Source organism: uncultured Sphingomonas sp., from assembly GCF_902806265.1.
Taxonomy (GTDB): Bacteria; Pseudomonadota; Alphaproteobacteria; order Sphingomonadales; family Sphingomonadaceae; genus Sphingomicrobium.
In genome coordinates this window covers 1-54502 of record NZ_CADCVZ010000010.1, presented here as the reverse complement: position 1 = coordinate 54502, position 54502 = coordinate 1, and the positions used below count along the sequence as shown (strand labels likewise).

The following is a 54502-nucleotide window of genomic DNA, read 5'->3' as shown; positions in this document are numbered from 1 at the left end:
CTCTATACCAGCCTCAAGCGCTCGGGCTTCGCGGTCGGGCAGATCCATGGCGACATGGAGCAGCCAGCGCGCATTGCCGAGTTCGACCGGTTCAAGCGCGACGAGATCAACATCCTGGTCGCCTCCGACGTCGCGGCCCGCGGCCTGGACGTGAAAGGCGTGTCACACGTCATCAACTTCGACGTGCCCTGGCAGCCGGACGACTACATCCACCGCATCGGCCGGACCGGCCGCGCGGGCGCTCAAGGCATCGCGATCACCCTTGCCACCAAGGAGGACGCGGAGGCCGTCGCGCAGATCGAGAAACTCACGGGCCTCAAGATTCCGCGGGTCGTGCAGGCAGCCACGGAGCCCGCAGCGGAGGAAGCGGCGCCGGCGGAACGGCCGCGGCGCGAACGGCGGGAGCGCAAGTCTCCACCGGCCGCAGCCCAGCCGGAACCTCGCCTCGAACGGACGGAGCCGCCACCCCGCCGCCAGCGCGAGCCGGAACCCACTGCCGAACGGGCCGAGCCTTCGCCCCGCCGCCCGCGCGAGCCGGAACCCGCGGAAGAAGGCGGCTGGAACGGCCCGCTGCCTGACTTCCTGTCGGTGTCGCTCAGCTAGCTTCCGTCAAACCCCCCGCCGGCCGCGCCGACGGGGAGGTTTGCCGACTTTCGCGAGGGCTATCGGGCGTAGAACAGCGCCACCGTACGCCGGTACTGGGTGGTGAACTCCGGCGTGTCATCGCGCTTGAACTTGGGCGCGCTTTCGAGCTGGTCGCTCGTCAGGTTCAGCCGGTAGCCGTCATGCTCGACGTCGTAGTCGAGGGCCGACCAGGGCAGCGGGAACAGGTTCCCGCCGATGCCCAGCGTTCCGCCGAACGACAGCACGGCATAAGCGACCCGGCCGGTGTATTTGTCGACCATGAAGCTGTCGATCTTGCCGAGATGCTGCCCGTCGCGACCGAGTACCGGCGTGCCCTCGACCTTGGCGGACGAGATCAGACGGGCGGTCTCGTCGGTCTGCAGCCGCAGCTCGAACTTCTTGGCGTCGGCCTTGTCCGACTTCTGCCGGCGGGCGTAAATGGCCGCGCCCGCAGTCGCCGCGGCAGCCGCCGTCCCGAGCGCGATGCCGGCCCAGTTCGGACCCGAGCGCCCCTTGGTATCCCTTCGGGAGTTGGAGTTTCTGGGGCTGCTGTTCTGCGCCTGGTAGGAGGTGCTGCTGGTGCGCGTATCGGCGCCGGTGCTGCCGCTCCGTGCGTTTGCACCGCCGGTAACGAGGGCGGACGTGCCTTGATCCTCTTCCTGGAACATCAACGCGTTGGCCGCAGTCGCTGACAACCGCACCTTGCCGCCTTCCACGTCGGCCACCAGGCCGGTCGAGAGGTAATGGTGATGACCTTGGTGACTGCCCTGCCCGCTGTCCTTCTTGGTCAGCTTGATGCGGTCGCCCTCGACCTTGTCGACGGTGCCGACGTGAACGCCGTCGGCGCCTATCACTTCCATATGTTCTTCGATGCCGCTGATGCGCGCCATGGTCGCCTCCTTGATTTGGATGGCGCTTTAACGACTCGGTTCAGCAATGGATGCGCGGCTAAGCGCAGCGCTCGCGGTACCGGTCGAGAAACGCGCGGGCATGGTCGTCGAGTCTGCGCTCGCCGACCGCGCGGCGGAGGTCCGCCATCACGCGCTGGTAGAACCACAGATTATGCTCGGTCATCAGCATGGCGCCCAGGATCTCGCCGGAGCGGACGAGGTGGTGGACGTAAGCGCGCGACCAGGTGGCGCAGGTCGGACAGGGACAGCCGGGCTCCAGCGGCTCCCCCTCCTCCGCGAAGCGGGCGTTGCGCAGGTTGAGCGGACCGTCGGCGGTGAAGGCTTGTCCGGTGCGGCCGCTGCGGGTGGGCAAGACGCAGTCGAACATGTCGATGCCGCGGCGCACCGCCTCGACTAGGTCGTCCGGCTTGCCCACACCCATCAGGTAGCGTGGCTTGTCCGCCGGCAGCTGGCCGGGCGCGAAATCGAGGCAGCCGAGCATCGCCTCCTGCCCCTCGCCCACCGCCAGCCCGCCCACCGCATAGCCGTCGAACCCGATATTGATGAGCGCGTCGGCGGACTGCTGGCGCAGTTCTTCGTCGAGCGCGCCCTGTTGGATGCCGAACAGCGCAGCCTGCTCGGCGTGCTCGCCGCCGCGGTCGAACTCCACGCGGGAGCGGCGGGCCCAGCGCACCGAGCGTTCCATCGCCGCCTGCTGCTGCTCGCGGGTGGCGGTGGTGGGCACCAGCTGGTCGAACTGCATGACGATGTCGGAGCCGAGCAGCCGCTGCACCTCGATTGATCGTTCCGGCGAGAGCATGTGCCGCGAGCCGTCAAGGTGGCTCTTGAACGATACTCCCTTCTCCGTGACCTTCGTGAGGTCCGACAGGCTCATCACCTGGTAGCCGCCGCTGTCGGTCAGGATCGGCCGCTCCCACCCCATGAAGCGGTGCAGGCCGCCGAGCCGCGCCACCCGCTCGGCACCGGGGCGGAGCATGAGATGATAGGTGTTGCCCAGGATGATGTCGGCACCCGCCGCGCGCACGTCGGCGGGCTTGACCGCCTTGACGGTGGCGGCCGTGCCTACCGGCATGAACGCCGGCGTGCGGATCTCCCCGCGGCTCATGCGGATCATGCCGGCGCGCCCGGCGCCGTCGGTAGCGGTGATGGTGAAGTCGAAACGCGTCATCGGCCGCGCTCCTAGCGGGGCACGGCCCCCATCGCTACAGCGCTCCCAATGATCGAACCCTGGGTCTACCCCGTGCTCACCGCGGTCTCGCTGCTCGCAGGCTTCATCGATGCGATCGCGGGCGGTGGCGGGCTGCTCGTGATGCCGGCGTTGCTGTTCTGCGGTGTACCGCCCTTGCAGGCGCTGGGGACCAACAAGCTGCAGTCGATGTTCGGGACGCTGGTGGCGATGGGCAACTACGCCCTGTCCGGGCTGATCGAATGGCGGCGCAACCTACCGACCGTGGCCGTGGTCTTTCTCGGCTCGGCCACCGGTTGCTGGATCATCCAGAGCATCAACCCGCGGCTGCTCGGGCTCATCATCCCAGTGCTGCTGGCCGCCGTCGCCCTCTACGTCCTGGTAAGCCCGCGCATGACCGACGAGGACGCCCACCACCGCGTGAGCAGCACCGGCTATGCGCCGATCGGCGGGGGCATCGGCTTCTACGACGGCTTCTTCGGTCCGGGCACCGGCACTTTTTTCACCGCCAGCCTGGTCGGCCTGCGCGGCTACGGCCTGACCAAGGCGACCGCGCTCACCAAGCTGTTCAACTGGACCAGCAACATCGCCGCGGTGCTGCTGTTCGCACTGGGCGGCAAGGTGCTGTGGCTGCTCGGCTTGTGCATGGCGGCGGGCGCGATGCTGGGCGGCTGGCTGGGCAGCCACACCGCGATGAAATTCGGTGCGCGGCTGATCCGCCCGTTGCTGGTGACGATCAGCCTGGCGATGACCGCACGGCTGCTGTGGGGCTATTTCGCCGGCTAAAGCTGAGCTGCGTTAACCAACTAAGGGGTTGAAGCGACTCGCTCATCGGCTCAGCTTTGTGCGGCACGGTCGATCGCGCGCCCAGCGGACCAACTCGCCTGCTGCGCGCAAAAAGGGGAGCCAATAGCATGGGCCTGCGCAACTTCTCGGGAGTGTACGTATTCGGCGATAGCCTGGTCGACGCCGGCAACGCCCTTGACCTGGCCGAGGTCTACGACTTCTTTCCGTTCACCTCGCTGCCGGACGGCGCGCCGTCGACCGGTAGGGGCTACTACAAGGGACGGTTCACCGACGGCTTCACCTACGCCGACCTGATCAGCAACAAGTTCATCGGCGTGCCGACCAAACCGGTGTTCCCATTCGGCTATGACGATCCCCTGCTCGGCATCTCGTTCGGCTTCTTCTCCGATCCGAACGGCAACAATCTGAACTTCGCTTACGGCGGCGCCCAGATCCGGCAGGGCGGCGAGGCGGTGCCGGACATGGACGACCAGACGGACGCCTTCCGTGACGCGGTGGACGGCGATGCCGACGGCGATGCGCTTCACCTGTTTACCTTCGGCGCGAACGATGTGCACGACTACGTCCCCGCTACCGGCCCCTGGCGCGATCTCGAGTCCGTTCGGGCCAGCATGGAGCGGGACGCGGCGGAGTTCATCGAGGAGATCCGCCAGGCCATCGACATCGGCGTCGACCACATCCTGATCACCGGCGTGCCCGACGTGGGGCTGCAACCCTATTACAACGGCCTCTTCGATGAAGCCCAGCGCCGCGCAGTCGCAACCGAATATGCCCGCATGCTGGACGAGTTGATCCGGGCGGAGATCGAGGATCTGCGAACGCTCCGGCCGGAGGCGGAGATCATCTACGCCAGCTTCACCGAAATGGGCGACTTCATCTTCGACAATCTGGAGCGGATCTACCCCGCCTCGGCCATCTACCCGGCCAACCGGAGCAGTCTGGTCTTCATGGACCAGCTGCACCCAACCGCGCAGCTGCATGCCCATGCCGCCGCCTACCTGATCGATGCGGTCAACGGCGGATCCTCGGGCGAAGCGGTCCGGATGGCGCAGTCGGACGTAGGGCTGCGGGGGTCCATCGCAGCCAAGGGAGAGGTGGACCGATTGACCTTCTCGCTGGCCGCCAACTCGACCTTCACCTTCGAGATGCTCGGCCTCGGTTCGGGCAAGCTCACGGCCAATGCCTCGGGGACGCTGGCCGACCCCGAGCTGCGGATCATCGGCCCGGACGGGACGGTGGTCGCGTCGAACGATGACGGCGGGCTGGGCCTCGACGCGTTTCTCCAGTTCACGACAACGGTCGCAGGCAACTACACCGTTGAGTTGCGCGGAGTTGGGGTCCTAACGGGCGCCTACCTCCTCCAGGCCGACAATGCGGCGGTTCAGAACGACAGCTATACAGTGAGGAGCAGCTCCACGCTGGTGGTCGAAGGGGCCGGCGGCGGGACCGACCGCGTCTACACCACCGTCAGCTACCAGTTGGCGAAAGGCTCCGCGATTGAGGTGCTGTCGACCACCAACAGCAGAGGCACGGCAGCGCTCAACCTCACCGGCAACGAACTCGCACAAACCATCATCGGCAACGCGGCAAGCAACATCATCGACGGCAAAGGCGGTAGCGACTCGCTGCACGGCAAGGCAGGCGCGGACGTGTTCGCGTTCACCACCGCACTCGGCAGCGGCAATGTCGATCGGATCGGCGACTTCTCGGCAGCCGAGGAAAGTATCCGGCTGGAGAATGCGGTCTTCGCCGGACTGCCGACCGGAGCGCTTGGCGCCGGCGCCTTCCGCACTGGAATCGTCGCGGTGGACGCGGACGACCGGATCATCTTCGATCCCGTGGCCCGCAGGCTCTACTTCGACCCGGACGGCGCCGGCGGAGCGGCGCAGCTGCTGTTCGCGACGGTGGCCGGCAGTGACCTCAACTTGACGGCGGCGGACTTCTTCGTCGTTTGAGGCGCCGCCTGAGCGGCTCGGCGCGCATTCAGCAGGTGCAGGCCCATGTGCGGAACGGTCAGCGCGGCCAGCCACCAGAACACGGTCCGCACGAACGCCGCGTCCGCCGCGAGTTCCTGGCGCAGCAAGCCGTAGCCGAGCGCGGCCAGAGCCACAGCCGCGACACTGAAGGGGAGCGCGGCTTTCAGCAGCTGCGGGACCGTCTCGCCCGGCAGCAATGAAGACCGCAACGCCCGCGGCGAGTGCAGCAGCGCAAAGTAGGCAGCGAAGGCAAGCAGTGGCGGCAGGAACAGGAACAGCGCAGTGACGCCGATCAGCTCCAGGCGACCGATTGCCTCCCGCTCGATCGCGAGCGTTACCACCGCTGCGCACAGCCAGACGATCAGCCCCGGCCCGGCCAGCCATGGCACCAAGGCGGCGCCTTGCTCCCCAGCGAGCCAGCCGAAGATCGTGGTCAACTCTTCCCGGTGAGCCGCCGCGGCGGCGATTGGCGGAATCGCGCCTCGGGCGAGGACCGCGACAGGTGCCCCGCTGGGCGAATCGTGGCTGCCGAAGTGGACCGTGGCAAGGATCAGGAAAGCGGCGAGCGCGGGGCCGGGCGCGGCCAGCCACCACAGCAGCATCGCGCCAGCCGCCGTCAGGTAGAGCAGCAGGAACGCGCCGAGCCAGCCGCGGCCCAGCACGGGCTCCAGCAGCCCCCGCGCGACCCGATGGTCCAGTGCCCCGTGGGGGGTTCCGCCGACGAACACCGCCAGGCCCAGCAGCGGCAGCTGCGCGGCGAGGCTCACCCGCCGCGGCCCCTCCGCTCTTCGCTCGAGCCCGGTTCCCAGACCTCGTGGTGCGCGGCCGGGGCCGGCCGAAGCTCATGCTCGGGAACGCGTCCGTCGGCGAGCGCGCGGGCGGCCTTTTCCTGCGTGTTGCTGAGCGAGTAGAGGCCGAACAGGATTTTCGCGGCGATATCCAGGCCGGTGTAGATGCCGGTGCTGGTGTCGTCGTCGATCAGCTCCAGCGCCTCGGGGCCGATCAGGAAGTTGACCGGGTAGCCGGCCCAGACGATGCTAAGGAAAGTGAGGTTGCGGCGGTAGACGTCGGCGGCTTCCTCGCCGGTCTTCTCCGATTCCTCCCGCAGCGGACCCCAGAGCAGGTAATAAAGGCCGACGAACGCTCCGGTGCTGACGCCGTACCAGCTCCACTTCATCGAGCTGTCCTTGGGTGCTTCGTCCGCCAGATAGCCGGTGGCGATCATGTACAGGTCGGTGAACAGCGTACCGAGGAGCAGGCCCCAACGGCGGAACGGGGTGCCCAGCGCGGTCAGCCCGAGGCTGGTGAGCAGCAGGGGCGTGGTGATCGACCAGTCGACGTAGCGCATCCAGAACAGCTCGCGCCCGCCTTCTTTCGGCTTGCGCCCGCCGCCGCTGGCCATCAGCAGGTAGGCCGTGCCCGCGGTCAGCACGACCAGGCTGTGGATGAGCTTGTCGTTCTCCTCCTCGCGGGTCTTCACCGCGATCTCAGGCTGGTCCGACTGGTCCGCGGTGGCGCCGCCTCCGCCCTCGTCCGGGCGGCGCATGGCGAGGATTGCCACAAAGCCGACGACGAACGCCGCCGCACCGAAGCCAAGCCACTGGTTGCGAGTCATGCGCATCACCCCTGCTGAGCCGCCCCGCACGTGAAATGGCCAGCAAGTCCTAGGGTTCCAATGGTTCGCTTGCCGGCGCCGGACTGGTAAGCCGGTGGGAACGGCACTAAATGACCACCATGCTCATCGCCGCCCAGAAGCGCCGGCAGACGGTGATCGGGCTTGGCCTCGCCGGGCTGATCATGGTAGTCTGGCTCGGGCTGCACGTCTATTCGGTGTTCTTTCACCCTCTCCGGAGCATTGGCCTGCTGGCGGCGCCGCTGCTGGTGGCGGCGCTGACTTGGCTCAGCGTCGGCCTCTTCATCGTTGCCCACGACGCGATGCACGGCAGCCTGGCGCCCGGGCGCCCCGCCGTGAACCGGTCGGTCGGTCGACTGGCGCTGCTGCTCTACGCGGGGTTCTGGATGGACCGGCTCGCCCCCAAGCATTTCGACCATCACCGCCATGTCGGCACCGGGCACGACCCCGACTTCTCCGAAGATCATCCGACCCGCTTCTGGCCCTGGTACGGGCAGTTCATGCGGCGCTATTTCGGGCTGCGCGAGTTCCTGCTGCTGACCGCCCTGGTATGGAGCTACATCCTCCTGCTGGGCGCGCCGCTCGCCAACCTGCTGCTGTTCTGGGCGGTGCCGTCCCTCTTGTCCTCCGTGCAGCTGTTCCTGTTCGGCACCTTCCTCCCGCACCGGCACGAGGAAGCGCCGTTCGCGGACGAGCATCGCGCGCGCAGCAACGAATACGGCTGGCTCGCCTCGCTGCTGACCTGCTTTCATTTCGGCTACCACCGCGAGCACCATCTGAGCCCTGGGACGCCCTGGTGGCGGCTGCCGGCGGAGCGACAAAGGCGCCAAGCGCAGCTACAGCCCTGAGCGGGCCATGGCTCATTTCGCGCTGATCTGCCCGCCCTTCGCGAGCCATATCCACTCGCTGAGCGTGCTCGGCGAGGAGCTGGTGCGGCGTGGCCATCGTGCGACCTTTGTGCTGAACGCCGAGGCCGAGGCCATGGTGAAGTCGGCGGTGCTCGGGTGCGAAACCGTGGCCGGACGCAGCGGCGATCCGGCGGTCGGACGGGTGCTCGCCAACGCCACCCGGCCCGCCGGACTGTTCGGCACGCTGCGCACCATCGCGGAGAGCGCGGCCATGACCGCCCAGCTGTGCGCGGGCGCCCCCGAGCTGCTGAGGCGCATCGGCTGCAACGCGGTGATCGCCGATCAGCTGGAGCCCGCGGGCGGACTGCTGGCGCTGGGGCTTGGGCTGCCGTTGGTCAGCCTGGCCACGGCCCTGCCGATCAACAGCGGGCCGGGCGTGCCCCTGCCTTTTCTCGACTGGCCATTCGACCCGAGCCCGCGTGGGGTCCGCCGGGCGCGGGTGGCGGTGCGGATCGGCGGCTTGCTCAGCCGACGCCAGAATCGGGTGATCGAAGCTTGCGCGCGGCGCCTCGGTATCGATCCGCCTTGCCGCAGCATGGAGGATTGCCTCAGTCCGATGGAGCAGATCGCGCAGCTCGTCTGCGGCTATGACTTTCCGCGCCCCGAGCCGGTGCCGTTCGTGGGTGTCGGACCGTTGCGCCACCCCGAGGAGGAGCGCGGCGACGAGGTGCTGCCGTTCGCCTTCGCGCCCGAGCGGCCGCTGGTGTTCGCCAGCTTCGGAACGCTTCAGGGCGGGCGCGTTGGGCTGTTCCGAGCAATCGCTGGCGCCTGCCGCGACGCAGGTGCCGACCTGCTGGTAGCGCACGGCGGCAAGCTGGACGAGGCTGAAGCGGCCGGGATCGGCGCAACCTTCGTCACCGATTTCGTCCCTTACCGTGCGGTATTGAAGCGGGCCGCGCTGTGCGTCACTCACGGCGGCTCCAACACCGTGCTTGACGCGCTGGCGTGCGGCGTGCCGCTGCTGGTGCGTCCGGTCGCCTTCGACCAAAAGGGCAACGCTGCGCGGATCGTGCACCATCGGCTAGGCGAGCGTATAGACCTGCGCCGGCTGCCCGAGCAGATCGGCCGCCTGGTCGCCGACGAAGGCTACCGCCGCCGCGCTCGGACGCTCGCGGGGGAAATCGCCGCCGCCGGCGGCCGCACCCGTGCCGCGGACATAGTGGAAGCGACGCTCAACTATTAGGCAGCAGCAGGCTGCCGTCCCCGTAGCTGTAGAAGCGGTAGCCTTCCGCGATCGCATGAGCATAGGCGCGTTGCATGGTGTTGAGGCCCATCAGCGCGCTGACCAGCATGAACAGCGTGCTCCTGGGCAGGTGGAAGTTGGTCAAGAGACCGCCCACGGCGCGGAAGCGGTAGCCCGGCGTGATGAAGATGTCGGTGTCGCCCTCGAACGGACGCACGGTGCCGTCCTCGTTGGCGGCGCTTTCCAGCAGCCGGAGCGACGTGGTGCCGACTGCGATCAGCCGCCGTCCCGCCCGTCGCGCGGCGTTGAGACGCTCGGCCGCTGCGGCGTCGATCCGGCCCCACTCGGCGTGCATCCGATGCTCGGCCGTGTCCTCCGCCTTGACCGGCAGGAAGGTGCCCGCGCCGACATGCAGGGTCAGCGTTTCCCGCCCGATGCCCGCCTGGTCCAGGGCGGCGATCAGCCGGTCGGTGAAGTGCAGCGCGGCGGTGGGGGCGGCCACCGCACCCTCCTCGCGCGCGAACATGGTCTGGTAGTCGGCGGCGTCCTCCGCGTCGGCGGCGCGCCTGGAGGCGATGTAGGGCGGCAGCGGCATCGTTCCCGCGCGCTCCAGCAGCAGTTCCACCGGCTCCTCGCCCGCGAACTCCAGCAGCACGGAGCCATCCGCGCCCTTATCGGCCGCCAGCGCCTCGACCCCGCCGCCGAACTCCAGCCGGTCACCGGCCCGCACCCGCCGCGCGTTGCGCACGAACGCCCACCACCGCCGCAACCCCTCGCGCTTGTGCAGGGTCGCGCCGATGCTCGCTTCGCCCCGGCGGCCTTCCAGCTGGGCGGGGATCACGCGAGTATCGTTGAACACCAGCACATCGCCCGGCTGCAGGAGCCGCGGCAGGTCGAGCATGCAGTGATCGGACAGCCCGCCGCCCTTGACCCTGAGCAACCGCGCGCTGTCCCGCGGCCGCGCCGGACGCAGGGCGATCAACTCGGGCGGCAGCTCGAAGTCGAACAGGTCAACGCGCATCGTCTCTCGTCATTGCGAGGAGCATAGCGACTAAGCAATCCAGTACCTTGAAGTGAGCGGGATCGCTTCGCTGTGCTCGCAATGACGGATGCTTAGTTCGTCGGCTTAGGAGGCTGCTGAGTCTCGGTGGGCGGCGCCACCGGCTCGGGCGCTTGCGCCTCGGGTGCAGGCTGGTTCGACGAGCCGAGCGAGGCCCGCACGATCCGCGTCGGCTGCGCCGGCGGCTCGCCCTGCGCGATCTGGTCGACGAAGGTCATGCCCTGGATGACCCGGCCGAATACCGTGTATTTGTTATCGAGCGAAGCGCGCGGCGCGAACATGATGTAGAACTGGCTATTGGCGCTGTCCGGGCTCTCCGCGCGCGCCGCAGAAACGGTGCCGCGGAGGTGCGGCAGCGTGGTGAACTCGGCCTTGAGGTCGGGCAGCGGAGAGCCGCCCGTGCCGTCGTTCTTGGGATCGCCGCCCTGTGCCATGAAGCCGGGGATCACCCGGTGGAAGGCCAGCCCATTATAGAAGCCGCTGCTGGTGAGCGTCTTGATCCGCTGCACCGTCTGCGGCGCGGCATCCGGGCGCAGCTGCACCACGACCCGGCCGCCGTTGGACAGCTCCAGCGTCCATTGGTTGCCGGGATCGGCGACGACGTCGGCGGGAGCGTTGATGGGCAGAGCGGTCGAGGCGGCCGGCGCCCGCTGCGCGACGGCGAGCGCCAGGCTCAGAAAGGCAGCTGTGAACATGCGAAATCCCTCTAGCGAACCAGCTTCGCGGCGACGTCGGCCGCGACGGCTGGCGTGACGAACTTGTCGATGGCGCCCCCGTAGCGGGCGATTTCTTTCACCAGCCTTGACGCAATCGGCTGCAGCGAGACGTCGGCCATCAGGAAGACAGTCTCGATTCGGTCGTTCAGCTGCTGGTTCATGCCGGCCATCTGATACTCATACTCGAAGTCGGCGACCGCGCGCAGCCCGCGCAGGATCAGCGTCGCCCCTTCGCGCTCGGCGAAGTCCATCAGGAGGGAGTCGAACTCCACCACGCTGACGTTGCCCAGGTCCGCGGTCTCGCGCCGCACCATCTCCAGCCGCTCGGCGACGGTGAACATCGGCTCCTTGGACGGATTGGAGGTGACCCCGATCACCAGCCGGTCGACGAAGCGCGCTCCTCGCCGCACGATGTCCAGGTGCCCCAGGGTGAGCGGATCGAAGCTGCCCGGGTAAACGCCGATGCGTGTCGTCACCGGTCGCGCTCCACCGCGTAGCGGGCGATCGCGCGGAGGAGATCCGCCTCCTCGCCATGGTCGTGGAGGTGCTCGACCGCCTGCTCAACAAGCAGCCCGGCCTGCGCCCGCGCGCGCTCCTCGCCGAGCAGCGACACGAAGGTCGCCTTGCCCGCCGCCGCGTCCTTGCCGACCCGCTTGCCCGCCGCCGCCTCGTCACCGCCATGGTCGATGAGGTCGTCGGCGATCTGAAAGGCCAAACCGACGTTGCGGGCGTAGCCGCGGTAGGGCGTCCTCCCTTCGGGCGGCAGCTTCGCCATGATCACTGCTGCCTCTACCGCAAACTCGATCAGCGCACCCGTCTTGAGCTGCTGCAGCCTGGTGATCGCGGGGAGGTCTAGCTGTTCCTCTTCGGCGGCCAAATCCATCATCTGCCCGCCCGCCATGCCATCCATGCCCGACGCCTTGGCCAGCTCCAGCACCAGCTCCGAGCGGACGAACGGGTCCTCGTGCGTCTCCGAGTCCGCCAGCATCTCAAAGGCGAGTGCATGGAAGCAGTCCCCGGCCAGCACCGCCGCCGCTTCGCCGAACGCCTTGTGCACCGTGGGCTTGCCGCGGCGCAGGTCGTCGTCATCCATGCAGGGGAGGTCGTCGTGGATCAGGCTATACACGTGGATCGCCTCCACGGCCGTTCCCGCCCGCAGCGCCCGCTCCTCGTAGATCGCGAACAGGCGGGATGCCGCCACCGTGAGCAGCGGCCGCAGCCGCTTGCCGCCGCCGATCGCCGCGTGGCGCATCGCCTCGCACAGCCGGTCGCGGCCGTCGCAGCGGCTGGCGAGCAGCCGTTCGAACAGCCGGTCCACGCCGTCCGAGACCGCCCGGGCCTCGGCCAGCAGGTCCACGCTGGAGCGGGGCGTCGCGTCAGCTACCGTCAAAGGGCACGGTTCCGAGCAATTGTCCGTCGGGCCCCAGCGCGATCGCGTCGATCCGCACCTGCGCCGAGCGCAGCCGTTCCTCGCACAGCCGCTTCAGCCGATCGCCTTCCTGGTAGAGGTCGATCGACTGGTCGAGCGGCGCCTCGCCCCGCTCCAGCAGCCGGACGATCTCCTCCAGCCGCGCCAGCGCCGCCTCGAAGCTCAACTCGCCAGGTTCGGAGGGCCGGTCCATGTCGTTTGGGGTGGCCGAAGCGCCCGCTTGAATCAAGCGCGCTTGAACGGGTCGCGGATGCCGGGGACGATCTCGTCGGGGCGGCCATGCTCCGCCTCGTCGGCCGCGATCTCGGCATCGCGCACATGCTGCTCGCGCTCGGTCCGGAGCTGCTCGATCAGCGCCGCCCGGTCGCCCTCCAGCCGCGTATCGGTGCGCGCTTCCATGCCGGCGGCCTTTTGCGCCTTGGCCACCGCCGCGTCGAGTTCGCGCTGGCTGGTGAGGCCCAGCGTCACCGGGTCCTTGGGCTGGATGTTGGCCATGTTCCAGTGGCTGCGGTCGCGGATCGCGGCGATGGTCGTGCGGGTCGTCCCGATCAGCTTGCCGATGGCGCCGTCGGTGACCTCCGGGTGGTTGCGGATGATCCAGGCGATGCCGTCCGGCTTGTCCTGCCGCTTGCTGACCGGCGTGTAGCGCGGTCCCTTGGTGCGGGTGACCGCGTCCGGCTCCTTGTGCATGCGGAGCCGGTAGTTCTCGTCAGCTTGGCCGCGCTCGATCTCCTCATGGGTGAGCTCGCCCGAGCGGATCGGATCGCGGCCGGTCAGCTTGGTCGCTGCGGTGTCGTCGGCGATCGCCTGCACTTCCAGGAGGTGGAGACCGCAGAACTCGGCAATCTGCTCGAAACTGAGGGACGTGTTGTCGACCAGCCAGGCAGCGGTCGCGTGGGGCATGAGCGGCTGGGCCATGCGGCAAGATCTCCAGACATGAAAAGGGCCGCCCCTCGCGGAGCGGCCGGTATGGCCGAGCGCTTACGCCCGAGTGCCGCGCAGGGCAAGGCTGCACGTTGCTCTGGAACTTGGCAATTGGCGGTGCTATGTTTGCCAAATGGCAACGCAGCTCCAGGTCGACGATCTTCCTCGCACGGACGAAATGCGCCGCCGCCAAGCGGTCGAGCAGGGGCTCCCCGTGAAGATGCTCCGGGCCCTAATGTCCGATGGCACGGTTGGCTTGCACCACCTGACTCGAGTGATCGCACCCAGGCGAACGCTGGAACGCCGGCTGCGGGACGGGGAGCGCCTGACGGTTGAGGAAAGCGACCGGCTCGCCCGGTTGGTGCGCGTTCTGGACCTTGCAAGCCATACGTTCGGCGACCGGCAGAAGGCCGTGGATTGGCTTTCCGCACCCAAGCGGGCCTTTGGCGGCGCAGCTCCGCTAGACCTCATTCGAACCAGCGTCGGCTCCGATGAAGTCGAGAACTTCTTCCATCGAGCGGCGCACGGGATGCTCGCCTGAGTGCATCTATGGCGCATCTCCGAGCATCTGGAGCTGGATGGCTATGGTGGCTACCTGTATCCGGGCCGGTGGAACAGCGGTGGCATCCACGTTATCTACACGGCGGAACATAGCTCCCTCGCCCTGCTTGAGGTGCTTGTGCAGTTCGAACTAGCCGAGCTTCCGCCACCTTATCAGCTGTTGCAGATCCAAGCTCCCGATCAGCTCGAAACGCGCAGCTTCGCCGGAGCGCTGCCTGCTATTGCTGAAAGCCGGGCCTGGGGAGACGCTTGGCTCCGCGCCGGAGAAACTGCAGTGGCGCAGGTTCCGGCGGCGGTCGCTCCGGAAGCCTACAACATCCTGATTAATCCTGCGCATGCCGATGCCGCGGGCATCCGGCTCATCCGCAATGCGCGCTATGGCTGGGACCCGCGCCTGTTCGGCTGATCATGGCACCAGCACGATCTTGCCGACATGCTCCCCCGCTTCCATCCGGGCGTGGGCGGCGGACGCTTCAGCCAGCGCGAAGGTGCGATCCATTACCGGGCGAAGCTGGCCGCTCTCGACGAAGGGCCAGACGGTTCGGCGGAGCTCTTCGGCGACGGCGGTCTTGAACTCGGTAGGCCGCGGCCGCAGCGTCGACCCCGTGAGGATCAGGCGGCGGCGCATCACCTCCATGATGTTGAGTTCCGCCTTGGCGCCGCCTTGCGTGGCGATGGACACGTGCCGCCCGCCCTCGGCCAGGCAGCGCAGGTTGCGCGGCAGATAGTCCCCGCCGACCATGTCCAGCACCACAGCAACTCCGCGACCGGTGGTCAGCTGCTCCACTTCGACCTCGAAATCGCTCGCCCGGTAGTTGATCGCCGCCGCCGCGCCGATCTCCCGGGCGCGCTCGCACTTCTCTGCCGTGCCGCAGGTTACGATAATCTTGAGCCCGAACAGCCGCCCGAGCGCGACGGCGGTGGTGCCGATCCCGCTGGTCCCGCCGTGCACCAGCACCCAGTCGCCCTCGGCCGCCCCGCCGCGCTCGAACATGTTGATCCATACGGTGAACAGGGTTTCAGGCAGGGCCGCGGCCTCTCGCAATGTGAGTCCGGGCGGCACCGGCAGGCAGGTTCCGGCCGGAGCGACGCAATATTCGGCATAGCCGCCGCCGGCAACCAGGGCACAGACCGGTTGGCCGACGAGGTGGGTCGCTCCCTCGCCTGCGGCCACGACCTCGCCCGCGATCTCCAGCCCCGGGACGTCGGGTGCACCGGGCGGCGGCGGATAGGCCCCTCGCCGTTGCAGCACGTCCGGCCGGTTAACTCCCGCCGCGGCCACCCGCACCAGCACCTCGCGCGCACCTGGCCGAGGCACCGGCCGCCCGACCGGCAGCAGCACCTCGGGTCCGCCGGGCTGCTGTGCCTCCACCGCCACCATCGTCGCTGGTATGTCTCCGCTCATGCCGCGTGTTATTGACAGCGCCCCGCCCCCGGTCAACGCTGCCGCCCATGGACTTCGACGAGCTGTTCCCGTCCAAACCCGACGACCCGCTGGCGCTGCTCGCCAAGCAGGACCTTGGCCCGTTGTCGCAGGACGAGCTGGATGCCCGCATCGAAGCGCTTGGCGCGGAGATCGAGCGCACCCGCACCCACATGGCCGAAGCCGCCAGGCACCGGTCCGTGGCCGATGCGCTGTTCAAGCGCTAAGGTCCGGGCCGGAGCCTTCTTCGCAGCCCTTGCGCGGGCTTCAACCTCTTACGACATATGCCATAAGTCCGGAGGGCCTACCGCCTTTCGGCTGAGGAGCCAGTAATGCCGAGTTTCGCCCGCGAACTTGAACAAACCCTTCACAACGCTCTCGGCGAGGCGAGCCGGCGGCGCCACGAATATGCGACCCTTGAGCACCTGCTGATGGCGCTGATCGACGACGGGCATGCGTCCAAGGTCATGACCGCCTGCGGCGTCAACCGCGACGAGCTCAAGGCCACGGTCAAGCAGTATCTCGACGGCGAGCTCGGCGCGTTGGTCGCCGACAGCGGGACCGACCCGACGCCGACCAGCGGGTTCCAGCGCGTGGTTCAGCGGGCCATCCTCCACGTCCAGTCCTCGGGCCGCGACGAGGTCACCGGCGCCAACGTGCTGGTTGCGCTCTTCTCCGAGCGCGAGAGCTACGCCGTCTACTTCCTGCAACAGCAGGACATGAGCCGCCTCGATGCGGTGACCTACATCAGCCACGGCGTCGGCAAGGGCGAGACCGCGGAGACCCCGCAGGCCGCCGCTCCGGGCGCCGAGCAGCCGGAGCAGCAGAAGGGGGCCGACAAGAAGGAATCGGCGCTCAAGCAATTCTGCGTCGACCTCAACGAAAAGGCCAAGAACGGCAAGGTCGACCCGCTGATCGGGCGCATGGCCGAGGTCGACCGCACGGTGCAGATCCTCTGCCGCCGGTCCAAGAACAACCCGCTCTACGTGGGCGATCCGGGCGTCGGCAAGACCGCCATCGCCGAAGGGCTCGCCCGCAAGATCATCGAGGGCGACGTGCCCGAGGTGCTCAGGCCCGCAGTCATCTACGCGCTCGACATGGGCGCGCTGCTGGCCGGGACCCGCTACCGCGGCGATTTCGAGGAGCGGCTGAAGAGCGTGGTGTCCGAGCTTGAAAAGCTTCCCGATGCCATCTTGTTCATCGACGAGATTCATACGGTGATCGGCGCCGGCGCGACCAGTGGCGGGGCGATGGACGCGTCGAACCTGCTGAAGCCCGCGCTGTCCGGCGGTTCGATCCGCTGCATCGGCTCGACCACCTACAAGGAGTTCCGCAACCATTTCGAGAAGGACCGGGCGCTGCTCCGGCGCTTCCAGAAGATCGACGTCAATGAGCCGACGGTTGAGGACACGATCAAGATCATCAGTGGCCTGCGCTCGTCCTTCGAGCAGCACCATGGGGTCCGCTACACCCCCGACAGCATCAAGTCGGCGGTGGAGCTTTCCGCCCGCTACATCCATGACCGCAAGCTGCCCGACAAGGCGATCGACGTGATCGACGAGGTCGGCGCGATGCAGATGCTGGTGCCGCCGGGCAAGCGCAAGAAGGTCATCACCACCAAGGAGGTCGAGGCCGTGGTCGCGACCATGGCCCGCATTCCGCCCAAGAGCGTGTCGACCGACGACAAGCGCGTGCTCGAAAACCTTGAGTCCGATCTCAAGCGCGTCGTTTTCGGTCAGGAGATGGCGATCGAGAAGCTTGCCTCGGCGATCAAGCTCAGCCGGGCGGGCCTGCGCGATCCCGACAAGCCCATCGGCAACTACTTGTTCTCGGGCCCGACCGGCGTAGGCAAGACGGAGGTCGCGCGCCAGCTCGCCTCCATCATGGGCATCCCTCTGCAGCGGTTCGACATGTCCGAATATATGGAACGCCACTCGGTCAGCCGGCTGATCGGCGCGCCTCCGGGCTATGTCGGCTACGACCAAGGCGGCCTCCTGACCGACGCGGTCGATCAGCAGCCGCATTCGGTGCTCCTGCTCGACGAGATCGAGAAGGCGCATCCGGACCTGTTCAACATCCTCCTGCAGGTGATGGACAACGGCAAGCTGACCGATCACCACGGCAAGACGGTCGATTTCCGCAACACCATACTCATCATGACCACCAACGCCGGCGCGTCCGACATGGCGCGGGAGAGCATCGGCTTTGGCGCCATGAGCCGCGAGGACGTGCAGGAAGACGCGATCAAGAAGATGTTCACCCCCGAGTTCCGCAACCGCCTCGATGCGGTGGTGCCGTTCGGCTACCTGCCGCCGGCGGTGGTTTCGCGGGTCGTGGACAAGTTCATCCTCCAGCTGGAAATGCAACTGGCTGATCGCAACGTCCACATCGACCTCGACGAAGAAGCCCGCGAGTGGCTGACCGTTCGCGGCTACGACAAGCTCTATGGCGCGCGTCCGATGGGCCGGCTGGTGCAGGAGAAGATCAAGCAGCCGCTGGCCGAGGAGCTGTTGTTCGGCAAGCTGGTCAACGGCGGCGAGGTCAAGGTGCGGATCAAGGAGAACACGCCCGTGTTCGAGATCGCGCCGGCGCCGCCTAAAGCCGTGAAGCCCAAGGGTAAGGGCCGCAAGGCTGCGGGCGCGAACGAGCAGCCGGAGCAGCCCGAGCAGCCGCCGGCGGCCGAGTAGGGCCGCCGCGCGAGCCTCGCCGGGCTATGGAGTAGTGGCGAGCGTCAGCGGAGATCACGCTCGCCACGACTTCCCGTGGGAGCTGCAGCCGGGTATGAGGCGGGCCTCGCACACTCGCGCTTGCACACAATAAGCGCTTGACGGGCCGGAGCTTTTCCCGAACCAAGCGCCCGTCTGGAAACGCTGGCCACGGGCAGGGGCCGGAGGGGAGCAGCCCGGTACGATGAAGCTGACGTCGACTCGCACCAACGCGGTGATGGCCGAGGCCCTGCGTGCCTGCCGCCGCCACTTCGGCTACGCCCTGCTGTTCAGCGCCGCGGTGAACCTGCTGTTCATCGCCCCGATGCTGTACATGCTGCAGGTCTACGACCGCGTAATCCCGACGGCGGGCGGCATCACCCTGCTGCTGCTAACCTTTGTTCTCACCTTTTCCCTGCTCACCCTGTCCGGGCTGGACGCGATCCGCTCCCGACTGCTGGTGCGGGCCGGGGTCCGGCTCGACCGGGTGCTGTCGGGCACCATCATCGACGCCACGCTGGTGCGACCGGACGGCGCTGGCCAGCGGCTCGCGCGGCAGGCGGTTCGGGAGTTCGACACGCTGCGCCAGGCGCTGACCGGGCCGGCGATCCTGGCCCTGCTGGATGCGCCCTGGGTGCCGGTGTACATCCTCATCGGCTTCCTCATCCATCCCTGGATCGGCGTACTGGCGCTGGTCGGCGCGGGGCTGAACGTGATGCTCGCCTGGCAGAACGAGCGAGCAACCCGCGATCGCCTCGACCAGGCCAACAGCGCGGCCGGCCGCACCTATGCCGAGTTCGAGTTCACCGCCGCCTCAGCCGACGTGATCCGCGCGCTGGGGCTGCGCCGGGCCATGGTGCAGGGCCACCTAGCCGATCGCAGCCGCATGCTGCAGCTGCAGACAGACGCCAGCCTCGCCTCGGGCGGACTGACCGCCACCTCCAAGTTCGTGCGGCTGCTGCTGCAGTCGCTCGCGCTGGGCCTCGGCGCCCTGCTCGCCATCAACAGTCTGATCAGCCCGGGCGCGGTGTTCGCATCGATGTTCATCATCGGCCGCGCGCTCGCCCCGATCGACCAGCTGGTGGGCAGCTGGAAGACCATCGTCCAGGCCCGCGGCGCCTACCGTACGCTGAACGAGCTGCTCGACGAGACCCCACCCGACGTGGCGCTAACGCAGTTGCCGCGGCCCAATGGACGGCTCGAGGTCGAAGGTGTAGCGGTGCTCGACCCGCAGCGCCGGCCGATCATCGCCAACATCGGCTTCGCTGTGCATCCAGGCGAGGTCGTGGCGATCGTGGGCCCAAGCGGGGCCGGCAAGTCGACCCTGGTCCGCGCGCTCGCCGGGGCGCTGATCCCGGCGACCGGCACCATTCGCTTCGACGGCGCCGACCAGAGCAACTGGGATCCCGAGCGCTTGGCCGAGCATGTCGGCTTCATGCCGCAGGACTCCATGCTATTTGCCGGCACGGTCAAGGACAACATCTCCCGCTTCCGCAACCGGCTCGGCGAGGACGCCGCCGCAGTTGACGCCGACACCATCGCGGCCGCGGAAGCCGCGGGCGCACACGAGATGATCATGCGCCTGCCCGGCGGCTACGACCAGCCGATCGGCATCAACGGGCGCGGGCTCTCGGCAGGCCAGGCTCAACGGGTCGCGCTCGCTCGCGCACTGTTCCGCAATCCCCGCTACCTGATCCTCGACGAGCCCAACGCCAGCCTCGACGCCGAGGGCGAAGCGCACCTGGCCCGCACGCTGGAGGGCGCCAAGGCGCGCGGCACCACCATCCTGCTCGTCGCCCACCGGATGAGCGTGCTGCAGGTGGTGGATAAGCTGATGGTGGTCCGCGACGGCCGGATCGCCCTCTACGGCCCGCGCGACGAAGTGCTCGCCAAGATCACCCCGCAACCGCCGCAGCCGCAGCCCCAGCCGCGGGTGGCAAGCATGACTCCGAGAGCCCAGGTATGAGCGAACTCGTCGCCAGCAGCGCCGACCTCAACGCGGTCGCCTTCCCATCGCCCCGGATGGCGGGCAGCGCCAGCAGCGCGGCCGTCGGGCGCGACGATCCGCGGAGCGAGATCCGCATCGGCCTGATCGTCGCCGGCATCTTCTTCGTGCTGTTTCTCGGCTGGGCGGCCTTCGCCCGCCTGGACGCGGCCGCCAACGCGCCCGGGCGGCTGGTGGTTACCGGTCAGCGCCAGACGGTGCAGCACCGCGACGGCGGAGTGGTCGGCGAGATACTGGTCAAGGAAGGCGACCGGGTCCGCAGAGGTCAGATTGTGATGCGCCTCGCCGCGGCCGACGTCCGCGCCCAGGAGCGGGGGCTCGCGTCCCAGGCGATCACCCTTCTCGCCCAGCGCCAGCGCATCAAGGCGGAGCAGACCGGCAGTCCGCTGACCGCGCCCGTCGAGTTCGCCAGCCTGCCGCAAGAGGACCTCGCCGCGGCCGCCGAAGCCATGCGCATCCAGCAGGCGCAGCTCCGCACCCGCGCCGCTGTCCTGTCCGCGCAACGCGGGGCCTTTGGCGAACGCGGCAGCCAGGCGGGCGCGCAGGGCACCGGCTACGCGCGCCAGATCTCATCGATCGACGAGCAGGTCCGGCTGCTGGATGAGGAACTCAACAGCCTGCGGACGGTCGCCGAGAAGGGCTTCGTGTCGCAGAACCGCCTGCGCGCGCTGGAACGCTCCCGCGCCGAGCTGATCGGCCAGCGCGGGCAGTACACCGCGACCATCGCGCAAAGCCGGAGCCTGGGCAGCGAGTCGCAGCTGCAGTCGCTCGAAGCCCGCAGCAGCTACTTGGAGCGCGCCGCGACCGAGTTGCGTGAAGTGGAAGCCGCGCTGAACGACGTGCTGCCCAAGCTCAACGCCGCCCGCGACCAGCTGTCCCGCACCGAGATCCGCTCACCCGCGACTGGAACGGTCGTCGGCCTGCAGGTCTTCACTCCGGGCGGGGTGATCGCGGCCGGGCAGAAGCTGATGGACGTGGTGCCCGAACGCACGCCCCTAACGGTGGAGGCTCGAGTTTCCCCGGCCGACGCGGACGACCTTAACCCGGGTCAGATTGCCTATATGCGCTTCGACACGCTGCACGAGCGAACGCTGCGCGCGCTGGAAGGCAAGGTGACCCGTGTTTCGGCCGACAGCTTCACCGACGAGCGCACGGGCGAGGACTTCTTCACAGCGTCCATCGACATTCCGGTGAGCGAACTCGAGGAAATCCGCCAGGTCCGCGGCCAGAACTTCGAGCTTCGCGCCGGCATGCCGGTCAGCGTGCAGATCCCGCTGCGTTCGCGCACCGCGCTGCAGTATATGCTGGAGCCGCTCACCGCGTCCGTGCGGAAGTCGCTCAACGAGCAGTAGAGTGCGGCGCGGGCCTAGAGCTCCGCGCCGTTCACTTCCCCCAGGCGGATGCGCTTGGCCCGGTCGGGCAGCGGGTATTTGTTGCCCGCCGCACAGTTGAACAAGACGATCTGCTCGTCGCGCCCGACCAGCCCGCGCTCCAGCGCCATGCGCCAGCCGGCCAGCACCGCACCGCCCTCCGGGCAGAGCAGCACGCCGTCCAGCCGCGCCGCGTCCTCGACCCCTCGCGCGATTGCCTCCTCGGGCACGGCGATCGCCGCCCCGCCGCTCTCGCGCACCGCGCGCAGGATCAGGAAATCGCCAACCGCCTTGGGCACGCGGATGCCGGTGGCGACTGTCGCGGCACCTTCCCATCGCTCGGCGAACTCGTCGCCATTCTTCCAGGCGCGCACGATTGGAGCGCAACCCTCGGCCTGCACCGCGAACATGCGCGGGCGCTCGGGCCCGATCAGCCCGACCGCCTCTAGCTCGGCAAACGCCTTCCACATGCCGATCAGGCCCGTGCCGCCGCCAGTCGGATAGAAGATCGCGTCCGGCAGGCGCCAGCCGAGCTGCTCGGCAAGCTCCAGGCCCATGACCTTCTTGCCCTCGATCCGGTAGGGCTCCTTCAACGTCGAGCAATCGAACCAGCGGCCGGCCGCGGCGCCCTCGCCGATCAGCCGGCCGCATTCATCGATCTGGCCGTCCGCAACATAGACCTCCGCACCGTAAGCCGCGGTCTCCGTCACGTTGATCGCCGGCGTTTCCGCGGGGCAGATCACCGTCGCTCCGATCCCGGCCGCGGCGGCGTAGGCCGCAAGGGCCGCACCCGCGTTGCCGTTGGTCGGCAAGGCGACATGGCTGGTCCCGAACTGCCGCGCCATGCTGATCGCCATCGCTAGCCCCCGCGCCTTGAACGAGCCGGTCGGCAGCCGCCCTTCGTCCTTAACCAGCAGGTTGCCCGCCTCCGCTTCCGCCGCCAGCCGTGGGAGGGGCAGCAGCGGGGTCTCCACCTCGCCCAGGCTGACCGGCTCCGCACCATCGGGCAGCGGCAGCAGCTCGCGCCACTTCCACATGCCCGGCGCGCGTTCCTGCAGCAGCTGTTTAGTGAGCCGCTCGCGGACGGCCTGAAGGTCGTAGCGCACCAGCAATGGCTTACCGGCGCGGCTGAGATTGTGGATCTGGCCGGAGGGGTAATACTCTCCGGTGAGCGAGCATTCGAGATGGTTGACGAACATATGCCCACCCCTATTCGAGCGAACCTAAAAGCTGAAGTGCGCCGACAGCCTGATGTCGCGCCCGGCCAGCGGCACGAAGTCCTTTGTGAAGCTGGCATGCCGCCGCGCTTCCTCATCGAAGATGTTGTTCGCGGACAGGATCAGGCTGGTCTCGTTGCGCTTGCCCCAAGGATGCCAAACCACCGACGCGTTCACCCGGGTGAAGCCTTCCGTCGTGGTCTCGAACGCGGCCACGCGGGTCTGGTCGTCGATCCACTCGACCTCCGCCCGCGCGTCCCACCGTTCAGATTGCGCCTCCAGCCCGCCAAGCAGGCGCAGTGGGGGTATCCGCGGCACCGGTCCGCCGCTCTTGATCGTCGCGCGAACGTAGTCGCCGACCACATCGGCGACGATGCGAACTCCACGGACCTCGCCGAGGCGGGCCGAGGCTTCCACCTCCACTCCGCGGTAAGTCGCGTCGCGCTGGAAATATTGGAAGACCGGCAGCTCGTCAATCTCCTCGCCCGTCTCGGCTTCGTAGATGAAGTTGCTGAAGCGGTTGAGAAAGGCCGTGGCGCTGACGTTGTAGGTGGGACGATCCCAGCGGAAATAGAGCTCGCCGCCCAGGCTGCGCTCCTTGCGCAGGTTCGGGTCACCGATTTCGAACGCCTGGGTGGCGATGTGCGGACCGTTCGAGAACAGCTCCTCCGCCGATGGCGCCCGGGTGGTCCGGGACAGGTTGAATCCGACCTTGGCACTGGTCGCAAGTTCATAGCTCACGCCGCCCGCAACCGAGAAGGCATCGAACCTCCGCCGGACCTCGACGGTGCTCGACCTGACGTTGGTCCGCTCCAGCCTCGCCCCGATCTCAAGCCCTAGCCGGCCCAGATCAAGCTCTTGCAGCGTAAACAGACCAACCTGATCGGTCTTGTTGGGCGGGACAAAGGCCTCGGCGCCGATGGCCTCGAAGTCGCGTCGGAAATATTGCACGCCCGACGCCCCGCTCCAGCCGTTACGCTCGGCCTGGGCCAGCTCCAACCGGCCTTCCGCGCCCTTCGACTTGAAAACGGTTCCGACCTCCTCGCCTTCGAATTCGGTGTGCCGGTAATTGGACGCACCCGCGCGCAGGCGGACCGATTCCAGAAAGCCGCCCTCCAGCCGGTACTCGCCGCGGAGGTCGAACCGGTTCTGCCGCAGGCCGATAGTGACCGGCGCCTCCCCTTCCTCCTCCTCGACCGGCAGTTCTCCGCCTTCTTCCTCCTCATGGTGGTGGCCAGCTCCCGGCCGGGTGGGAACGCCGTAGTCGCTTTCGAAGCGCCCGTAAGACACGCCCAGGCTCAGCGGGCCTTTGATGTAGGCGAGGCCGATCCCGCCGGACTTCTGCTCGGTCGCACTGTTGGGCACCTTGCCGCGGAGGCCCGCCAGTTCTTCCGCTTCCGCCGCTTCCTCGAGCTCGCCTTCTTCCAGCGCCTCTTCCACCAGCTCCAGCTGTTCCGCGCGCAGACGCGGGCTCAGCACATAGCCGCCGGTTTCCAGATCGTCGGTCTTCACGAAGTTGCCGTCGACGTGCAGCACCAGCCCGCTATTCCCGAATGCCAGGTCGCCCGAAGCGCCGACCGAGCGCTCGTCGGCCGCGGAGCCGAGCGCGCCGATCACGTCCACGTGGTAGCCACCCGCCGGCACGCCGCGCGGGATGCGGCGATCGATGACGTTCACCGCGCCGCCGATCGCCTGGCTGCCGAACAGCAGCACGGCCGGGCCACGCAAGACCTCCACCCGCTCGGCGGTGAGCGGATCGATGGTGACCGCGTGATCCGCGGACGTATTCGACACGTCGATCGAGCCGATGCCGTCGGTCAGCACCCGGATGCGCTCGCCTTGGAAGCCGCGCAGCACCGGGCGGGATGCCCCTGGCGAGAAGGATGTCGCGGAGACCCCGGGCAGCCTGGTCAGCGTGTCCCCGATCTGCGGACGAAGCTCCCGCTGCAGGTCCTCGCCCGACAGCACGGACGTGCCGGCGAGCAGGTCGAGGTCGCCGCGGTGGGGCGCCGTGACAATGATGTCGTGACTTCCCTGATGCTCATGATCTTCGGCGCCGTGGGGGGCTTGGTCGGATCGCTGCTGGGCGAGCGCCGGTGCGGCCGGCAGGATGCTGGAAGCAAGAAGCAGAACAAGGACGCGCAAGGCAGAAACTCCGGAGCGGGTTCGCTGCGCCTTATCCGTTACATTACATCATCACAAGGCTGGTGGGGTCCGTTCGTGGGACGGAAGCTGTCGGCTCATCGTAGCTGGCTCACCCGCATCTCCCATGTGCCTCTCGTCAGAGCTCGATCCCGCTGGCAATCTGCTCCAGCTTGCGGACCCGCTCTTTGAGATCGGCGATCTCTATTCGGCCGCCGGTCAGTTGCGACGGGGCGTCGTGGTGCCCGCCGTGCGCGATCTCCAGCTTGCGGAGCTCCAGCCAGCCTTGCCAACCCTTGAGGGCGAAGGTCGCCGCGATCAGGATCGCGGCCAGCGTCACCAGGCCGATCGCCAGAATGGTTTCCGCGCCGATCATTTCGTTTCCTCCTTCCGCAGCGCCTCGATCTCCCGAGCGAGGTCATCATTCTGGCTGTTGAGGTGGTGGTCGATCGCCATCATCCGCCGGTCGGTCGCGTCCAGCTTGGTGCGCAGGTCGTGAACCGAGGGACGCTCGCCACCCGCGTCTTCCATCCGCTCGAACTCAGAACGCCCGTCCCGCCGAGCCAGGCGGTTGCGCTGCACGGTGCCGATGATCCCGCAGATGAGATAGGCGACGATCGCCTGCCACACCGTCACGAAGGTGAGCAGCGGCACCGCCACCCAGGCAACCCGGATGAACGTCGGGTCGATGCGCATTGTCCGGCCCAGCCCCGAGCAGACGCCGAGCAGCTTCTTCTCGCGACGGTCGAGGGTAAAGGGGATCTTGCGGTCCATGATCTGAAGTTCCTCAGGCTTTGATGGCGGTGAAGACACGCTGCAGGGCAGTGGCCAGCACGATGTCCAGCATGTCCAGTGCTCCCAGCAGCGCGGCTCTGGGGCCGATGGGGGATGGGGCGGGTGCCGGGTCCACTCGGCCGACGAACTCGGCGCGGACGCTGTGGCGGACCGGCACCCTTGCGATCACGGGCTCAAGCACTGGCCGCAATCCCGACGGGCAGCTGCAGACCGGTCGCTGGAGCAACGGCGGAGCCGACGGTGGCGGTGCTCACCAGCAGGGCGGCAACGGCGGCGAAAAGGCTGGTCTTGACGTTCATCTTGGTTCTCCCTGTCCCGCCTCGGCAAGATCCGCTGCGGTCTCGGGTTACCCTATTCAAGCAGCGTGCCAGATGCGGTTTTCCGCCATTTTCTTGAACGTGGGCGGCCTCGGATCGGCTTGGTGGCAGATTCCACCACCGGTAATTGGCGTGGCGTCCCATCCCACTTCGCGGAACCTCCCAAGCGGGCTGCGCGCTTTACCGGGCAACAACCCATCGCGAAGGAGAGCGACATGCTTGGGAAGATCGCCGGCGCTTACCTCGGTAACAAATTGGCCGGCCGCAACGAAGGCGTCCGTGGGGCGCTTCTGGGTTATGGAGCAACCGCCATTGCCCGTCGCGGACTTGGCCCTCTGGGCGTTGCTCTGGCGCTCGGTTGGGGTGGCAAGAAGTTGTACGACCGGTATCAATCGCGTCGCATCACTCCGCGCTACCCGGGCTCGGCCACGCCGGGCGGTACGGACGCGAGGTCGCACAGCCTGTAAGGATTCCACGTCCGGGTACGCAGGTGGCGATTGGCAGGTGATCGACCTCCACTCGCCACCGCCGCCCTACGCTTGAACCGAGCGTTAACAGGTTGTCCTTAGCTACGCGTTCCAAATGACGGAACAGCGTAAAGGCAGACTTGGGGCAGGCACTGCCGTCCAGCTTATGCTGGCCGGTTCGGTGCTGTTGGTTGCAGCGTTCGCACCGCCGCCGCACGGACGTCTGCTCTTGCTGGCGCTTAGCGGCTCCCGCGTCGATGCGGGTCTCCTGACGCGCGTCGGCCTGGCTCACGTCAGGGCCGGGCCGCTGCCCGGAAGCGTTATCGCGGACGGCCCGGGCGTTCAGCTCGCTCCGACGCTGCTGCAGCAAGGTATGCTGATGGTCGCCGCGCCGGCGACTATCTGCGGTAACGCTCGTACCTAGGCTCGGGGGTGGCAGGCTGATGACCCAATTGCAGATGTTGCGTGTGCGTGGAGTTCTGCAGCTGACTGCGTTCGGCTGGGGCTGCACCCTGTCGCTCATGCTCCTGACGTTGGTGTTCGACTTCCGGAACGAGGCAACCGGCGTTCTGTTGTCGGCCGCCATCAACCTGCTGCCGAGCTTTTATGCCGGGAAGCAGCGGTACGATCTTCAGGTCGGCACGGCCTTTGGCATCATGGCGGCGGTTCAACCCGCGTTGCTGATCTATGTCATGAGCGGCCATCCGTGGCAGATGGAAGGGCACATGTACTTCTTCGTCGGCCTGGCCGCGCTTATGCTGCTGTGTGACTGGCGCCCGATTGCCGCGGCGTCCGCGGTCATCAGCGTTCATCACCTGCTGCTCGGCTATGTGGCTCCGGAGTGGGTCTTCATCGGCAGCGGCGACCTGGCGCGTGTGCTGGTGCATGCGCTGGCAGTCGGGCTCGTCCTGGCGATGCTCGGTCCCACCGCCCGCGACATGGCCAAGCTGTTCGTCGAACGAGCCGACGCGAGACAAGCCAGTGACAGCTTTGCCGATGCCGCCCGCAGGGCCAAGGACGAAGCCGAATCAGCGCTTGCCGCCGCGAACACTGCCCAAGCGGCCACGGAGGAGCGACAATTTCGCCTGGAGGCGGAGCGCGAGGCGCACGCGGCCGCCCGCAGCAAGGAACTGCTGGCGTTCGCCGAGACCTTTGAAGGTTCCGTCGCCCAGATCGTGGGAGCCGTGAGCGCAACGGCCGGCCAACTCGAACAGGCCGCCCGGCAGATGCACCACTTCGCCCAGAATACGGGACAACATACCGCCAACGTCGCCGCCGAAGCGAAGACCGCTTCTTCGAACGTGCTGGTCCTTTCCGCGGGCGTGACCGAACTCGCGCGGGCGATCTCGGGGATCGCGGTCACCGCAGATCAGCAGGGCGAGCTCGGCCATTCGTCGCAGTCCGGCGAGCAAGCGATCCAGACGCTGGCCACTCGGACAGCCAACATCGAAGCCTTGGTCAGCCTGATCCAGGGCGTGTCGTCGCAAACCAACCTTCTCGCGATCAACGCGACCATCGAGGCCGCTCGCGCCGGCGACAAGGGCCGCGGCTTTGCGGTGGTTCCGTCCGAGGTGAAGCTGCTGGCCCGCAAGGCCCAGGAGGCTGCGGGCGACATCACCAGCCTGGTCGCCAACGTGGGCGAAGGAGCCAACGAGGCCAGCGGGGCGATCGCCGAGGTCGCCAAGGCCATGCAGCAGCTGGTCCGCTCCGCCGAGAACATGCGCAACGCCATCCGCCAGCAGCACGATGTCGCACGCGCAATCGAGTCGAACGCCATCGACAGCGCGGCCAGTACGGACGCCATGGCCAAACGGGTCGAGCAGGTCGCCAAGTCAGCAGCCGAGGCGGCGGACCTTTCGCGGGAGGTTCAGGGATCCGCCGACGGGCTGGCGCCGCTAGCCGGCAACCTCCAGTCGGCGGCCGACCGGTTCCTGCTCCATCTGCGCGCCGCCTAGGCGACTAGTTCTCGTCCGATGAGTGCGTCGTAACGGCCGGGTTCTCGAAGTAGGGCTCGACCGTGCCCTTGAGCTTGACGGTCATAGGGTTCCCGAACCGATCGCGGCTGCGTCCGGCGGCGACCTTGATCCAGCCTTCCGAGACGGAATATTCCTCAACGTTGGTCTTTTCCTGGCCATTGAAGCGGATGCCCACGCCGCGCTGCAGCAGTTCCGCCTGGAAATGCGGGCTGCGCGGGTCGAGGCTCAAGCGGTCTGGCGGGGTGTCGGACATGGTGCGCGCCCTAGCGCTCCGCGCGAGAGACGGTCAACCGTTGCCGCCCCTTCCTCCCTGCATTAAGCGGCTTGGCGACATGAGTGATGCTGACCCCCAAGCCCGTCGCAATGCCCCGGCGCTGACCCTGCACGTGCCCGAGCCGCCGTATCGGCCCGGCGACACCCCTGACTTCTCGTCCTTGGTGGTGCCCCCCGCGGGCGCCACGGCACGCCCCGACACGACCGCGGAGCCGCGCGAGACCTTCCCGCTGACCGACGCGCTCGTCCGCGTACTCGACGAGGATGGCCGGGCGGTGGGCGCGTGGGACCCCAAGCTCGACCCCGACACAATCCGCAAGATGCTGCGCGACATGGTGATCGTGCGCGTATTCGACGACCGCATGTACCGTGCCCAGCGGCAGGGCAAGACGAGCTTCTACATGAAGTGCACCGGCGAGGAGGCGATCGCGGTCGCCACTGCCGGGGCGATGCACCGCGACGACATGCACTTCCCGACCTATCGCCAGCAGGGGCTGCTCGTGTCGCGTGGCTACCCGCTCACCAAGATGATGTGCCAGATCTACTCCAATGCCGGCGATCACATGAAGGGCCGCCAACTGCCGATCATGTACTCGGACAAGGAGCATGGCTTTTTCTCGATCTCCGGCAATCTCGGCACGCAGTATCCGCAGGCAGTGGGCTGGGCGATGGCGTCCGCGATCAAGGGTGACAGCCGCATCGCCATGGGGTGGATCGGCGACGGCGCCACCGCCGAGGGCGACTTCCACTCGGCGATGACGTTCGCCACCGTCTACAACGCGCCGGTGATCTTGGCCGTGGTTAACAACCAGTGGGCGATCTCCAGCTTCAGCGGCCTCGCTGGGGCCGAGCGCGCGACCTTTGCCGCGCGCGCGGTGGGCTACGGCATGGCCGGGCTCCGGGTCGACGGGAACGATGCGCTCGCCGTCTATGCGGCGGTGCAGTGGGCGTCCGAGCGGGCGCGCTCGAACAACGGCCCGACCCTGATCGAGTTCTTCACCTACCGCGCGGAAGGCCACTCTACCTCGGACGATCCCACCGGCTACCGGCCTGCAGGGGAGGCGCAGCAGTGGCCGCTCGGCGACCCGATCGCGCGCCTCCGCCAGCACCTGGTCGCGCTTGGCGAGTGGGACGACGAACGCCACGACGCGCTGGTCAAGCAGGCCGACGCCGAGGTCCGCGCCGCCCAGAAGGAAGCGGAGAAGCTCGGCATCCTGTCCGAACAGGGCCGCGAGAACATCGAGAGCATGTTCGAGGACGTCTACGCCGACGTGCCCTGGAACGTCGCTGAGCAGCGGGATCAGGCGCTGAAGGAGGCGCAGGGCTGATGGCGACCATGAACATGATCCAGGCCATCAACTCGGCCCATAAAGTGACCATGGCGCGCGACCCCGATGTGGTCGTGTTCGGTGAGGACGTCGGCTATTTTGGCGGCGTGTTCCGCGCGACCGAAGGACTGCAGCGCGAGTTCGGGATAACCCGTTGCTTCGACGCGCCGATTAGCGAGGGCGGGATCGTCGGCACGGCGGTCGGCATGGCCGCCTATGGCCTGAAGCCTGTGGTCGAGATCCAGTTCGCCGACTATATCTATCCCGGTTACGACCAGATCGTCTCGGAGGTCGCGCGGATGCGCTACCGCACGGCGGCTGAATGGACCATGCCGATGGTCATCCGCACGCCCTATGGCGGCGGCATCTTTGGCGGGCAGACCCACTCTCAGAGCCCGGAGGCCCTGTTTACCCACGTGGCGGGCTTGAAGGTCGTCATCCCCTCGAACCCGTACGACGCCAAGGGCCTGCTGATCGCCGCGATCGAGGACCCCGATCCGGTGGTCTTCTTCGAGCCCAAGCGCATCTACAACGGCCCGTTCGACGGCCACCACGACCGACCGGTCACCCCCTGGGCCAAGCGCGCCGAGGCGGAAGTGCCCGACGACCACTATACCGTCCCGCTCGGCCAGGCCCGGGTGGTGCGCGAAGGAGCCGAGCTCACCGTGCTGACCTACGGCACGATGGTCCACGTCGCGGCCGCCGCGGCCGAAGAGAATGGCGTCGACGCGGAGATCATCGACCTGCGCACACTGGTCCCGCTCGACATCGCGACGATCGAGGCCTCGGTGAAGAAGACCGGCCGCTGCCTGGTCGTGGTGGAAGCGACCCGCACCTCCGGCTTCGCGTCCGAGCTGGTTACGCTGGTTCAGGAACGCTGCTTCTACCACCTCGAAGCGCCGGTCGAGCGGGTCACCGGCTGGGACACGCCCTACCCGCACGCCTACGAATGGGCCTATTTTCCGGGGCCCAAGCGCATGAAGTTCGCATTAGAAAAGGTCATGGCTGACTGATGGCTACGTACCAGTTCAAGCTCCCCGATATCGGCGAAGGCATCGCCGAGGCTGAGATCGTCGCCTGGCACATCAAGGTCGGAGAACGGGTCGAGGAGGACCAGCAGCTCGCCGACATGATGACCGACAAGGCGACGGTGGAGATGGAATCGCCGGTCGCGGGCACGGTGAAGAGCCTGGCGGGCGAAGTCGGCGACCAAGTGGCGATCGGCTCGGTGTTGGTCGAGATCGAGACCGACGGGGCCGCCGCGGCCGACACCCCGATCGCGACGCAGGAAGGCACGGAGACGGTCGGCAAGGGCGAGCGGACCGACACGGTGGCGATGGGCGACGGCGCGGTCGCTCCGACCAAGGCTCAGGAAGAAGCGCTGCCTGCGCTCACCATTGGCGAGGAGCCCGTTCGTTCTGAGCGGAAGGCGCGACCTGAAGCCGAAGGGCGTTCCCCCGAGCAAACGGTCGAACAACGCCCTTCGACAACGCTCGGCACGAGCGAAGCTGAAGTATCTCGCACTGCCGTCCTCGCCTCCCCCGTCGTGCGCCAGCGCGCCCGTGACCTCGGCATCGACCTGGCGCAGGTGAAGACCGCCGCCGACCGCGTTCGCCACGCCGACCTCGACGCCTACCTGCTCTACAACAGCGGCAGCGTCTCGGCCCGCGGCACAGCGGCTCGCCAGGACGAGCAGATCAAGGTCGTCGGCCTCCGCCGTAAGATCGCGGAGAATATGCAAGCGGCCAAGCGCCGGGTGCCGCACTTCACGCTGGTCGAGGAGTTCGACGTCACCGCGCTAGAGGACACGCGCGCGATGATGAACCGCGATCGCGGCTCCAACCCGAAGCTGACTTTGCTCCCCTTCCTCATCACCGCCATGACCCGCGCGCTGCCTGAATGGCCGATGCTTAACGCGACCTACGACGACGAGGCGAACGTTATCACTCGCCACGGCGCGGTGCACATGGGCATCGCCGCCCAGACCGCGAACGGGCTGATGGTGCCCGTCCTGCGCAACGCGGAAGCCAAGAGCGTGTGGCAGCTCGCGGCGGAAGTGCTGCGGTTGTCGGACGCAGCCAAGACCGGCAAGGCCACGCGCGAGGAGCTGACCGGGCCGACCATCACCATTTCCTCGCTGGGACCGATGGGCGGGATCACCTCCACCCCCGTAATTAGCCCGCCGCAGGTCGCGATCATCGCCGTCAACAAGGTCGAGGAGAAGCTCGTGCCCGTGAACAGCGAGATCGAGGTCCGCAAGCGGATGAACCTGTCGCTCAGCTGCGACCACCGCGTGGTCGACGGCTGGGACGCGGCGAGCTTCCTGCAGGCGATGAAGCCGCTGATCGAGAACCCGCTCAGGCTCCTAGCCTGAGTGCCCCCGCGCAGGCGGGGGCCCAGACCAGCGCCGCAAGCGCTGCCTTTGCCAGCGGACTGGGCTCCCGCCTTCGCGGGAGCACATCGGCCTCAAGCCGCCAGCCGCTCCACCTCGCCCAGCGCATTCGCGACTGACGCCTCACGCTGCTCCGGCCCGACCGCGATCCCGTCCGCCGCTACGAATTCCGGCACGATGCCAATGAAGCCGAACGTACCAGTCAGGTACGTCTCAAGATGCTCCAGCCCCGCGGCGGGCGAGTCGCCGCGGTAGAAGCCGCCGCGGCTGAGCGCCACGATCACCCGCTTGGGGCCAGCCAGTCCTTCCGGCGAACCGTCCTCGCGGTAGCGGAAGGTCCTGCCTGCGACCAGGATCCGGTCGAGCCAGGCCTTGAGCTGGCTCGGCAGGGTGAAATTGTACATCGGCGCGCCGATCACCACGGTATCCGCGGCCAGGAACTCGTCGAGCACGCTGCTGTCGGCGAAGGCGCCGAGCGTAAGGTGGTCGAGCGGCTCCGCCACTAGATCGCGATGGGTCACGTCAGCCCGGGGCTGTGCGGCGGTGAGCTGCTCCACGATCCGCTTGCTTAGCACGCGGCTGACGCTGTTCTCGCCGGTGATCGAACTGTCGATGTGCAGGATGGTCATGTTCAGGTCCTCGGTATTGATTTGTAACCAGGACGCGTTACGTAACCATACATGGATCAGCCGCAAGAACCGAAAACTTTGTTCCTTAGTGACACCGATGTGACCCCCCTCCCCGAGCCGCGGTTCGCCAGCCACCGCTGCACCCGGATCACGCCGGTGCTCAACCGGGTGGGCGACAAGTGGAGCATGCAGATCGTGATGGCACTTGGCTCAGGGTCGCGCCGTTTTTCCGAGCTGAAGCGAGAGATCGACGGCATCTCGCAGCGCATGCTGACACTGTCGCTGCGCGGCCTTGAGCGCGATGGTTTGATCAGCCGGCATGTTACGCCGACGATCCCGCCGAGGGTCGACTATACGTTGACCGAGCTTGGCGTGTCGCTGAGCGAGCCGGTTCGCGCCCTCGGCGCCTGGGCGGGCGAGCACATCGAGTGCATTCGCGCCGCCCAGCAACGCTTCGACCAGCGAGAACGCTGAGCGCCGGAACAGCGCTCAGCCTTTCTTTCGCTTAGCCGCGTTCGCCGCTCCGCACCGGCGCCGTGTCAGTCGGAGTGGTGCCGGTAGCTGCCGGCTGCTGCATCATGGCCTCGACGTTGAGGCCTTGGGCACCGACCAGGTGCTGCTGAACAATCGGCACGGCCGTCGCCGCGACCTGGCGCAGCGCCGGCACGTCGCCGCCGTTGGCATAGCCTTGGTGCAGCTGCAGCGCGGACTGGTGGCCCGTGATCTGCGCCTGCTTGTACGCCGCGTCGAACGCCGGACCGGTCCCGGCCGCGCGTACCTGGTCGAGCAGTGCCTGCTCGGCCGGCATCAGCGCGGGCGGCGGCGGCGCCAGCCCGGCCGACTGTGCGGCCTGTGTTAGGTTGGCGGTGGTCGCCTGGTGATGCGCGATCATCAGCCGGGCATAGCTCTGCACCGCCGGGTTCTGCGAGGCCTGCAGAGCCAGCTGGCTCGACTGGATCTCGAACTGGTCGCTGCTGGCGGCCATCATCGTGTAGCCAGGCGCGCCCAGCGGATTGCTCGGGTCGGCAACCGGTGCCGTGGTCGCGGCGGTTTCCGTGGTAGCAGCATCGTCGGTGGTGGTGGTGCCGCAAGCGGTGAGGGCGGTGGCGGCAACTAAGGTGATCAAGAATGAACGCATGGTCTGGTCTCCCGGGCTATCGAACTCAGCAACACAGTGCACCGATCATCGGTTCCGAACAGAGTTAGCGGCGCGTTCACCATTCCTGGTGAGTTTGCGTTGATTATACGAGGTCACAACGATGCCGGGATGCTTTTTGGAAGGCCGGCAATGACGATATTCGGTAAATGCGGCGGCGGTGGACGCCGCCAGGCGCAGCGCTCCCCCGCCGACCTGCCGGCATTGGTGACCACCGTCGCCCGCGCGCAACCGGTGCTGCTGATGAACGTGTCGGCGGCGGGGGCCCGCCTGCGGGGAACTGATCTGCCGGACCTCGGCGGGGACCTGATGTTGAAGATCGACAAGACGGAGGCCTTCGGCGTTGTGCAGTGGAAGCGCCAGGACCTGTGCGGGGTAGCCTTCGACCAGCCGCTGCGCGAGCCGCAGGTGGAACAGCCGCGGTCGGAAGCGAGCCGGGCGCGGCTGACCAAGCTCAGCCCCGAGGAACGGCTGGCGATGCAGGACTGGAGCTCCGGGATGGCGCGCTAAGGCCCGTCGCCTCCGCCTGCTCCGCGGTCGGTTTCATACCGCATGAACACCCGCTAGGGCGGCCGTCATGCTGAAGCCCGCCTCCCCGCCCGATATTGCCGCCTTGAAGCTGCTCGACGAGCGGCTGCGCTGGTTGTCCGCCTGGACCATCCACCACGCCAACCACCTGCGGGAGAGCCCGGACGGGCTCAAGGTCGGCGGGCACCAGGCGAGCTGCGCGTCGATGACCGCGATCATGGCCGCGCTCTACTTTCACGCGCTCGGGCCCAACGACCGGGTCGCGGTGAAGCCGCATGCCGGACCGGTGCTGCACGCGATTCACTACCTGCTCGGCAGCCAAACGCGCGAGCAGTTGGAGAACTTCCGCGGGTTCGGCGGGATGCAAAGCTATCCCAGCCGGACCAAGGACCGCATCCCCGTCGATTTCTCCACCGGGTCGGTCGGCCTTGGCGTGGCGGTGACCAGCTTCGCCAGCCTGGTCCAGGATTACCTCGCCGCTCACGGCATGATGAGCGAGAATGAGCGGGGCCGCATGGTCGCGCTGATCGGCGACGCCGAGCTGGACGAGGGCAACATCTACGAGGCGCTGATAGAAGGCTACAAGCACGACGTCCGCAACCTGTGGTGGGTCGTCGATTACAATCGCCAGAGCCTGGACGCGACCAGCGCCGACCGCATGTTCGAGCGCTTCGACGAAATCTTCCGCTCGTGCGGCTGGCGGGTAGTGGAGCTGCGCTACGGCCGGCGGTTGGAACAGGCGCTCGCCACGCATCACGGCCAGCCTGTCCGGCATTGGCTGGAACAGCTGCCCAACGCCGACCACAGCGCCCTGCTTTACGGCGGGGGCGCGGCCTGGCAGGCGCGCATCGCTAACGATCTCGGATCGGCCGCGAGCCCCTTCCTCGCCGAGCATGACGACGAGCAACTCGGCCGCCTGATGACCGACCTTGGCGGCCATTGCATGGAAACACTGGTCGAGGCGTTCGACGAGTGCGGCGCCGAAGACGTGCCGACGCTGTTCGTTGCATGGACGGTGAAGGGCTTCGGCCTGCCTTTCGCCGGCCACAAGGACAATCATTCCGGCCTGATGAACCCTACCCAGCTCGCCGCGCTGCGTGAGAAGATGGGCGTGCCGGAAGGTGCGGAATGGGAGCCGCTGGCCGGGATCGGCGACAATGCGCGAGCTGGAGTGCAGGCGCTGATCGAACGGGCGCAGGTCGCGCGCGAGAAGCGGCCCCGCGCCTTCGGCCAGGTCGAGGTTCCTGCCCTGCCGGTACCCGCGGGAGAGGAGCAGTCCACCCAGGCCGCCTTCGGCCGCATTCTGCTCGACCTCGCCAAGGCGGGCGGACCGCTGCCCGATCGGATCGTCACCACCTCGCCGGACGTCACCGTTTCGACCAACCTCGGCGCCTGGGTGAACCAGCGCGGGCTGTTCCGTCGCAAGGAGCTGCCGGACGTATTTGCGCGGGCCAAGATCCCCAGCGCGCAGAAGTGGGGTGCGACGACCCAGGGGCAGCACATTGAGCTGGGCATCGCGGAGAACAACCTGTTCCTCATGCTCGCCGCGGCCGGGCTGGCCGGCGACCTGTTCGGGGAGCGGCTGTTCCCGGTCGGCACCCTCTACGACCCGTTTATCGCCCGCGGCCTCGATGCGCTGAACTACGCCTGCTACCAGGATGCTCGCTTCCTGCTGGTGGCGACTCCCAGCGGCATCACCCTTGGGCCGGAGGGCGGCGCCCACCAGTCGATCAACCCGCCGCTTATCGCGCTCGGCCAGCCGGGCCTGCGCCACTACGAGCCCGCCTTCGCAGACGAACTCGCGGCGATGATGGAGCAGGCCTTTCGCCTGATTGACGATCCCGCGGGCGAGACCACCTACCTCCGCCTGTCCACCCGCAACGTCCGCCAGATCGAACGCGCGGACGACCACTGGAAGGCCGATGCGCTAGCCGGCGGCTACTGGCTGCGCGAGCCCGGTCCGCATGCGGAAGCGGCGATCGTCGCCATGGGCGCGGTCATGCCCGAAGCTCTGGAGGCGCACGAGGAGCTATCCGCCGACCTCCCCGGGCTCGGCCTGCTCGCCGTCACCTCCCCCGATCTGCTGCACCGCGGCTGGTCGGCGGCGCAGGCCGCCCGCTGGCAGGGCCGCCGCGAGCCGAGCCATGCCGAGCGGCTGCTTGGCCGCCTCCGTCCGAACGCCGGTTTCGTCACTCTGTGCGACGCTGCCCCCGCCTCGCTCTCCTGGCTCGGCGGCGTCCTTGGCCAGCGTGTCGCGCCGCTCGGCGTGGACCGCTTCGGCCAGACCGGCAGCCTCCCCGACCTCTACGCCGCCTACCGGCTCGACGGTTCCGCCATCACCGAGGCGATTGCCGAGCTGCTTATCCAAGATGGACCAGTTCGAGTTTCATTTAGCTCCTGACCTCCTTCTATAAGTTCACCAGGGCATCGGGGGATGTCCGGGGGGAATTCAACATGAACAACGCTGTACGTTTTCGCTCGCCGGAGCAGTTCCGGCGTGAGGCCGTCGCTCAGGTCGCGCCGGGCCGCCCGATCCGCCGAATCGAGGTGCCGGTAACCGATCCTGCCCTGGCGCAGACCGACCATCTGCTGAGCCGCCACATGGCGGAAGAACTGGAGTTCGCCTGGCGCCAACTGAATTCGCTGGCGAACGGCATCGCCCGCGACGGCATCATGGCGGCGCGGCACGGCACGGCCGTTCCGACGCTCGATGCCGTCGGACAGCTGCTTGGCCAGCTGGCGGTCGTGCTCCGCTCGGCCAAGCCCGACAACGCCGTTGATCGCATCCCCAGCACGGAACTGCGCGCGCGACTGCAGCGCAAGGGATCGGTCGAGTAGCCGCCGCTTCCCGGCAGCAGTTGGCAAGCCGGGTCGCCTTGCCTAAGCGGGGGCATGGCCGGACGGTATTTCGACGAGTGGCAGGTCGGCGACAAAGTGGCCCATGCCCTAACCCGCACGGTCACCGAGACCGACAATCTGCTGATCTCCACCCTGACCCATAATCCCCAGCCTTTGCACCTCGACGCCGAGGCGGCAGGAGCGAGCGAGTTCGGGCGGATCCTGGTCAACAGCTGCTTCACCTTCAGCCTGACCGTCGGGGTGTCGGTCGCGGATACGACCATGGGCGTGCTGGTCGCGAACCTCGGCTTCGATGAGGTGAAGTTCCCCCACCCCGTGTTCGTTGGCGACACGCTTCGCATCGAAAGCGAGGCGGTGGCGCTGCGGGAAAGCAGGTCGCGCCCGACCGCCGGGCTGGTCACCTGGGAGCATCGTGCGGTCAACCAGCGCGGCGAGACGGTGTGCACCATGAAGCGCACCGCCTTGCTGCACCGGAAACCGGCATGATGGAGCCCCGCTCCTGGCTGTTCGTGCCCGCGGACAGCGAGCGCAAGATCGCCAAGGCGCTGGACAGCGCGGCCGATGCCCTGATCTTCGACCTGGAGGACAGCGTCGCGCCCGGCGAAAAGGTGCGGGCTCGCGAGGTGCTCAAGGGCCTCGCCAGGCGCAGCGGCGGACCGCAATGGTGGGTGCGGGTGAACCCGCTGCGCACCGACGAACACCGGCTGGACCTCGACCTGCTCGGCATTGCCGACCTCCACGGCATCGTGCTGCCGAAGGCCGAGAGCGGCGCGGACGTGGCCGAACTCGCCCACCGTACCGGCAGCATCCCCGTGCATGCCATTGTGACGGAGACCGCCGCTAGCTTGTTCGGGCTGCTCAGCTACCGCGATCCGAATTCGCCGCTGGCCGCGATGAGCTGGGGCGCGGAAGACCTCTCTGCTGCGCTCGGTGCCAGCAGCAAATATGACCAAAGTGGCGAATTCAGTTTTACCTACAAGCTTGCTCGCTCCCTGTGTCTGGCCGGCGCGGTCGCCGCGGACGTGCAGCCCGTCGACGGTGTCTTCGCCGATTTCCGCGACGAAGCCGGCCTTACCGCCGAAGCCCGCGCCGCCGCCCGCGAAGGCTTCACGGCGAAGCTCGCCATTCACCCGGCGCAGGTCGAGGCGATCAATGCGGCTTTCAGCCCCTCGTCCGAAGAATTGGCGCATGCCCAGTCTATTGTCGCCGCCTTCGCCGCACAGCCCGGCGCAGGCGTGCTCTCCGTGGGTGGAAAAATGGTCGACCGGCCACATCTCCTCCAGGCGACGCGCGTTTTGGAGCGAGCACGATAGGAGACACCCGCATGGCGACCACCGCAGAACCCCGCCCAAGCACGGCCCAGACCAGCGGCCCAACCAAGGCGCGGGGGTGGGGCACGGACGCGCCTGATCAGCCGTTGCGGCCGATGGAGGTTGAGCGGCGGGCGCTCCGCCCGGACGACGTCGCCATCGAGATCACCTACGCGGGCATCTGCCACAGCGACCTTCACACCTGTCGCAACGACTGGGGCGGGTCGAGCTACCCGGTAATCCCCGGGCACGAGATCGTCGGCACCGTCACCGCCATCGGGGACGAGGTCAGCCGGCACCGCGTCGGGGACACGGTTGCGGTCGGTTGCATGGTCGACAGCTGCATGGACTGCGACCAGTGCCTGGAAGGCTGGGAGGTCTTCTGCCGGAAGGGCTGCGTCCAGACCTACAACAGCAAGGATTATCACGACGGTAGCGTCAGCAAGGGCGGCTACACCGACCACATCGTGGTCCGTGACCACTTCGTGCTCAAGGTGCCCGACGGCATGGACGTCAGCCGGGTCGCGCCGCTGCTGTGCGCCGGGATCACCACCTATTCGCCGCTGCGCCAGTATCAGGTCGGCGAGGGCACCAAGGTCGCGGTGATCGGCCTGGGCGGTCTCGGCCACATGGGCGTGAAGCTCGCCGCGGCGATGGGCGCGCACGTGACCATGATCACCACCACGCCCAGCAAGGGCGAGGATGCGCGGGCACTCGGCGCGCACGACGTGATCATCTCCACCGACGCCGAGCAGATGAAGGCCGCGGCGACCCGCTTCGACTTCATTCTCAACACCATCCCGGTCAGCCATGAGATCGACGGCTACCTCAACCTGCTCGGTCGGTCGGGCCGGATGATCATCGTCGGCGCGCTGACCCCGATGCCGGGATTCGTTGGGGTCAACCTCATCTTCTGGAATCGCGCGGTAGGCGGGTCGGCGATCGGCGGCATTCCGGAAACCCAGGAGATGCTGGACTTCTGCGCGGCCAGGGACATCTACCCGGACGTCGAGATGATCCGGATGGACCAGGTCAACGAAGCCTACGAGCGGCTGCTCAAGAACGACATTCGCTATCGCTTCGTGATCGACATGGGGAGCATGGACTCGGCCGCATGAGCCAAGCCGTTCATCCCGTTCCGCCAAGCTTCCGGACGCGGCTCGGTCCGGATGAACTTGGCAGGCTCCAGCAGCTAGCGGGAACGGACGAAGGCGCGTTCTGGCTGGAGCAGGCCGAACGGCTTGATTGGGCCCGACAACCGACGCAAGCGGGCGATTGGTCGTTCCACCAGAACGACTTCCGAATCCGCTGGTACGCCGACGGGCAGCTCAACCTGTCGGTGAACTGCCTCGACCGGCACCTCGCCGAGCGCGGCGACCGCACCGCGCTCATCTTCGAAGGCGACGAGCCTGGCGAGGGCCGCACCCTGACCTACCGCGAGCTCACTGAGGAGACTTGCCGCTTCGCCAACCTGCTCCGCCAGCGCGGGATCGGACGCGGCGACCGGGTGATGATCTACATGCCGATGATGCCGGAGGCGGCGGCGGCGATGCTGGGCTGCGCGCGGATCGGGGCAGTGCACTCGGTGGTGTTCGGCGGCTTCTCGCCGGAGAGCCTCGCCGGCCGGATCGACGATTGCGGCGCCCGTGCGGTGATCACCGCCGACCAGGGCATCCGCGGCGGCAAGGTCATCCCGCTCAAGGCCAATGTGGACGCAGCGCTGGAGATGAGCCGCGGCATCGATACGGTGATCGTGGTCAGCCGTACCGGCGCCGAGGTGCCGATGAAGGACCGGCGCGACATCCCCTACTCGGCGATGCGCGACAGCCTGCCCACGATCTGCGAGCCCGAGCCTATGAATGCGGAGGACCCGCTGTTCATCCTCTACACCTCCGGCTCAACCGGCAAGCCCAAGGGCGTCGTCCATACCACCGGCGGCTATGCGGTCTGGGCCGCGACCACCTTCGACTGGGTGTTCGGGGCGGAGGACGGCGACATCTTCTGGTGCACCGCCGACGTCGGCTGGATCACCGGCCACAGCTACGTCGTCTACGGGCCGCTGATGAACGGCGCGACGAGCGTGATGTTCGACGGGGTGCCCAATCATCCTGACTACGGCCGGTTCTGGGAGACAATCGACCGGCTGGGCGTGACCATCTTCTACACCGCGCCTACCGCCATCCGCGCCCTAATGCGGGAGGGCGACGCGCCGGTGAAGCGCCACAGCCGGAGTTCGCTCCGCCTACTCGGGACGGTCGGCGAGCCGATCAACCCCGAGGCCTGGGAATGGTACCATCAGATCGTCGGCGACGGCCGCTGTCCGATCGTCGATACCTGGTGGCAGACCGAGACGGGCGGCATCCTGATCTCGCCCCTACCCGGCGCGACCGACCTCAAGCCGGGTTCCGCCACCAAGCCGCTGCCCGGGATCGAGCCGCTGCTGGTCGACACCGAGCACAAGGTCCTGGAGGGACCGGCGAGCGGCAACCTGTGCCTCGCCGCCTCCTGGCCGGGACAGATGCGCACCGTGTGGGGCGACCACGAGCGCTTCTTCCAGACCTACTTCACCGCCTACCCGGGCCTTTATTTCACCGGCGACGGGTGCCGCCGCGACGAGGACGGCTATTATTGGATCACCGGCCGGGTGGACGACGTGATCAACGTGTCGGGCCACCGCATCGGCACCGCCGAAGTCGAGAGCGCCATCGTCGAGCATGCCCAGGTGGCGGAGGCGGCGGTCGTCGCCGTTCCGCACGACATCAAGGGCCAGGCGATCCATGCCTTTGTGACCCTCACCGCCGGCACGGACGGTGGCGATGCGCTCAAGGGAGAGATCAACGCGGAGGTCCGCAGGCACATCGGCGCGCTTGCCATCCCGGCGCGCATCCAGTTCGCGCCCGCCCTGCCCAAGACCCGCTCGGGAAAGATCATGCGCCGCATCCTTCGCAAGATCGCGGAGGGCGAGCTCGGCAGCCTGGGCGACACCTCGACCCTGGCCGACCCCTCGGTGGTGGACCAGCTCGTCGCCGGGCGGGACGCATGATGGCGCGCGTTCCGGCGCTCGCCTGCTTGGGCCTCCTGCTGGGGTCATGCACCAGCGTGCGGCTGCCGGCTGACGGACGCGTCCAGTTCGACCCCATTCGATATTTCGCCGGCTGGAGCCACGGCACCGGCACGCTGCGGATCACCCTGTCGGCGCCCCAGCGCGTGCTGGTCGAAAGCGTCGGCACCCCACTGCCCGGCGGCGGACTTCGGCTGCGCCAGTCGGTGCAGCAAGGCGAGAAGGCCCCGCGCACCCGCGAGTGGCGGATCGTGCGGGTCGGCCCGGACCGGTACAGCGGAACGCTGACCGATGCCGCGGGACCGGTGACCATCACCACCGCCGGGCCGCGTGCGGTAATCCACTATCGCATGCCGGGCGGCATGGCGGTGAGCCAGCAGCTTGCCCTGCAGGCCGACGGACGGACCCTGCTCAACCACATGACGGTGACGAAGTGGAATGTGCGTGTGGCCCGGCTCGACGAGACCATCCGCAAGCTCGACTAGAAGTTCACGGGCGCCTGCACATAGCCGTACCAGGCGACATAGGGCTCGCCGCGTTCGTTCGTGGCTGGGCGGAACCGCACCTGCTGCTCGACGAGCCGGCAGGTCCATTGGTCGACGACCGCGTTGCCGCTCGAGCGATTGACCTTGCAGTCCGTGGCGCGGCCGTCGAGCTGCACCCGCACCGCGACAAAGGTGCGCCCACCGCGCGGCCAGGCGCGCAGCACCGCGCGCGGATAGTCGCGGCCGGTCAGCGTGGTGCTCTGGATGACCGAGGGGCTGCGCGGCGCCTGCCCGCTCCCACCGCCGCCGGTTCCGCTGCCGGCGTCACCGCTGCCGGTGCCCGTCCCCACGCCGCCGGCACCCGTCCCGGGACCCGCAATTAAAGCTGCGCCTTGTGTGGCCTCGGCGCCCCGAGCTGGAGTTTCCGAGGCGACGACCCGCGGCGCCTGCGGCAATCTCACCGCCGGCTCCGGCAGGACCACCGGAGTGGCCTGGCTGCGGATGTTGGGCGGAGCGGCCGCGCCTTCTTCCTCCGGTCGGACCTCCGCCACTTCATCAGTCCTCGCGGGGTCGGCAGGCGGCGGAGGCCGCAGCGGCTCGGGCGGAGGCGGCTCGATCACGTCGAACGTCTCGATCGGCACCGCTTGCGACGGGAGCTCGCCGACCTTGCCCGACGCGTTCAGCAGCACCAGCGCGAGCGCGCCGTGCACCAGCAGCACGGCCAGTGCTGCGCCCGTGCGATCGCGGGAGGACAGGACGGATCGTTGCATCACCGGTACAACGCCGGCCAGCCCTCACCGGCTCCCTAGCCGAAGATCCAGTCCAGGCTCATCATCACCGTCAGTCCGACCATCAGCGCGCCGGTGGCCACCCCTTCGTTGCGATCGCGGTGGGTTTCGGGAATGATCTCGCTCGACACTACCCAGATCATCGCGCCGCCGGCGAAGCCCAGGCCCCACGGCAACAATTCGGACGACAGCGTCACCGTTGAGATGCCGAGGAAGCCGCCGATCGGCTCGATCAGGCCGGTCAGCACGGCGATCAGGAAGGAGAACAGCCGGCTGTAGCCCGCCGCCGCAAGGCTGAGGGCCACGGCCAAGCCCTCCGGCACATTCTGCAGGCCGATGCCGAACGCGGTTGCGTAGCCGGCGGTGTCGTCCGGGCTGCCGAAGCTAACCCCGACCGCCAGTCCCTCGGGAAAGTTGTGCAGGGATATGGCGATCACGAATAGCCAGATGCGCGCCAGCTTGGATCGCTCCGCCCCGGACATCGGTCCGGAGGTGAAATGCTCGTGCGGAGCTACGCGGTTGAGGAAGTGCAGCGTCCCGGCCCCCAGCAGAACGGCGCTGCAGACGATCAGCGCCGCAATCGTCTTGCTCCCGCCATGCAGCTCGCCCGCGGCCTCCAGCCCGGGAATGATAAGCGAGAAGAAGGAGGCAGCCAGCATGATGCCTGCGGCGAACCCGAGGAAGGCATTCTGGGTGCGGTCGCTGATCGAGCGCATGAAGAAGACCGGCAGCGCCCCAGCCGTTGTCGCCTGCCCGGCAAGGAAGCTCGCCAGCGTTCCGGTCGCGATGAGCCCCCAATCCATGCCTGCCCGCTCATAGCGGGGGAAACGTCCGTGCCAAGCAGCTTACTGGGGGGTGACCTCCAGGCGCATGTCCAGCGCCATCTCGCCGCCGGGCTCCAGCACCTGCAGCCCCAGCTCCGCCCAGCGCTCCTCCGGCTCGTTGAGTGCGGCGTTGGCGTGCGTCACCGGCTCGGCCACGAAGATGTCGCCCGATGGCGGCGAGTAGAGCTGGAAGAAGCGGGCCCGTGGCGACGACAGGGTCAGGGCGGCCGGCCACCCCGGATCGCTCATCCGCGCACTGCCGCTCCAGCCGCCGAAGCCATGATCGAGGTTCTGCCCGCACACGGTGCGGTCCCGGAGGTCGAACCGCCCCTCCGCCGGAACCCGGTCGGTGGGCAGGACATGCTCGTCGATCTCCCACGCGGCTTCGACCTCGGTGTCGAGGCGGGTGTCGGGACCGCACGGGAAGTAGGGATGCTGCCCTAGCCCGCATGGCATCGGCCCGTCGGACAGGTTGCGGCAGAGGAGGCGCAGGCTGAGGCCGGCTTCGTCGAGCGCGAAGACCTGCAAGGCCTCGTAGCGCCACGGCCACTCACCGGCCTCGTGGACGAAGCGCAGCTCCGCATCCGCGTTCCCGTGCGCCTCGATCGACCAGTCCCCAAGCCAACCCTGTCCATGGAGTGGGCTAATGTCTCCCGCCATGTGAGGCTGCAGCACGACTTCGCGGTCGCGAAAGCGGAAGCGGCCGCCCCGGATGCGGTTCACGAACGGCACCAGCGGGAAGCTCGCCATGTCCAGAACAGATGGTCGGTCGCTGTTGCACTCGCGCAATAGTGGGATCCGCCGACTTCCAGCGCGCCGGTAGAAGCCGCGAATTGCCCCGCCAGTTGAAGGACTTAGCTCTAGTTCGAGGTGACCGGCGCTAAGCCGCAGAAGGTCGCTGCTGGTCTCCATGATGAACCCTTTCCAACAAGCGTGTTCAGTAGTTGGCAACTGCCACGGGGATAATCGCGAAATCGTCGTTGCGCCGGGAATCCACTCGGCGCAACAACCGACCCGAGGATCTGGGGAGGGACTCGAACATGCGTACTCGCGTCAAGGACTGCATCGAAATCAGCGATCATACATCGCTCGATCGCCTAATCACCACGCTGGTTGCGATCCGCGACAGCCTGCCCGAGAGCGCTGAGCCCGAGCTGAAGATGCGAGGCGACGATGTGTTCGGTCGCCGCCTGTCCATCAGCTACTTCCGCGAGCTTACCGCAGAAGAACTGGAGCTGCAGGCCAAATACAGCGGCGAGGTCGAGCGGCGCACGGGGGAGCGGCGCCGGGCGGCCTAGTTCTCGGTTGCTGCTTCAGCGGGGCCACGTGGTCACCATTCCGCGAAGCTGCCGTCGCGCTGGCGCCAGATCGGGTTGCGCCAGCGATGCCCGGCCTTGGCGGCTTCGCGCACCGCCGCCTCGTCAATCGTCACGCCCAAGCCGGGCTTCTCGGGGATCGGGAGAAATCCGTCGGTCGGGGTCAGCACCTCGGGATCGGTGACGAAGTTCAGCAAGTCGTGCCCGACATTGTAGTGGATGCCTAGGCTCATCTCCTGGATCGCGACGTTGGGCGTGCAGCCGGCCAGTTGCAGGCAGGCGGCCAGCGCCAGCGGCCCAAGCGGGCAATGCGGCGCGACTGCGATGTCGTAGGCCTCGGCCATGGCGGCGATGCGACGGCACTCGGACAAACCGCCGGCATGGCTGAGGTCGGGCTGGATGATGTCCACCGCGCCCTTTTCGAAGAAGGGCTTGAAGTCCCAGCGCGAGTAGAGCCGTTCGCCCAGTGCGATGGGCGTCGCGGTCATGTCGGCGATCTGCCGCAGCCCTTCCGGGTTCTCACTTAGCAGCGGCTCCTCGATGAACAAGAGGCCGAGCGGCTCCAGCACCTTGGCCAGCTGCTTGGCCATCGGCCGGTGCACGCGGCCGTGAAAGTCGAGCCCGACGTCCATGCCCTGTCCCTGCGCCGCCTGCACCCGGTGCACGACCTCGTCGAACAGCTTGGGCGTCCCGATCCAATCGAGCTCGGCGGTGGCGTTCATCTTGACGGCCGAAAAGCCCTGCCCGCGGCGCACGGCGGCGGCGCTCTCGATTTCGTCCGGCCGGTCGCCGCCGATCCAGGCGTAGGCGCGGACCCGGTCGCGCACCCGCCCGCCCAGCATCTCCCACGCCGGCAGGCCCACGGCCTTGCCCTTGAGGTCCCACAGCGCCTGCTCGAACCCGGCCAGCGCGCTCATCAGCACCGGCCCGCCGCGATAGAAGCCTCCACGGTAGGCGATCTGCCAAATATCCTCGATCCGCCGCCCGTCATGGCCGATGAACCGGTCGCGCAGCGCCTCAAAGGCGCCGAGCACCGCCTCCCCATGCCCTTCCAGGCTGGCCTCACCCCAGCCTGAAGCGCCGTCCGCCGTTTCCACGCAGACGAACACCCAGCGCGGCGGGACCAGAAAGGTCTCGATACGGGCGATCTTGAGTTCGGGCAGCGCCATCATGCGGCCTCCGGATTGGCGGGCTGCTGGGTAGCGAGCCGCAGCCCCTTTTGCAGGGTGTCGCCACTGCGCGGGGGCCAGCAGTCCTGCCCGGGCGGTACTATCGGCACGGCCAGGCACAGCGACTGGGCCGGCAGCACGTCGCGCCAATCCTTGATCAGCTGCTTGTAGGCGCGCCCGACGTTGCGGATGTTACGGTCGAGATCGTACAGTCCGAGCGGATTGACGTTGCCGTTCTTCTCCCGCAGCGCCGTGTCCCAGTCGACCTGATCGATCAGGCTGTACCAGGTGAAGCCGACGGTCGGGATACCGACGTTGCGCAACCTCAGCACGTTGGCCCATTCTTTCCACAGCCACTGCACCGCTTCCTGCCCGGTCTCCCCTTCGCGCAGGTTGGTCTCCGTGTGCATGATCGGCAGCCGGTAGCGGTTGTGGTACTGCCGAGTGATCTCGGAATAGCCAAACACCTCACCCGACGATTCCGTGTGCCCGTCCGCGTGTACCCGATGCTCGTTGGTCTTGTAGTAATCGTTCCCCAGAATGCAGTGCTGCTTCAACCGGTTATGCAGGAAGAAGTGGTATTCTTCCCGGGTCATGCCGTTATCCAGCAGATACTCGTACATCTCACTGTCGACACGGCGGCCGTAGTTGAGATCGAGACTGAGGAAGCGGCGGGCGTTGAGCACCTCCGCCGGACCGATGGCCGCGGGCGAGTCCGCATGGAAATACTCGGAAGACTCGGACTGGATGAAAATGGCGTCCGGACGCGCCTTCAGGATCTCCATCATCGCCAGCACATTGCCTTTGACGATATGCTTGAGCGCCGTGACGAACGCCTGATCGGTCCGCTGCTGCTCGTTCCACCAGCCGTAGCGGGCGGAAAAGGCGGCGCAGATGAACATCTCGTTCACCGGTGTATAAAGCTGGATCCAGGGATAGCGCTGCGCAAACGCCGCGGCATAGCTGGCGAACAGCTCGGCGAAGTCCGGGTTCTGGAAATTACCCATCCAATCCGGCACGCCGAAGTGGCACAGGTCGACGATCGGGGTGATCTCGCGGCGACGGAGTTCGCCCAAGGTGAGGTCCGCAAACTCCCAATCGTACCTGCCCGGGGCGAGGTACGCCTTGTGCAGCGGCGGCCCGAAGCGAAGGAACTGGATGCCGATCTCTTCAACGCAGTCGAAGTCTTCGCGCCAACGGCGATAATGGTCGCTTGCCTCCATTTGATCGACGCGGGTCTTGCCGTTGTGGATGGTCGGAATGCTGTTCTCGATCCCCGTGGCGAACATGAAGTTAGCGATGATTGCCTCCTAGCGTCGCGCGTCGGATTGTGATCCCAAGCCGCGGCCCAATACGCGGGCGCTGGACGGGGAGATAGCCACTGCCGTCATAAAAAACAGCGGAGCCATGTCGCGCCTCGTCGCTTTTGCTGCAATGAGCGCAGGCATGTGGACCAACGGCTACATCGCGGTGGACTGGGGCACCACCAACCGGCGCGGTTATCGGATCAACTCGACCGGCGAATGCGAAGGCGAGTTCGAGGACGGCAAGGGCATCACCGGCGTTCCGTCCGGCGGCTTTCCGGCAGCGGTGGCCGAGATCCGCGAGCGGCTGGGCGACTTGCCGCTGATGATGGCCGGGATGGTCGGCTCGAACCGCGGCTGGGTCGAGGCACCCTATGTGCCCTGCCCGGCCGGCCCGCAGGTACTCGCCCGCCACCTCTTCCCGATCGAGGGTGAGCGGGCCGCGATCGTGCCCGGCTTGTCCTTCACCGATGAAACCCGTGCGGATGTGATGCGCGGGGAGGAAGTGCAGTTGTTCGGCGCGGTAGCGGCCGGCCTGGTGCCGCCGGACTGCTCCGTCTGCCACCCCGGCACCCACAACAAGTGGGTCCTGCTGGAGCGCGGCGAGGTGAAGCGCTTCCGAACGGTCATGACAGGCGAGATGTTCGCCATGCTGCAGGAAAGAAGCATCCTCAGCCAGTGGATGGACGGGGAGGTCGAACCCGGAGCTGCCTTCCAGGAGGGCGTCCGCCGTGGCCTCTCGGACGACGCGCTGACGGCTGAGCTGTTCGGGGTCAGGGCAGGCGTGCTGCTTGGCCGCCTCCAGGGCGAGGACGTCCCGGCATTCACCAGCGGCCTGCTGATCGGCGCGGACGTCGCGACCGGACTGAGGCACGCGCACTACGCTGGCGAGGTTGTGGTAATGGGCCGGCCAGAGCTCACCCGCCTTTATGCTGCGGCACTGAAGGAAACTGGCCGCAACTCCCGCGAGATCGACGGGGAACAGGCCTTCCTCGCGGGCATTGGAGAGATTGTGAGGCAGATCACATGAACGCCCCCGACGAATTCCGTGAGCGCCTGTCGCGCGCCCCGCTGGTGGCGATCATCCGCGGGGTCACGCCCGACGAGGTGGAAGCGATCGGCGAGGCAATCCTGGCGGGCGGGATCGAGATCATCGAGGTCCCGCTCAACAGCCCCGAGCCGCTGGAGAGCATCCGCCGCCTCGCCGGGCGCCTGGCGGGGCGGGCACTGGTCGGGGCCGGAACCGTGCTCAACGACGGCCATGTGGGCGAGGTGGTCGAGGCCGGCGGTCGGCTGGTGGTTTCTCCCGGCACCAACACGGCCGTGATCCATGCCTCCGTGATGGCGGGCATGGTCTCCAGCCCGGGCTACTTCACCCCGTCCGAGGCCTTCACGGCGCTGGACGCCGGAGCGCATTGCCTGAAGCTGTTCCCGGCCGAGGGCGCCTCACCGACGGTGCTCAAGGGGCAGAAGGCCGTGCTGCCCCCGCACGTGCCGGTGCTGGCTGTCGGCGGGATCACGCCCGACAACATGGGGCCATGGCTCGACGCCGGCGCCAACGGGTTCGGACTGGGCGGCGGGCTCTACAAGCCCGGCCAGTCGCCCGAGGAGACCGAGGCCAAGGCCCGCGCCTATGTCGCAGGGCTGGGCCGGTGAAGCCGCTCCGCACCGCCATCATCGGCTTCGGCAAGATCGCCGCCGACCAGCATGTCCCGGCAATACAGGACAATGACCGCTTCGAACTGGCCGCCAGCGCCAGCCGCCACGGCAGCGGGCCCACGCCTCATTTCACCAGCCACACCGACCTCATCGCCCAGCTGCAGGACCTCAACTGTGCGGCGATCACCACGCCGCCCGGCCCGCGCTACGGCATCGCCCGCGACTGCATCGAGGCCGGCCTGCATTGCTTGCTGGAGAAGCCGCCAACCGCCACCCTCGGCGAGATCGAGGAGTTGCGACAGCTGGCGGACGCCAAAGGCGTTACGCTGTTCACCACTTGGCACGCCCAGCACAATCCCGCGGTGACCGCGGCCGCCGCCCTGCTCGAAGGGCAGCGCGTGGCGGAGATGCGGATCACCTGGCACGAGAGCGTGCACAAATGGCACCCCGGCCAGCAATGGATCTTCGAGGCCGGCGGGTTCGGCGTGTTCGATCCCGCGATCAACGCCTTTTCCATCGCGACCCGCATCTTCCCCGGGCCGCTGTTCGTCCGGGAGGCGAAACTGCAGGTTCCGGGGAACGCGCAGACCCCGGTGACCGCGGAGATCGGAATGGAGAGCCCCGCCTGCGAGGGCCCGATCCGCTGCAGCCTCGACTTCCTCAAGGAGGATGGCGAGGAATGGACGATCGCCATCCGCACTGCCGCCGGGCAGCAGATCGAGCTGCGCGAAGGGGGCAAGCAGCTGTTTGTCGATGGCGCGGAGCAGGCGGCCGAGGGACCCGGCGAGTATCCCGACCTCTACCGCAGCTTCGCCGACCTGATCGACTGTCGCCAGAGCCTGGTCGACGTCGAGCCGCTCCGGCTGGTGGCTGACTGCCTTCTGGTCGGCGAGCGGGCGGAGATCGCGCCGATCACCATGTGATCGTCTCCTCGGACGGGAATCTTAGCGCACGACTGGCGCCGGCTGAGCTGCGCTCGACGGCCGCTTGCCCGCCACTTCCGGCCAGCCGTCGCGCCAAACCAGCCGATCAAGCAGCATGATCCGGCGCGTGTTCATGTCGTCGGTCAGCTTGGCGCGTGGGCGGCGGCGATCGACCGCGTGGTAGAGTATCCAATCCTGCCCCGCATCGTCGCTGACTACGCTGTTGTGTCCCGGCGCGTTCCAGTGCTCGTCCGCCTCAACGACCAGGTAGAGCGGCCGCGGCCGGATCTCGAATGGCCCCGTTGCGCTGCGCGAGCGTGCCACCATGGCGGCATAGTGCGCCTTGGGCCCACAGCAGTTATCGCCCGAGTAGAACAGGTAGTAGTAATCGCCGCGGCGGATCACCCAGGCGCCCTCGACCAGCCGCTGGTACTCGGCCGGGTTCTCGGTCTTAATCACGGGAACGAGGTCGACGGGCTCGCTGCCCGGCGCGAAGGAGATGCGGTCGGGAGACAGTTCCTGCACCTTGATCGGCCCGAAGCCCGAGCCCCAGTAGAGCAGCCGCTTGCCTGTCGCGGGGTCGTCAAAGGCAAACGGATCGATGTTGATGAAGCCCTCGCCGCATTGCAGCGGCCGGCCGCTATCGACGAAAGGTCCTTGCGGCTGCCGCGCGGTCGCAACCGCCAGGCACAGGCCGCGCGCCTTGTCGGTCAACGCTACATCGGGCTTGGCCGAGTAGTAGAGGTAATAGATGCCGTTGGCCTCGCGCACGTCCGGCGCCCAGAAATCCTGGGTGCGGCTGGCCCAGCCGGGCTTGGTCGGCAGGGCATCGCCGATCATCTGCCAGCGCACCAGGTCGGCGGAACGCGCCACCTGAATGTTGCGATTGGGATCGCCGCCTTGCGTCGCATAAACGTAGAACAGGCCGTCCGCTGCCCTGATGACCGCCGGATCGGGGAAGTCGGTGTCAAGCACGGGGTTCTGGTAAGTCGCGGTGCGGGTCGCCGGCGCGACGCAGGAGGTCGCGGCAAGGCAGGCGAGCAGAAGAACAAGGAGGCGCATGGGCTATGTCTGCGGCAATGCGCAGCCCCTGGCAATGAAGGGCTTCTCACCCGCCGCCGGCAAGCCTAGCGCGCCCGCATGAGCAGCACCGACTTCCCCACCTTCATGGTTGAGCCCGTTGCCGACGGCGAGGCGACTCGATTGCACGTCAGCGCGGGCGAGAGCCGCGGGGCCTATCGCATTGAGGGCGGCGAGCAGGCCGACTATCTGGCGTTCTTCCATGACCTGGCGAGAGACTTCGGCACCCGGGTGCCGCACGCCTTCGGAGGGCCCGGGGAGCGCGGCGAACCGAAAGGCTGGAAGCCGCTGATCACGACCAACCTCAGCGACCGGACGGAGGCCGGGTACGGCGATCCGGCGGTGCTTAGGGTCGAGGGCGGCTGGCTGCTCACCGCCACCTCCAATGACGGTCTTGACGCCTTTCCGCTGGTCTTCTCGCCCGACCTCCAGAGCTGGGAGCATCGCGGCTTTGTGTTTCCCGAAGGGGAGACGCCCGACTGGGTCCTGACCGGTCACCACCGCGCCGACTTCTGGGCGCCCGAAATCCAGCAGGTCGGCACCGAATGGTGGATCGCCTACACCGCCCGCCAGCACAGCAACGCCCTGGCGATCGGCCTGGCGCGGGCCAAGGACCCGTTCGGCCCCTGGGTCGACAATGGCGAGCCGCTGATCACCGGCGGCAAGGTCCTCTACCGGGGCAGCACGGCCAGCGGCGGGGTGATCGACAGCCACATCTTCAAGGACGCGGACGGCACGCCCTACCTGTTCTGGAAGAACGACACCAATGGCTTGTGGCCGCGGCCGCTCGCCGGGCTGTTGCGCGAGCACCCTTCCCTCATCGACCTGCTGTTCGAAGCGGAGGCCGACCGGCGCACCGCCGCCTTCGCCGCCGCCGTTCAGCCCTGGGCCAACACCCGCCGGCCGATGGAGCGCTTCTTTTGGATGCAGCCGCTGATCGAGGCCGCGATCGACAACTGGCCGCGGGTGCGCGCGGCGCTGATCGACTTCGGCCAGGCCGGCGAGATCGTGGAGGCGATGCGCACCCCCATCCACGCCCGCCGCCTCGCGCCGGACGGCCGCTCGCTGATCGGCGACGAGAAGATCGTGCTCGCCAACGACCGCGACTGGGAAGGCCATCTGATCGAAGGACCCTATGTCACCTTTCAGCAAGGCCGCTACTGGCTGTTCTACGCCGGCAACGATTTCTCGACGCCCGCTTACGGGATCGGCGTCGCGGTCGCACACCATCCGCTGGGACCCTACGTCAAGCAGGACGAGCCGCTGCTGAAGTCGGCGAGCGACTGGTGGGCGCCGGGCCACGCTTCGGTCGCACCGGGCGCCGACGGCCGGCCCCAGCTGTTCTTTCATGCCTTCTTCCCCGGTCAGTGCGGCTACAAGGCTTTTCGTGCATTGCTGACGGTAGGGCTCGACTTTTCGGACGGAGGCGTGAAGCTTCGGCCGGTGTGAGTTGAGGTATCGAGGGAGAAGCAGGATGCGTTTTCGGTTGCGAAGTGCTGCAGCCGCCCTGTCGCTGACGGCCGCGGCGGCCCCGTCCGCACAAGGTCCGCTGTTCGTACCGGTGTTCGCCGAGAACTTCCCCGACCCATTCGTGCTGCCGCTGGCGAACGGCGAGTTCCTCGCCTACTCGACCAACGACGTGCAGAATGTGCCGATGGCCAGCAGCCGCGATCTGGTGAACTGGCGCTGGGTCCGCGACGTGGCGGGGCGCAAGCGGGACGCCATGCCCAAGCTGGCGCCGTGGGTGAAGGAAGGCTTCACCTGGGCGCCAGAGGTGATGAAGGTCGGCGAACGCTACATCCTCTACTATACCGCCAACCACCGCCGGCAGGACAAGCAATGCCTCGGCGCGGCGGTCTCGGCCGATGCCATGGGTCCGTTCGTGGACAACTCGGCCCAGCCGCTGGTCTGCCAATACGAGCTTGGCGGATCGATCGACGCCAACCCGTTCCGCGACCGCGACGGCAAGCTGTACCTCTACTGGAAGGCGGACGGGAACCGCATCGCCAAGCCGAGCCGCCTGTTCGGAGCGGAGCTTGCTGCCGATGGCTTGACCCTGGCGGGCGCCCCGCGCGACCTAGGGATTGACGACGACGAGGCGTGGGAGAACAAGGTGGTTGAAGCGCCGACCATGGTGCGAACGCCCGACGGTCTCGCCATGTTCTACTCGGGCGGCTTTTTCGGCTGGAACGGTCCTGAGCGGCTGTCACCCTATTCGATGGGCTACGCGATGTGCTCCGGGGCACTCGGGCCGTGCACGGAGGCGCCCGCTAACCCGATCCTGCGCAGCTTCAACCAGAAGAATATCGGCTGCCTGAGCGGGCCCGGGCACCAGCACATTTTTCAGGCGAATGGCGGCACGTTTATCAGCTTCCACGCCTGGGCCGCCACCAAGGGCTGCCGCTCGGCCGAACGCGGCCGCCAACTCTACATCGCCCCGTTCGGCTGGGAAAACGGCCGCCCCGAACTCGCGCCGAGCCTCAGGCGGGAAGAGACGAAGGTGGGTGAGCGAGGCTGAGGCACGTGCCCTTGTCTGCCCGCTGAGCCAGATAGGAGCCCGAGCTGCTGCCCGGGCTCCGCATACTCGCTCTGCAAATCAGAGACGTGCCCGAATGCCCAGCGAGTAGACCCGCTCCTCGTAGCGTACGTCACGCGGGAAGGTCGCGCCGTCGATGGTACCGCGGTAGTTCCTGAACGGCTTGCCAAGGATGTTGGAAACGTCCGCGGCCAGGGTGAGATTGTCGGTAAGCGTATAGCTGAGCGACCCGTCTAGGCGCGATACGCCCTTGGTGAACTCGCCCACGGTAGCTTGGGGTTCGTTGTTGAAGAACTGGATATAGCGGGAACGGTAGTTGTACGCGAGCCGCGCGGTGAGCGGTCCCTGCTCGTAAAAGCCGACCAAGTTGTACGACCACTTCGATACGTCGGGAAATTCGACATCGGATTGATCGACGAAGTTGGGCGGCGCATCCAGCCGATTGTCGATGTAAGTCACGTTGAGCTCGGTTCCGAACGCCCGCGCCCATTCCGGCACGAAGTCGAAGTCGAAGAAGCTTCGGAACTGTGCTTCCGCCCCCTGAAGG

At 67.6% G+C, this 54502-nt stretch carries 59 protein-coding genes and 1 pseudogene (1 of these 60 cut by a window edge); 32 read left to right on the top strand and 28 right to left on the bottom strand.

What is annotated here, in order from left to right:
• On the top strand, positions 1–603 hold the 3' portion of the coding sequence (locus QZX62_RS02925; RefSeq protein WP_294172006.1) for a DEAD/DEAH box helicase. It extends 771 nt beyond the left edge of the window; 603 of the gene's 1374 nt are visible here — the last part of the coding sequence; its start codon lies beyond the left edge, outside the window; it ends in the stop codon at positions 601–603.
• Between the two features lie 59 nt (positions 604–662).
• Here QZX62_RS02925 and QZX62_RS02920 read toward each other — a convergent pair whose 3' ends face one another.
• The 3 genes and pseudogenes from QZX62_RS02920 to tgt all read right to left on the bottom strand — a co-directional run bounded on the left by QZX62_RS02920 (position 663) and on the right by tgt (position 2703).
• Positions 663–1292: a PRC-barrel domain-containing protein gene (locus QZX62_RS02920; RefSeq protein WP_294172015.1), complete on the bottom strand. Its 630-nt coding sequence runs from the start codon at positions 1290–1292 to the stop codon at positions 663–665.
• Positions 1278–1514, bottom strand: a pseudogene (locus QZX62_RS02915) (DUF2171 domain-containing protein); the annotation flags it as partial. The gene QZX62_RS02920 and the pseudogene QZX62_RS02915, both read right to left, overlap by 15 nt.
• 58 nt (positions 1515–1572) lie before the next feature.
• A complete protein-coding gene (gene tgt, locus QZX62_RS02910) occupies positions 1573–2703 on the bottom strand; it encodes a tRNA guanosine(34) transglycosylase Tgt (protein ID WP_294172003.1) in 1131 nt (376 codons plus the stop codon).
• Between the two features lie 48 nt (positions 2704–2751).
• Here tgt and QZX62_RS02905 point away from each other — a divergent pair, with 48 nt between their 5' ends.
• Together QZX62_RS02905 and QZX62_RS02900 are read left to right on the top strand one after the other, a co-directional pair.
• On the top strand, positions 2752–3507 hold the full coding sequence (locus QZX62_RS02905; RefSeq protein WP_294172001.1) for a TSUP family transporter: 756 nt from the start codon (positions 2752–2754) through the stop codon (positions 3505–3507).
• 128 nt (positions 3508–3635) lie between these two features.
• Positions 3636–5483, top strand: a complete 1848-nt coding sequence (locus tag QZX62_RS02900) for an SGNH/GDSL hydrolase family protein (RefSeq protein WP_294172000.1) — start codon at positions 3636–3638, stop codon at positions 5481–5483.
• Here QZX62_RS02900 and QZX62_RS02895 read toward each other — a convergent pair.
• Entirely contained in the window at positions 5381–6271 is an 891-nt protein-coding gene (locus tag QZX62_RS02895) for a Brp/Blh family beta-carotene 15,15'-dioxygenase (protein WP_294171999.1), read from the bottom strand. The two genes, QZX62_RS02900 and QZX62_RS02895, sit on opposite strands and share 103 nt — an antisense overlap.
• Positions 6268–7119 (bottom strand): bacteriorhodopsin, encoded by an 852-nt coding sequence (locus QZX62_RS02890; protein ID WP_294171998.1) that lies wholly within the window; start codon positions 7117–7119, stop codon positions 6268–6270. Before QZX62_RS02890 ends, QZX62_RS02895 begins: the two co-directional genes overlap by 4 nt.
• Positions 7120–7229: 110 nt before the next feature.
• On the opposite strand from QZX62_RS02890, the gene QZX62_RS02885 reads away from it, so the two are divergent.
• Both QZX62_RS02885 and QZX62_RS02880 read left to right on the top strand, forming a co-directional pair.
• Entirely contained in the window at positions 7230–7985 is a 756-nt protein-coding gene (locus QZX62_RS02885) for a fatty acid desaturase (RefSeq protein WP_294171997.1), read from the top strand.
• A 7-nt stretch (positions 7986–7992) separates the two neighbouring features.
• Positions 7993–9228, top strand: coding sequence for a glycosyltransferase (locus tag QZX62_RS02880; protein ID WP_294171995.1), 1236 nt, complete (start codon positions 7993–7995; stop codon positions 9226–9228).
• Here the strand turns inward: QZX62_RS02880 and queA are convergent.
• The 6 genes from queA to QZX62_RS02850 form a co-directional block, all read right to left on the bottom strand.
• Positions 9218–10249 carry a tRNA preQ1(34) S-adenosylmethionine ribosyltransferase-isomerase QueA gene (gene queA, locus QZX62_RS02875; protein WP_294171994.1) on the bottom strand — a complete coding sequence of 344 codons (1032 nt, stop codon included), beginning with the start codon at positions 10247–10249 and terminating at the stop codon, positions 9218–9220. The two genes, QZX62_RS02880 and queA, sit on opposite strands and share 11 nt — an antisense overlap.
• 92 nt (positions 10250–10341) lie before the next feature.
• Positions 10342–10983 (bottom strand): peptidylprolyl isomerase, encoded by a 642-nt coding sequence (locus QZX62_RS02870; RefSeq protein ID WP_294171993.1) that lies wholly within the window; start codon positions 10981–10983, stop codon positions 10342–10344.
• An 11-nt stretch (positions 10984–10994) separates the two neighbouring features.
• Positions 10995–11480, bottom strand: coding sequence for a pantetheine-phosphate adenylyltransferase (coaD, locus tag QZX62_RS02865; RefSeq protein ID WP_294171992.1), 486 nt, complete (start codon positions 11478–11480; stop codon positions 10995–10997).
• Positions 11477–12394, bottom strand: coding sequence for a polyprenyl synthetase family protein (locus QZX62_RS02860; protein ID WP_294171991.1), 918 nt, complete (start codon positions 12392–12394; stop codon positions 11477–11479). Before QZX62_RS02860 ends, coaD begins: the two co-directional genes overlap by 4 nt.
• Positions 12381–12626: an exodeoxyribonuclease VII small subunit gene (locus tag QZX62_RS02855; RefSeq protein ID WP_294171990.1), complete on the bottom strand. Its 246-nt coding sequence runs from the start codon at positions 12624–12626 to the stop codon at positions 12381–12383. Before QZX62_RS02855 ends, QZX62_RS02860 begins: the two co-directional genes overlap by 14 nt.
• Before the next feature lie 32 nt (positions 12627–12658).
• A complete protein-coding gene (locus tag QZX62_RS02850; protein ID WP_294171988.1) occupies positions 12659–13351 on the bottom strand; it encodes a DUF1013 domain-containing protein in 693 nt (230 codons plus the stop codon).
• Between the two features lie 139 nt (positions 13352–13490).
• On the opposite strand from QZX62_RS02850, the gene QZX62_RS02845 reads away from it, so the two are divergent.
• Positions 13491–13898 (top strand): antitoxin Xre/MbcA/ParS toxin-binding domain-containing protein, encoded by a 408-nt coding sequence (locus QZX62_RS02845; protein ID WP_294171986.1) that lies wholly within the window; start codon positions 13491–13493, stop codon positions 13896–13898.
• Positions 13899–14324: an RES family NAD+ phosphorylase gene (locus tag QZX62_RS02840; protein ID WP_294171984.1), complete on the top strand. Its 426-nt coding sequence runs from the start codon at positions 13899–13901 to the stop codon at positions 14322–14324.
• Here QZX62_RS02840 and QZX62_RS02835 read toward each other — a convergent pair whose 3' ends face one another.
• Positions 14325–15323 carry an NAD(P)H-quinone oxidoreductase gene (locus QZX62_RS02835; RefSeq protein WP_294171983.1) on the bottom strand — a complete coding sequence of 333 codons (999 nt, stop codon included), beginning with the start codon at positions 15321–15323 and terminating at the stop codon, positions 14325–14327.
• Positions 15324–15370: 47 nt separating this feature from the next.
• Here QZX62_RS02835 and QZX62_RS02830 point away from each other — a divergent pair, with 47 nt between their 5' ends.
• From QZX62_RS02830 to QZX62_RS02815, 4 genes are all read left to right on the top strand, one after another.
• Positions 15371–15568: a DUF1192 domain-containing protein gene (locus QZX62_RS02830; protein ID WP_294171981.1), complete on the top strand. Its 198-nt coding sequence runs from the start codon at positions 15371–15373 to the stop codon at positions 15566–15568.
• A 105-nt stretch (positions 15569–15673) separates the two neighbouring features.
• A complete protein-coding gene (gene clpA, locus QZX62_RS02825; protein WP_294171978.1) occupies positions 15674–18028 on the top strand; it encodes an ATP-dependent Clp protease ATP-binding subunit ClpA in 2355 nt (784 codons plus the stop codon).
• A gap of 223 nt (positions 18029–18251) precedes the next feature.
• The gene (locus QZX62_RS02820; RefSeq protein ID WP_294171977.1) at positions 18252–20012 is read left to right on the top strand and encodes a type I secretion system permease/ATPase; all 1761 of its coding nucleotides are present in this window, start codon (positions 18252–18254) and stop codon (positions 20010–20012) included.
• Positions 20009–21403 (top strand): HlyD family type I secretion periplasmic adaptor subunit, encoded by a 1395-nt coding sequence (locus QZX62_RS02815; RefSeq protein WP_294171975.1) that lies wholly within the window; start codon positions 20009–20011, stop codon positions 21401–21403. Before QZX62_RS02820 ends, QZX62_RS02815 begins: the two co-directional genes overlap by 4 nt.
• A 14-nt stretch (positions 21404–21417) precedes the next feature.
• On the opposite strand, the gene QZX62_RS02810 is transcribed toward QZX62_RS02815, so the two are convergent.
• The 6 genes from QZX62_RS02810 to QZX62_RS02785 all read right to left on the bottom strand — a co-directional run bounded on the left by QZX62_RS02810 (position 21418) and on the right by QZX62_RS02785 (position 25874).
• Entirely contained in the window at positions 21418–22620 is a 1203-nt protein-coding gene (locus QZX62_RS02810; RefSeq protein ID WP_294171973.1) for a threonine synthase, read from the bottom strand.
• Positions 22621–22644: 24 nt separating this feature from the next.
• Positions 22645–24783: a TonB-dependent receptor gene (locus QZX62_RS02805; RefSeq protein ID WP_294171972.1), complete on the bottom strand. Its 2139-nt coding sequence runs from the start codon at positions 24781–24783 to the stop codon at positions 22645–22647.
• Between the two features lie 136 nt (positions 24784–24919).
• On the bottom strand, positions 24920–25156 hold the full coding sequence (locus QZX62_RS02800) for a hypothetical protein (protein ID WP_294171971.1): 237 nt from the start codon (positions 25154–25156) through the stop codon (positions 24920–24922).
• Positions 25153–25554: a PspC domain-containing protein gene (locus QZX62_RS02795; RefSeq protein WP_294171970.1), complete on the bottom strand. Its 402-nt coding sequence runs from the start codon at positions 25552–25554 to the stop codon at positions 25153–25155. The genes QZX62_RS02800 and QZX62_RS02795 overlap by 4 nt, the downstream gene beginning before the upstream one ends.
• Before the next feature lie 13 nt (positions 25555–25567).
• Positions 25568–25744: a hypothetical protein gene (locus QZX62_RS02790; protein WP_294171968.1), complete on the bottom strand. Its 177-nt coding sequence runs from the start codon at positions 25742–25744 to the stop codon at positions 25568–25570.
• Between the two features lie 4 nt (positions 25745–25748).
• Positions 25749–25874 carry a hypothetical protein gene (locus tag QZX62_RS02785; RefSeq protein WP_294171966.1) on the bottom strand — a complete coding sequence of 42 codons (126 nt, stop codon included), beginning with the start codon at positions 25872–25874 and terminating at the stop codon, positions 25749–25751.
• A gap of 233 nt (positions 25875–26107) precedes the next feature.
• Between QZX62_RS02785 and QZX62_RS02780 the strand changes: the two genes are divergently transcribed.
• From QZX62_RS02780 to QZX62_RS02770, 3 genes are all read left to right on the top strand, one after another.
• Positions 26108–26359 carry a hypothetical protein gene (locus tag QZX62_RS02780; protein ID WP_294171964.1) on the top strand — a complete coding sequence of 84 codons (252 nt, stop codon included), beginning with the start codon at positions 26108–26110 and terminating at the stop codon, positions 26357–26359.
• 115 nt (positions 26360–26474) lie between these two features.
• A complete protein-coding gene (locus QZX62_RS02775) occupies positions 26475–26783 on the top strand; it encodes a hypothetical protein (RefSeq protein ID WP_294171962.1) in 309 nt (102 codons plus the stop codon).
• A 19-nt stretch (positions 26784–26802) separates the two neighbouring features.
• The gene (locus QZX62_RS02770; protein WP_294171961.1) at positions 26803–28314 is read left to right on the top strand and encodes a methyl-accepting chemotaxis protein; all 1512 of its coding nucleotides are present in this window, start codon (positions 26803–26805) and stop codon (positions 28312–28314) included.
• Between the two features lie 4 nt (positions 28315–28318).
• On the opposite strand, the gene QZX62_RS02765 is transcribed toward QZX62_RS02770, so the two are convergent.
• Positions 28319–28588 (bottom strand): DUF3297 family protein, encoded by a 270-nt coding sequence (locus tag QZX62_RS02765; protein WP_294171958.1) that lies wholly within the window; start codon positions 28586–28588, stop codon positions 28319–28321.
• Positions 28589–28667: 79 nt separating this feature from the next.
• Between QZX62_RS02765 and QZX62_RS02760 the strand changes: the two genes are divergently transcribed.
• The 3 genes from QZX62_RS02760 to QZX62_RS02750 are packed head-to-tail and all read left to right on the top strand — an operon-like array spanning position 28668 to position 32310.
• On the top strand, positions 28668–29936 hold the full coding sequence (locus QZX62_RS02760; RefSeq protein WP_294171957.1) for a thiamine pyrophosphate-dependent enzyme: 1269 nt from the start codon (positions 28668–28670) through the stop codon (positions 29934–29936).
• A gap of 8 nt (positions 29937–29944) precedes the next feature.
• The gene (locus tag QZX62_RS02755) at positions 29945–30949 is read left to right on the top strand and encodes an alpha-ketoacid dehydrogenase subunit beta (protein WP_294172014.1); all 1005 of its coding nucleotides are present in this window, start codon (positions 29945–29947) and stop codon (positions 30947–30949) included.
• Positions 30949–32310, top strand: coding sequence for a dihydrolipoamide acetyltransferase family protein (locus QZX62_RS02750; RefSeq protein ID WP_294171956.1), 1362 nt, complete (start codon positions 30949–30951; stop codon positions 32308–32310). The genes QZX62_RS02755 and QZX62_RS02750 overlap by 1 nt, the downstream gene beginning before the upstream one ends.
• A 92-nt stretch (positions 32311–32402) precedes the next feature.
• Here the strand turns inward: QZX62_RS02750 and QZX62_RS02745 are convergent, their stop codons facing one another.
• Positions 32403–32957, bottom strand: coding sequence for an NAD(P)H-dependent oxidoreductase (locus QZX62_RS02745; protein WP_294171955.1), 555 nt, complete (start codon positions 32955–32957; stop codon positions 32403–32405).
• A gap of 99 nt (positions 32958–33056) precedes the next feature.
• Between QZX62_RS02745 and QZX62_RS02740 the strand changes: the two genes are divergently transcribed.
• Positions 33057–33431 (top strand): helix-turn-helix domain-containing protein, encoded by a 375-nt coding sequence (locus QZX62_RS02740; protein ID WP_294171954.1) that lies wholly within the window; start codon positions 33057–33059, stop codon positions 33429–33431.
• A 31-nt stretch (positions 33432–33462) separates the two neighbouring features.
• On the opposite strand, the gene QZX62_RS02735 is transcribed toward QZX62_RS02740, so the two are convergent.
• A complete protein-coding gene (locus QZX62_RS02735) occupies positions 33463–34095 on the bottom strand; it encodes a DUF4142 domain-containing protein (protein WP_294171953.1) in 633 nt (210 codons plus the stop codon).
• Positions 34096–34245: 150 nt separating this feature from the next.
• On the opposite strand from QZX62_RS02735, the gene QZX62_RS02730 reads away from it, so the two are divergent.
• From QZX62_RS02730 to QZX62_RS02695, 8 genes are all read left to right on the top strand, one after another.
• Positions 34246–34623 carry a PilZ domain-containing protein gene (locus QZX62_RS02730; RefSeq protein ID WP_294171952.1) on the top strand — a complete coding sequence of 126 codons (378 nt, stop codon included), beginning with the start codon at positions 34246–34248 and terminating at the stop codon, positions 34621–34623.
• Between the two features lie 67 nt (positions 34624–34690).
• On the top strand, positions 34691–37042 hold the full coding sequence (locus QZX62_RS02725) for a 1-deoxy-D-xylulose-5-phosphate synthase N-terminal domain-containing protein (protein ID WP_294171951.1): 2352 nt from the start codon (positions 34691–34693) through the stop codon (positions 37040–37042).
• Positions 37043–37095: 53 nt separating this feature from the next.
• Complete coding sequence (locus QZX62_RS02720; protein ID WP_294171950.1) at positions 37096–37479, top strand: hypothetical protein; 384 nt, start codon at positions 37096–37098, stop codon at positions 37477–37479.
• Between the two features lie 54 nt (positions 37480–37533).
• The gene (locus QZX62_RS02715; protein WP_294171949.1) at positions 37534–37986 is read left to right on the top strand and encodes a MaoC family dehydratase; all 453 of its coding nucleotides are present in this window, start codon (positions 37534–37536) and stop codon (positions 37984–37986) included.
• The gene (locus QZX62_RS02710) at positions 37983–38813 is read left to right on the top strand and encodes a CoA ester lyase (RefSeq protein WP_294171948.1); all 831 of its coding nucleotides are present in this window, start codon (positions 37983–37985) and stop codon (positions 38811–38813) included. The genes QZX62_RS02715 and QZX62_RS02710 overlap by 4 nt, the downstream gene beginning before the upstream one ends.
• Positions 38814–38824: 11 nt before the next feature.
• Entirely contained in the window at positions 38825–39928 is a 1104-nt protein-coding gene (locus QZX62_RS02705; protein ID WP_294171947.1) for an NAD(P)-dependent alcohol dehydrogenase, read from the top strand.
• The gene (gene acs, locus QZX62_RS02700) at positions 39925–41853 is read left to right on the top strand and encodes an acetate--CoA ligase (protein WP_294171946.1); all 1929 of its coding nucleotides are present in this window, start codon (positions 39925–39927) and stop codon (positions 41851–41853) included. Before QZX62_RS02705 ends, acs begins: the two co-directional genes overlap by 4 nt.
• Entirely contained in the window at positions 41850–42356 is a 507-nt protein-coding gene (locus tag QZX62_RS02695) for a DUF3833 family protein (protein ID WP_294171945.1), read from the top strand. The genes acs and QZX62_RS02695 overlap by 4 nt, the downstream gene beginning before the upstream one ends.
• On the opposite strand, the gene QZX62_RS02690 is transcribed toward QZX62_RS02695, so the two are convergent.
• From QZX62_RS02690 to QZX62_RS02680, 3 genes are read right to left on the bottom strand one after another with little or no spacing between them, the layout of a single operon-like run.
• Positions 42353–43126 carry a TonB family protein gene (locus tag QZX62_RS02690; protein WP_294172013.1) on the bottom strand — a complete coding sequence of 258 codons (774 nt, stop codon included), beginning with the start codon at positions 43124–43126 and terminating at the stop codon, positions 42353–42355. The two genes, QZX62_RS02695 and QZX62_RS02690, sit on opposite strands and share 4 nt — an antisense overlap.
• Before the next feature lie 35 nt (positions 43127–43161).
• Positions 43162–43947, bottom strand: coding sequence for a ZIP family metal transporter (locus tag QZX62_RS02685; RefSeq protein ID WP_294171944.1), 786 nt, complete (start codon positions 43945–43947; stop codon positions 43162–43164).
• Positions 43948–43989: 42 nt separating this feature from the next.
• Positions 43990–44880: an aldose 1-epimerase gene (locus tag QZX62_RS02680; RefSeq protein WP_294171943.1), complete on the bottom strand. Its 891-nt coding sequence runs from the start codon at positions 44878–44880 to the stop codon at positions 43990–43992.
• Between the two features lie 128 nt (positions 44881–45008).
• Between QZX62_RS02680 and QZX62_RS02675 the strand changes: the two genes are divergently transcribed.
• On the top strand, positions 45009–45266 hold the full coding sequence (locus QZX62_RS02675) for a hypothetical protein (protein WP_294171942.1): 258 nt from the start codon (positions 45009–45011) through the stop codon (positions 45264–45266).
• A gap of 32 nt (positions 45267–45298) precedes the next feature.
• Here the strand turns inward: QZX62_RS02675 and dgoD are convergent, their stop codons facing one another.
• Together dgoD and QZX62_RS02665 are read right to left on the bottom strand one after the other, a co-directional pair.
• Entirely contained in the window at positions 45299–46453 is a 1155-nt protein-coding gene (gene dgoD, locus QZX62_RS02670) for a galactonate dehydratase (RefSeq protein WP_366926176.1), read from the bottom strand.
• Positions 46453–47742 (bottom strand): family 1 glycosylhydrolase, encoded by a 1290-nt coding sequence (locus QZX62_RS02665; RefSeq protein ID WP_294171940.1) that lies wholly within the window; start codon positions 47740–47742, stop codon positions 46453–46455. The genes dgoD and QZX62_RS02665 overlap by 1 nt, the downstream gene beginning before the upstream one ends.
• A gap of 145 nt (positions 47743–47887) precedes the next feature.
• Between QZX62_RS02665 and QZX62_RS02660 the strand changes: the two genes are divergently transcribed.
• From QZX62_RS02660 to QZX62_RS02650, 3 genes are read left to right on the top strand one after another with little or no spacing between them, the layout of a single operon-like run.
• Entirely contained in the window at positions 47888–48787 is a 900-nt protein-coding gene (locus QZX62_RS02660) for a 2-dehydro-3-deoxygalactonokinase (RefSeq protein WP_294171938.1), read from the top strand.
• On the top strand, positions 48784–49413 hold the full coding sequence (locus QZX62_RS02655; RefSeq protein WP_294171937.1) for a 2-dehydro-3-deoxy-6-phosphogalactonate aldolase: 630 nt from the start codon (positions 48784–48786) through the stop codon (positions 49411–49413). The genes QZX62_RS02660 and QZX62_RS02655 overlap by 4 nt, the downstream gene beginning before the upstream one ends.
• On the top strand, positions 49410–50339 hold the full coding sequence (locus QZX62_RS02650) for a Gfo/Idh/MocA family oxidoreductase (RefSeq protein ID WP_294171936.1): 930 nt from the start codon (positions 49410–49412) through the stop codon (positions 50337–50339). Before QZX62_RS02655 ends, QZX62_RS02650 begins: the two co-directional genes overlap by 4 nt.
• A 21-nt stretch (positions 50340–50360) precedes the next feature.
• On the opposite strand, the gene QZX62_RS02645 is transcribed toward QZX62_RS02650, so the two are convergent.
• Positions 50361–51401 carry a glycoside hydrolase family 43 protein gene (locus tag QZX62_RS02645; protein ID WP_294171935.1) on the bottom strand — a complete coding sequence of 347 codons (1041 nt, stop codon included), beginning with the start codon at positions 51399–51401 and terminating at the stop codon, positions 50361–50363.
• Positions 51402–51479: 78 nt separating this feature from the next.
• On the opposite strand from QZX62_RS02645, the gene QZX62_RS02640 reads away from it, so the two are divergent.
• Positions 51480–52868 carry a family 43 glycosylhydrolase gene (locus QZX62_RS02640; RefSeq protein ID WP_294171934.1) on the top strand — a complete coding sequence of 463 codons (1389 nt, stop codon included), beginning with the start codon at positions 51480–51482 and terminating at the stop codon, positions 52866–52868.
• A 25-nt stretch (positions 52869–52893) separates the two neighbouring features.
• Entirely contained in the window at positions 52894–53937 is a 1044-nt protein-coding gene (locus QZX62_RS02635) for a glycoside hydrolase family 43 protein (protein ID WP_294171933.1), read from the top strand.
• 78 nt (positions 53938–54015) lie between these two features.
• On the opposite strand, the gene QZX62_RS02630 is transcribed toward QZX62_RS02635, so the two are convergent.
• Positions 54016–54502: TonB-dependent receptor (locus QZX62_RS02630; RefSeq protein ID WP_294171932.1), on the bottom strand; the 487-nt coding region annotated here is incomplete at its 5' end.

Excerpts from the sequence above, each read along its gene's own strand:
- QZX62_RS02780 (WP_294171964.1), top strand. The coding sequence starts at position 26,108 with ATGCTTGGGAAGATCGCCGGCGCTTACCTCGGTAACAAATTGGCCGGC.
- QZX62_RS02810 (WP_294171973.1), bottom strand. The coding sequence starts at position 22,620 with ATGTTCGTCAACCATCTCGAATGCTCGCTCACCGGAGAGTATTACCCC.
- QZX62_RS02795 (WP_294171970.1), bottom strand. The coding sequence starts at position 25,554 with ATGGACCGCAAGATCCCCTTTACCCTCGACCGTCGCGAGAAGAAGCTG.
- QZX62_RS02880 (WP_294171995.1), top strand. The coding sequence starts at position 7,993 with ATGGCTCATTTCGCGCTGATCTGCCCGCCCTTCGCGAGCCATATCCAC.
- clpA (WP_294171978.1), top strand. The coding sequence starts at position 15,674 with ATGCCGAGTTTCGCCCGCGAACTTGAACAAACCCTTCACAACGCTCTC.
- QZX62_RS02645 (WP_294171935.1), bottom strand. The coding sequence starts at position 51,401 with ATGCGCCTCCTTGTTCTTCTGCTCGCCTGCCTTGCCGCGACCTCCTGC.
- QZX62_RS02850 (WP_294171988.1), bottom strand. The coding sequence starts at position 13,351 with ATGGCCCAGCCGCTCATGCCCCACGCGACCGCTGCCTGGCTGGTCGAC.
- QZX62_RS02715 (WP_294171949.1), top strand. The coding sequence starts at position 37,534 with ATGGCCGGACGGTATTTCGACGAGTGGCAGGTCGGCGACAAAGTGGCC.
- QZX62_RS02745 (WP_294171955.1), bottom strand. The coding sequence starts at position 32,957 with ATGACCATCCTGCACATCGACAGTTCGATCACCGGCGAGAACAGCGTC.
- QZX62_RS02720 (WP_294171950.1), top strand. The coding sequence starts at position 37,096 with ATGAACAACGCTGTACGTTTTCGCTCGCCGGAGCAGTTCCGGCGTGAG.
- QZX62_RS02695 (WP_294171945.1), top strand. The coding sequence starts at position 41,850 with ATGATGGCGCGCGTTCCGGCGCTCGCCTGCTTGGGCCTCCTGCTGGGG.
- QZX62_RS02760 (WP_294171957.1), top strand. The coding sequence starts at position 28,668 with ATGAGTGATGCTGACCCCCAAGCCCGTCGCAATGCCCCGGCGCTGACC.
- QZX62_RS02870 (WP_294171993.1), bottom strand. The coding sequence starts at position 10,983 with ATGTTCACAGCTGCCTTTCTGAGCCTGGCGCTCGCCGTCGCGCAGCGG.
- dgoD (WP_366926176.1), bottom strand. The coding sequence starts at position 46,453 with ATGGCGCTGCCCGAACTCAAGATCGCCCGTATCGAGACCTTTCTGGTC.
- QZX62_RS02675 (WP_294171942.1), top strand. The coding sequence starts at position 45,009 with ATGCGTACTCGCGTCAAGGACTGCATCGAAATCAGCGATCATACATCG.
- QZX62_RS02765 (WP_294171958.1), bottom strand. The coding sequence starts at position 28,588 with ATGTCCGACACCCCGCCAGACCGCTTGAGCCTCGACCCGCGCAGCCCG.
- QZX62_RS02775 (WP_294171962.1), top strand. The coding sequence starts at position 26,475 with ATGACGGAACAGCGTAAAGGCAGACTTGGGGCAGGCACTGCCGTCCAG.
- QZX62_RS02835 (WP_294171983.1), bottom strand. The coding sequence starts at position 15,323 with ATGAGCGGAGACATACCAGCGACGATGGTGGCGGTGGAGGCACAGCAG.
- acs (WP_294171946.1), top strand. The coding sequence starts at position 39,925 with ATGAGCCAAGCCGTTCATCCCGTTCCGCCAAGCTTCCGGACGCGGCTC.
- QZX62_RS02770 (WP_294171961.1), top strand. The coding sequence starts at position 26,803 with ATGACCCAATTGCAGATGTTGCGTGTGCGTGGAGTTCTGCAGCTGACT.
- QZX62_RS02725 (WP_294171951.1), top strand. The coding sequence starts at position 34,691 with ATGCTGAAGCCCGCCTCCCCGCCCGATATTGCCGCCTTGAAGCTGCTC.
- tgt (WP_294172003.1), bottom strand. The coding sequence starts at position 2,703 with ATGACGCGTTTCGACTTCACCATCACCGCTACCGACGGCGCCGGGCGC.
- QZX62_RS02735 (WP_294171953.1), bottom strand. The coding sequence starts at position 34,095 with ATGCGTTCATTCTTGATCACCTTAGTTGCCGCCACCGCCCTCACCGCT.
- QZX62_RS02685 (WP_294171944.1), bottom strand. The coding sequence starts at position 43,947 with ATGGATTGGGGGCTCATCGCGACCGGAACGCTGGCGAGCTTCCTTGCC.
- QZX62_RS02730 (WP_294171952.1), top strand. The coding sequence starts at position 34,246 with ATGACGATATTCGGTAAATGCGGCGGCGGTGGACGCCGCCAGGCGCAG.
- QZX62_RS02815 (WP_294171975.1), top strand. The coding sequence starts at position 20,009 with ATGAGCGAACTCGTCGCCAGCAGCGCCGACCTCAACGCGGTCGCCTTC.
- QZX62_RS02890 (WP_294171998.1), bottom strand. The coding sequence starts at position 7,119 with ATGACTCGCAACCAGTGGCTTGGCTTCGGTGCGGCGGCGTTCGTCGTC.
- QZX62_RS02900 (WP_294172000.1), top strand. The coding sequence starts at position 3,636 with ATGGGCCTGCGCAACTTCTCGGGAGTGTACGTATTCGGCGATAGCCTG.
- QZX62_RS02785 (WP_294171966.1), bottom strand. The coding sequence starts at position 25,874 with ATGAACGTCAAGACCAGCCTTTTCGCCGCCGTTGCCGCCCTGCTGGTG.
- QZX62_RS02920 (WP_294172015.1), bottom strand. The coding sequence starts at position 1,292 with ATGTTCCAGGAAGAGGATCAAGGCACGTCCGCCCTCGTTACCGGCGGT.
- QZX62_RS02830 (WP_294171981.1), top strand. The coding sequence starts at position 15,371 with ATGGACTTCGACGAGCTGTTCCCGTCCAAACCCGACGACCCGCTGGCG.
- QZX62_RS02755 (WP_294172014.1), top strand. The coding sequence starts at position 29,945 with ATGAACATGATCCAGGCCATCAACTCGGCCCATAAAGTGACCATGGCG.
- QZX62_RS02710 (WP_294171948.1), top strand. The coding sequence starts at position 37,983 with ATGATGGAGCCCCGCTCCTGGCTGTTCGTGCCCGCGGACAGCGAGCGC.
- queA (WP_294171994.1), bottom strand. The coding sequence starts at position 10,249 with ATGCGCGTTGACCTGTTCGACTTCGAGCTGCCGCCCGAGTTGATCGCC.
- QZX62_RS02905 (WP_294172001.1), top strand. The coding sequence starts at position 2,752 with ATGATCGAACCCTGGGTCTACCCCGTGCTCACCGCGGTCTCGCTGCTC.
- QZX62_RS02690 (WP_294172013.1), bottom strand. The coding sequence starts at position 43,126 with ATGCAACGATCCGTCCTGTCCTCCCGCGATCGCACGGGCGCAGCACTG.
- QZX62_RS02750 (WP_294171956.1), top strand. The coding sequence starts at position 30,949 with ATGGCTACGTACCAGTTCAAGCTCCCCGATATCGGCGAAGGCATCGCC.
- QZX62_RS02655 (WP_294171937.1), top strand. The coding sequence starts at position 48,784 with ATGAACGCCCCCGACGAATTCCGTGAGCGCCTGTCGCGCGCCCCGCTG.
- QZX62_RS02885 (WP_294171997.1), top strand. The coding sequence starts at position 7,230 with ATGACCACCATGCTCATCGCCGCCCAGAAGCGCCGGCAGACGGTGATC.
- QZX62_RS02680 (WP_294171943.1), bottom strand. The coding sequence starts at position 44,880 with ATGGAGACCAGCAGCGACCTTCTGCGGCTTAGCGCCGGTCACCTCGAA.
- QZX62_RS02800 (WP_294171971.1), bottom strand. The coding sequence starts at position 25,156 with ATGATCGGCGCGGAAACCATTCTGGCGATCGGCCTGGTGACGCTGGCC.
- QZX62_RS02640 (WP_294171934.1), top strand. The coding sequence starts at position 51,480 with ATGAGCAGCACCGACTTCCCCACCTTCATGGTTGAGCCCGTTGCCGAC.
- QZX62_RS02635 (WP_294171933.1), top strand. The coding sequence starts at position 52,894 with ATGCGTTTTCGGTTGCGAAGTGCTGCAGCCGCCCTGTCGCTGACGGCC.
- QZX62_RS02855 (WP_294171990.1), bottom strand. The coding sequence starts at position 12,626 with ATGGACCGGCCCTCCGAACCTGGCGAGTTGAGCTTCGAGGCGGCGCTG.
- QZX62_RS02665 (WP_294171940.1), bottom strand. The coding sequence starts at position 47,742 with ATGTTCGCCACGGGGATCGAGAACAGCATTCCGACCATCCACAACGGC.
- QZX62_RS02845 (WP_294171986.1), top strand. The coding sequence starts at position 13,491 with ATGGCAACGCAGCTCCAGGTCGACGATCTTCCTCGCACGGACGAAATG.
- QZX62_RS02820 (WP_294171977.1), top strand. The coding sequence starts at position 18,252 with ATGAAGCTGACGTCGACTCGCACCAACGCGGTGATGGCCGAGGCCCTG.
- QZX62_RS02705 (WP_294171947.1), top strand. The coding sequence starts at position 38,825 with ATGGCGACCACCGCAGAACCCCGCCCAAGCACGGCCCAGACCAGCGGC.
- QZX62_RS02660 (WP_294171938.1), top strand. The coding sequence starts at position 47,888 with ATGAGCGCAGGCATGTGGACCAACGGCTACATCGCGGTGGACTGGGGC.